This window comes from Enorma sp. (assembly GCF_982429025.1).
On sequence record NZ_CEWCAA010000002.1, the window covers coordinates 57672 to 108926 of the forward strand.

Annotated in this window: 38 protein-coding genes and 1 tRNA gene (1 of these 39 cut by a window edge); 7 read left to right on the plus strand and 32 right to left on the minus strand. The window is 61.3% G+C overall.

What is annotated here, in order from left to right:
• Nucleotides 1–345, minus strand: the beginning of a protein-coding gene (locus AC1VS5_RS00875; RefSeq protein ID WP_481217370.1) for a response regulator transcription factor. It extends 351 nt beyond the left edge of the window; only the first 345 of its 696 coding nucleotides appear in the window; its start codon is at nt 343–345; its stop codon lies off the left edge, out of view.
• 388 nt (nt 346–733) lie between these two features.
• Here AC1VS5_RS00875 and AC1VS5_RS00880 point away from each other — a divergent pair, with 388 nt between their 5' ends.
• On the plus strand, nt 734–2095 hold the full coding sequence (locus AC1VS5_RS00880) for a D-alanyl-D-alanine carboxypeptidase family protein (RefSeq protein ID WP_481217371.1): 1362 nt from the start codon (nt 734–736) through the stop codon (nt 2093–2095).
• A gap of 142 nt (nt 2096–2237) precedes the next feature.
• Here AC1VS5_RS00880 and AC1VS5_RS00885 read toward each other — a convergent pair whose 3' ends face one another.
• From AC1VS5_RS00885 to AC1VS5_RS00910, 6 genes are all read right to left on the minus strand, one after another.
• The gene (locus AC1VS5_RS00885; RefSeq protein ID WP_019127576.1) at nt 2238–3518 is read right to left on the minus strand and encodes a PHP domain-containing protein; all 1281 of its coding nucleotides are present in this window, start codon (nt 3516–3518) and stop codon (nt 2238–2240) included.
• Between the two features lie 198 nt (nt 3519–3716).
• Nucleotides 3717–4682: a TatD family hydrolase gene (locus tag AC1VS5_RS00890; protein WP_481217372.1), complete on the minus strand. Its 966-nt coding sequence runs from the start codon at nt 4680–4682 to the stop codon at nt 3717–3719.
• Nucleotides 4679–5632, minus strand: coding sequence for a 16S rRNA (adenine(1518)-N(6)/adenine(1519)-N(6))-dimethyltransferase RsmA (gene rsmA, locus AC1VS5_RS00895; RefSeq protein ID WP_481217373.1), 954 nt, complete (start codon nt 5630–5632; stop codon nt 4679–4681). The genes AC1VS5_RS00890 and rsmA overlap by 4 nt, the downstream gene beginning before the upstream one ends.
• A gap of 377 nt (nt 5633–6009) precedes the next feature.
• Nucleotides 6010–7632, minus strand: a complete 1623-nt coding sequence (gene metG, locus AC1VS5_RS00900; RefSeq protein WP_481217374.1) for a methionine--tRNA ligase — start codon at nt 7630–7632, stop codon at nt 6010–6012.
• 153 nt (nt 7633–7785) lie between these two features.
• Complete coding sequence (rsmI, locus tag AC1VS5_RS00905; RefSeq protein ID WP_481217375.1) at nt 7786–8703, minus strand: 16S rRNA (cytidine(1402)-2'-O)-methyltransferase; 918 nt, start codon at nt 8701–8703, stop codon at nt 7786–7788.
• Nucleotides 8704–8721: 18 nt separating this feature from the next.
• Nucleotides 8722–9783, minus strand: coding sequence for a glycoside hydrolase family 5 protein (locus tag AC1VS5_RS00910; RefSeq protein WP_144687303.1), 1062 nt, complete (start codon nt 9781–9783; stop codon nt 8722–8724).
• A gap of 201 nt (nt 9784–9984) precedes the next feature.
• Here AC1VS5_RS00910 and AC1VS5_RS00915 point away from each other — a divergent pair.
• A tRNA-Phe gene (locus AC1VS5_RS00915) sits at nt 9985–10057 on the plus strand.
• A 161-nt stretch (nt 10058–10218) separates the two neighbouring features.
• On the opposite strand, the gene AC1VS5_RS00920 is transcribed toward AC1VS5_RS00915, so the two are convergent.
• The 14 genes from AC1VS5_RS00920 to AC1VS5_RS00985 all read right to left on the minus strand — a co-directional run bounded on the left by AC1VS5_RS00920 (nt 10219) and on the right by AC1VS5_RS00985 (nt 24716).
• A complete protein-coding gene (locus AC1VS5_RS00920) occupies nt 10219–10488 on the minus strand; it encodes a DUF192 domain-containing protein (RefSeq protein ID WP_481217376.1) in 270 nt (89 codons plus the stop codon).
• A 104-nt stretch (nt 10489–10592) separates the two neighbouring features.
• The gene (locus AC1VS5_RS00925; RefSeq protein WP_144687305.1) at nt 10593–11018 is read right to left on the minus strand and encodes a hypothetical protein; all 426 of its coding nucleotides are present in this window, start codon (nt 11016–11018) and stop codon (nt 10593–10595) included.
• A gap of 161 nt (nt 11019–11179) precedes the next feature.
• Nucleotides 11180–13225, minus strand: a complete 2046-nt coding sequence (locus tag AC1VS5_RS00930; protein ID WP_481217377.1) for a translocation/assembly module TamB domain-containing protein — start codon at nt 13223–13225, stop codon at nt 11180–11182.
• Nucleotides 13197–13679 (minus strand): TadE/TadG family type IV pilus assembly protein, encoded by a 483-nt coding sequence (locus AC1VS5_RS00935; RefSeq protein ID WP_481217378.1) that lies wholly within the window; start codon nt 13677–13679, stop codon nt 13197–13199. Before AC1VS5_RS00935 ends, AC1VS5_RS00930 begins: the two co-directional genes overlap by 29 nt.
• A 34-nt stretch (nt 13680–13713) precedes the next feature.
• Complete coding sequence (locus AC1VS5_RS00940; RefSeq protein WP_019127566.1) at nt 13714–13941, minus strand: hypothetical protein; 228 nt, start codon at nt 13939–13941, stop codon at nt 13714–13716.
• Nucleotides 13942–14032: 91 nt separating this feature from the next.
• Entirely contained in the window at nt 14033–14407 is a 375-nt protein-coding gene (locus AC1VS5_RS00945) for a hypothetical protein (RefSeq protein ID WP_481217379.1), read from the minus strand.
• Between the two features lie 341 nt (nt 14408–14748).
• On the minus strand, nt 14749–14937 hold the full coding sequence (locus AC1VS5_RS00950; RefSeq protein ID WP_035100897.1) for a class III signal peptide-containing protein: 189 nt from the start codon (nt 14935–14937) through the stop codon (nt 14749–14751).
• A 110-nt stretch (nt 14938–15047) separates the two neighbouring features.
• The gene (locus AC1VS5_RS00955; RefSeq protein WP_481217399.1) at nt 15048–15695 is read right to left on the minus strand and encodes a type II secretion system F family protein; all 648 of its coding nucleotides are present in this window, start codon (nt 15693–15695) and stop codon (nt 15048–15050) included.
• Complete coding sequence (locus tag AC1VS5_RS00960; protein WP_481217380.1) at nt 15695–16642, minus strand: type II secretion system F family protein; 948 nt, start codon at nt 16640–16642, stop codon at nt 15695–15697. Before AC1VS5_RS00960 ends, AC1VS5_RS00955 begins: the two co-directional genes overlap by 1 nt.
• Complete coding sequence (locus tag AC1VS5_RS00965) at nt 16618–17973, minus strand: TadA family conjugal transfer-associated ATPase (RefSeq protein ID WP_481217381.1); 1356 nt, start codon at nt 17971–17973, stop codon at nt 16618–16620. Before AC1VS5_RS00965 ends, AC1VS5_RS00960 begins: the two co-directional genes overlap by 25 nt.
• Nucleotides 17970–19511 (minus strand): CpaE/TadZ family protein, encoded by a 1542-nt coding sequence (locus tag AC1VS5_RS00970; RefSeq protein WP_481217382.1) that lies wholly within the window; start codon nt 19509–19511, stop codon nt 17970–17972. Before AC1VS5_RS00970 ends, AC1VS5_RS00965 begins: the two co-directional genes overlap by 4 nt.
• Nucleotides 19508–20266 (minus strand): Flp pilus assembly protein CpaB, encoded by a 759-nt coding sequence (gene cpaB, locus AC1VS5_RS00975; protein ID WP_481217383.1) that lies wholly within the window; start codon nt 20264–20266, stop codon nt 19508–19510. Before cpaB ends, AC1VS5_RS00970 begins: the two co-directional genes overlap by 4 nt.
• A gap of 317 nt (nt 20267–20583) precedes the next feature.
• Nucleotides 20584–21690, minus strand: a complete 1107-nt coding sequence (rsgA, locus tag AC1VS5_RS00980) for a ribosome small subunit-dependent GTPase A (protein ID WP_481217400.1) — start codon at nt 21688–21690, stop codon at nt 20584–20586.
• Between the two features lie 350 nt (nt 21691–22040).
• Nucleotides 22041–24716: a cation-translocating P-type ATPase gene (locus AC1VS5_RS00985; protein ID WP_481217384.1), complete on the minus strand. Its 2676-nt coding sequence runs from the start codon at nt 24714–24716 to the stop codon at nt 22041–22043.
• Between the two features lie 506 nt (nt 24717–25222).
• Here AC1VS5_RS00985 and pyk point away from each other — a divergent pair.
• Both pyk and AC1VS5_RS00995 read left to right on the plus strand, forming a co-directional pair.
• Nucleotides 25223–26692, plus strand: coding sequence for a pyruvate kinase (gene pyk, locus AC1VS5_RS00990; protein WP_087186881.1), 1470 nt, complete (start codon nt 25223–25225; stop codon nt 26690–26692).
• A 904-nt stretch (nt 26693–27596) separates the two neighbouring features.
• The gene (locus tag AC1VS5_RS00995) at nt 27597–28070 is read left to right on the plus strand and encodes a hypothetical protein (RefSeq protein ID WP_481217385.1); all 474 of its coding nucleotides are present in this window, start codon (nt 27597–27599) and stop codon (nt 28068–28070) included.
• 226 nt (nt 28071–28296) lie between these two features.
• Here AC1VS5_RS00995 and AC1VS5_RS01000 read toward each other — a convergent pair whose 3' ends face one another.
• From AC1VS5_RS01000 to AC1VS5_RS01015, 4 genes are all read right to left on the minus strand, one after another.
• Entirely contained in the window at nt 28297–29157 is an 861-nt protein-coding gene (locus AC1VS5_RS01000; RefSeq protein ID WP_481217386.1) for a hypothetical protein, read from the minus strand.
• Between the two features lie 311 nt (nt 29158–29468).
• The gene (pheT, locus tag AC1VS5_RS01005; protein WP_481217387.1) at nt 29469–31952 is read right to left on the minus strand and encodes a phenylalanine--tRNA ligase subunit beta; all 2484 of its coding nucleotides are present in this window, start codon (nt 31950–31952) and stop codon (nt 29469–29471) included.
• A gap of 78 nt (nt 31953–32030) precedes the next feature.
• Nucleotides 32031–33107: a phenylalanine--tRNA ligase subunit alpha gene (gene pheS, locus AC1VS5_RS01010; protein ID WP_481217388.1), complete on the minus strand. Its 1077-nt coding sequence runs from the start codon at nt 33105–33107 to the stop codon at nt 32031–32033.
• 464 nt (nt 33108–33571) lie between these two features.
• Nucleotides 33572–34708, minus strand: coding sequence for a C45 family autoproteolytic acyltransferase/hydolase (locus AC1VS5_RS01015; RefSeq protein WP_481217389.1), 1137 nt, complete (start codon nt 34706–34708; stop codon nt 33572–33574).
• Nucleotides 34709–35538: 830 nt separating this feature from the next.
• Here AC1VS5_RS01015 and AC1VS5_RS01020 point away from each other — a divergent pair.
• Entirely contained in the window at nt 35539–37047 is a 1509-nt protein-coding gene (locus AC1VS5_RS01020) for a carboxypeptidase M32 (RefSeq protein ID WP_481217390.1), read from the plus strand.
• Between the two features lie 293 nt (nt 37048–37340).
• Here the strand turns inward: AC1VS5_RS01020 and AC1VS5_RS01025 are convergent, their stop codons facing one another.
• The 3 genes from AC1VS5_RS01025 to AC1VS5_RS01035 all read right to left on the minus strand — a co-directional run bounded on the left by AC1VS5_RS01025 (nt 37341) and on the right by AC1VS5_RS01035 (nt 41339).
• Entirely contained in the window at nt 37341–38174 is an 834-nt protein-coding gene (locus AC1VS5_RS01025; protein WP_303213494.1) for a class II fructose-bisphosphate aldolase, read from the minus strand.
• A gap of 87 nt (nt 38175–38261) precedes the next feature.
• Nucleotides 38262–39401: an alpha/beta hydrolase gene (locus AC1VS5_RS01030; RefSeq protein WP_481217391.1), complete on the minus strand. Its 1140-nt coding sequence runs from the start codon at nt 39399–39401 to the stop codon at nt 38262–38264.
• 24 nt (nt 39402–39425) lie between these two features.
• Entirely contained in the window at nt 39426–41339 is a 1914-nt protein-coding gene (locus AC1VS5_RS01035) for a glucose PTS transporter subunit IIA (protein ID WP_481217392.1), read from the minus strand.
• 193 nt (nt 41340–41532) lie between these two features.
• Between AC1VS5_RS01035 and AC1VS5_RS01040 the strand changes: the two genes are divergently transcribed.
• Nucleotides 41533–42393 (plus strand): MurR/RpiR family transcriptional regulator, encoded by an 861-nt coding sequence (locus tag AC1VS5_RS01040; RefSeq protein WP_019127545.1) that lies wholly within the window; start codon nt 41533–41535, stop codon nt 42391–42393.
• Nucleotides 42394–42749: 356 nt separating this feature from the next.
• On the opposite strand, the gene AC1VS5_RS01045 is transcribed toward AC1VS5_RS01040, so the two are convergent.
• Nucleotides 42750–43745 (minus strand): DMT family transporter, encoded by a 996-nt coding sequence (locus AC1VS5_RS01045; RefSeq protein WP_481217393.1) that lies wholly within the window; start codon nt 43743–43745, stop codon nt 42750–42752.
• Between the two features lie 351 nt (nt 43746–44096).
• Between AC1VS5_RS01045 and AC1VS5_RS01050 the strand changes: the two genes are divergently transcribed.
• Complete coding sequence (locus tag AC1VS5_RS01050) at nt 44097–47231, plus strand: insulinase family protein (RefSeq protein ID WP_481217394.1); 3135 nt, start codon at nt 44097–44099, stop codon at nt 47229–47231.
• A gap of 319 nt (nt 47232–47550) precedes the next feature.
• Here AC1VS5_RS01050 and metA read toward each other — a convergent pair whose 3' ends face one another.
• The 3 genes from metA to AC1VS5_RS01065 all read right to left on the minus strand — a co-directional run.
• Entirely contained in the window at nt 47551–48498 is a 948-nt protein-coding gene (gene metA, locus AC1VS5_RS01055) for a homoserine O-acetyltransferase MetA (RefSeq protein ID WP_481217395.1), read from the minus strand.
• Nucleotides 48499–48929: 431 nt separating this feature from the next.
• Nucleotides 48930–50048: a Gfo/Idh/MocA family protein gene (locus AC1VS5_RS01060; protein ID WP_481217396.1), complete on the minus strand. Its 1119-nt coding sequence runs from the start codon at nt 50046–50048 to the stop codon at nt 48930–48932.
• 368 nt (nt 50049–50416) lie between these two features.
• On the minus strand, nt 50417–51255 hold an 839-nt coding region (locus AC1VS5_RS01065; protein ID WP_481217397.1), incomplete at its 5' end, for an HRDC domain-containing protein.

The following is a 51255-nucleotide window of genomic DNA, read 5'->3' on the forward strand; positions in this document are numbered from 1 at the left end:
CGCCTTTACGCGCGCCACAAGCTCAAGCGGGCGGAACGGCTTAACCACGTAATCGTCTGCGCCGAGCGACAGGCCCTCGATTTTGTCGCTCTGCGAATCGCGCGCGGTAAGCATGATAACCGGATAGGTATAGTCTGTACGAATGGTTCGCAGCAGCTCAAACCCATCGATATCGGGCAGCATGATATCGAGAATCGCAAGGTCGAATTCCTGTGTGAGAATGGCCTGGGCGGCGTCGGCGCCGTTATAGGCAAGCTGTACCTCGTAGCCTTCGTTTCGCAGATAGATGCCCACGAGGTCGGTAATAGTTTTCTCGTCGTCCACGACGAGGATACGCGTTTTCACCGAATGGCTCCTTTCCCCCCTTCCATTATGCCCGTGGGGAGGTCGGGTCCATGATAGCCCTCGAAGCTTAAGTTAAGCTTAACGGCTTTCCGACCATTCTCCCATACCGTTGGCGGAATGATGCGGGACGTAAGGCGGAACGGAGGTGCGCGAGGCGGTGCAGGACAGCCCGCGTGCCGCGCATACGCGAAACTGCCCATAACAAGGAACGCGCGTGCCGTCCACCTGCAAAGCGCCTGTGGGACTGCCCCACCTCCGAGCGCGCGTACCGCCCGATACGGAGCCTTGCCTCAACGAGTCGTACCACGCGCGATGCGCTCGCCGCAGAACCGTATAATGGAGCGCAGCCACCACTCGATGCGCCCGCCTCGCGCCACAAGGAGGAACCGTGCTCGAATCATTCCAGCTCCCCGCGCGCCATGCCCATAGCGCCCGCGCCCTCATGCCGCGGCTTCTCGCGGTCCTGAGTCTCGCATGCTGCGTGCTGCTTGGCACGCCCGCCCTCGCCGGAGCGGAAACGCGCATGACGGACATCGTCTGCGGAGTCACGGCGGAAGAGCGCGGGCTCGCCGGCGCCGATCTTCCCGATATCGAAGCAGCACAGGCAATCGTCATGGACCCGAACGGAACCGTTTATTTTGAACGCGATGCCGACACGCAAACCAAGATCGCCTCGATCACCAAAGTCATGACCGCCATCGTTGCGCTCGAAAACGCCGACCTCTCCACCACGATAACCGTCGATCACGCAGCGGCCACGGTGGGCGAGTCGACCGCCCACTTGCAAGAAGGCGACACGCTCACCCTTGATACAGCGCTCAGGGCGCTCCTCATCCCTTCGGGCAACGACGCCGCCATGGCCATCGCCACGACCGTGGGAGCAATCATCGACCCTACGAGTACCGACCCGTACGCAACCTTCATCCAGGCGATGAACGACAAGGCTGCCGAGCTGGGCATGGACGCCACGTTCACCAATCCCCATGGGCTTGACTTCGGAGACTGGGTTGGCGATATGCACGCCTCCGCGCGCGACGTGGTAACGATGTTTAGCTACGCGATGAAAAACGACACGTTCCGCGAGATCGATGGCAGCGGCGACAACACCATCACGGTAACCGGCGCCGACGGCGCCGAGCGCGAGGTCACCTTCAAGGTGCGCAACGACATCCTTGGACAAGAGGGCAACGTGGGCGGGAAGACAGGCACCACCTACGATGCGGGAACCTGCTTTGTGGGAACGTTCCAGCGCGACGGGAAAGAGGTCTACGTCGTTGTCTTGGGTTGCAGCGACAACGATTCCCGCTTCAGCAACACCCTAACGCTCGCTAACTGGTACTACGAGCACCTCAAAACCGTTCCGCTCTTTGAGAGCAGCAAGCTCACGCCCGACGGCGACCCGCTCATTGCGCGCGTGACCGATACGGATTGGACCGACAAGACCGTCGACGCCACCGTTGCCGACGCCAACGCTACCGTTAGCTACTTCGACCTCGAGGGCGATATTTCGCTCAAGGTCGATACCGTCGATTTTTCTGGCGACGTGCAGCGCGGCGACCATGCAGGAACCCTCGCGCTTTGTCAGGGAGAAACGGAGCTCGCCTCCGTTGAGCTCGTAGCCGCAGAGGAAGTCCGGGGCCCCTCGCCGCTTGAATGGCTCCTTGTGCAGTTCGACCGCTTCACGCGCTTCTTCACGGGAGAGCCGGGCGTAGCAGAAACCGAGGTCATCGCCACGACGCCCAAGGCGTAGCGGAGATTGAGATTATCGCCCGGCCCCAGTGCCCGGCGCCCAAAGCGTAGCAGAAACCGGGGCCATCTCCCCGCGCTCAAGGCGCAGCAGAAACCGGGGCCATCACCCCGCGCCCAAGGCGCAGCATGCGCGTGAATGCGAGCTACGAAAGCGCGGCCTCGCTGGCAAACAGCCCCTCGACCTTGCTCCCCGCCTCTTCTGGGCACACGAAGCTCGTTCCCAGCGCGGGAGAGCTACCGTACTTGCCATGGTAGTCGCTGCCGCCCGTCACGAAGAGGCCAAGACGCTCGGCAAGCTCGAATGCCAGCCCCTCTTCAACGGGCCCGTGGTCCGGATGGAACGCCTCGATACCCATGAGCCCTGCGCCAACGAGCTCCGGAACGATGGCCCACGACTTCGTCTGCCCCGGATGCGCAAGAACCGGCACGCCCCCTTGCTCGCGGATGGCGCGCACCGCCTCGACCGCCGTCGGATATTCGACGGTGCGATTCGCCGGGCTATCTCCCTTGAACCAGCATTGATAGCAGAACTGGTAATCGGGGTCGGTATGCGGGCGCCGCGTGAGGGCCTCCATGATGTGCTGCTTGTAGATGCCCGTGCTTGCCCTCGCGACATCGTACACCTCGTCGAACGAGAGCCTGTGACCGGAGAACTCAACGTCTTCGCGCTTGAGTACCCATGCCTGCCATAGGCTGGTCGCCGTGCGCGCGAACAGCGTGGGCGCGACGAGCCGCTCAACCGGCCCTGAACCGTCTGCGGTCGCCTCCAGCCCAAAGCCCAGGACGTGCACCTTGCGCCCCGTCGCCGGATCGTGCGCCGACACCTCGACGCCCGCAAGCACCGGAAAACTTAGCTCGCGCGACCTCGCGCGAATAAAGGAGAGCTGGGAGAGGCAGTCGTGATCGGTAATGGCAATGCGCGTGAGGCCTGCCGCCCGCGCCCCAGCAATGAGCTCGTCGACCGTACAAGAGCCGTCCGAGAAGACCGAGTGATTGTGCAGGTCCCACGACCCCAGCGCCGTGCGCCCCGCGACAGGACGTGGGGCAGAGTAGCGCGGCGAGAGGTGGCGCGCCGCCTCTTGCGCCGCGCGCGCGGCGGTCTGGGCGGCAGTATTCGCCGCATCAACAGCCGCCTGAGCGGCAATGCTCTTGATGGCTCGATCGGTTTCCCTGCGAATGGCCTTGCTGGCCTCGGCATGCTCGCGCGCCTCTTCTCGTATGATGGCACGCGCGTCCTTCTTCGCCTTCCCGTGTTTCTTCAGCTCGCGCTTCAATGCCTTGCGCCGGGCTTCCTCGCTTACGCGGGCATCGGCATCGAGCGATGCATCCGCCCGTTCCCTCATCTTCCTGCTAGCTTTCGCGCGCTTGCGAGCACTCTTCTCTGCCTCTTTCGCCGCCGATTTTGCACCCTTTGTCTTCGCCATGGAAAGCCCCCGCTTCTCAGCATCGTTTCGTGCAGTTGTTATACCCGCTCTGGAGGCATCGATTTAGTAGAACAGACGGCGTGCGTTCTCCCATGCGGCACGCGCGACCAGTCCAGGGTCTTCGCCCGCACGCTCGGCGCGATCGAAGACGATCGCATTGAAACGCCAACACCCGGTGTCTGCGATTCACGATGCGTTTCAGGCGAAGAGCGCGCGGGCGTTATCGTATGCTGCCTGCGCGATGGCTGTGGGGGCCTCGCCCGTGCGCTCGGCACGGTCGTGGGCGAGCGCATCGGCGGTGAATCCGATCATCGCGGGCTCGCACTCCACCCCTCGAATGGGTTCGGGGGCCATATAAGGACAATCTGTTTCGAACAGGATGCGATCGAGCGGACAGGCGGCGAATGCCTCGCGAATGCCCTCGTTGCGCCTGAACGTCGCAGCCCCGCCGAACGCTATATAGCAGCCAAGACCAAAAAAGCGCTCCGCAGTGGGCAGGTCTTCAGTAAAGCAGTGGAGCACGCAGCCAGCCTGCGGCACGCCGTGCTCTTGCAGCACGCGGTAGGCATCTGCGTGCGCCTCGCGAGCTTCGTCGCCCGCATCGTTTCTCAGATGCAGCTCGACGGGAACCCCGTTCTCGCTGGCAAGCGCGAGCTGCGATTCCATGCAAGCAATCTGAACGTCATGCGGAGCCGCTTCGATGTTGTCATCCGCGTCGAAGTGGTAGTCGAGACCAATCTCGCCTATCCCCGCGCACAGCGGATCTAAAAGCGCCTCGCGGAGCTGGCAGAGCACCTGGGATTCCCGGCTCATGAAATCGAGTGCTCCATAGGGATGCACACCCGCAAGGAATCGGACGTTATCGAAAAGGTCGAGGGGCGAGCCATCTAGCTCCGCCTGCTCACGCGCCACGGCGAGCTGTTCGGCAAGCCATGCGCGAAATGCAGGAAAGGAATCAAAGTCGTCTGCGATGGGGTCCCAGAGCGTAACGAGCGAACGCACTTCCGCGCGAGCGGCGCGTGCAAGCACCTCGGCGGGCGTTTTGTTCCAGAAACAGGTGAGGTGCGCATGGGTATCGGCGAGCGGGGCCGTGGGTGCGGGAAGCTCAAAGGAACGCTGCTTTTTCTTGACCGTTTTGGCGAACGAAAGCGGCGCGGAAGTCATCGGTTTCCCCTGCCCCGCGTTCCCGGTTCGGGCAGCCCACCCAGGCGAGCAAGTTCCTGGGTAAGCGCAACGAATCGCTCGGTTGAGAGCGTCTCGGCACGAGAGGTCGGCGCGATACCCGTGGCCTCGAATGCGGCGTCGAGCGCATCTTTGGCAAACCCGTTTGATCCCATGGAATTCCTGATGGTCTTGCGTCGCTGCGCGAACGCCGCGTCGACCACTCGGCACACCTTGGAAACGAAGTCCGCTGTATCTGAGCCATGTTGTGCCTGCACGAAGCCAGCGTCGGCGCTCGCAACAAGGCCCTCCGCTTCGCACCCAAGGCGATCGAGCCGCACCACGGCGGAATCGACGTGCGGGGCTGGCATGAAGCAGCGCGGGGGCACCTCAAACCGGCCAGTTACCTGTGCAAAGAGCGAAAGCTTGACGGTGTAGGCCCCGTAGTCTTTGCTGCCGGGCTGTGCGGAGATGCGGTCGGCGACCTCCTTTTGCACCATCACGACGGCGCGCTCGAGGTCGGGCATCTTCTCAAAGAAGTCCAAGATGATGGTCGCTGCCACGTTGTAGGGTAGATTCGCCACGAAATGCGTCGGCGGGGCGCCCGCTGCCTCCACGATGCGCTCTGGCGACACGCGAAGAGCGTCGCCCATGAGGTAGCGGAAGTTGGGATAGTCTGCCGCGTGCGCATCGAGCACCGGCTCGAGCGCGCTGTCCATCTCGATGGATACGACACGCGCCGCTTCTTGCACGAGCGCCAGCGTAAGCGTTCCGATGCCCGGCCCCACTTCGAGCACGCGCTCCGTGCCGGTAAGCTCCGCCAACTCGCAGATGCGCTCGATCACATGGTTGTCGATGAGGAAATTCTGCCCGAAGCGATGCTTGGTGGCGAGGCCAAACTCATTAAGCAGCTCGCGCGTAGCGGAGAGGCTGGCAAGCGGAGATATGGTCATGGGAGCTCCTTTCATCGCGGCGCTTCGCGCAAAAGCATCGTCCTCAGCCGATTCTGGCTAAAAATGTCGATTTATGGCGCTGGGAATGGCAGCGTAGCCCACACTATGCAGTCCGATCGCCCCTTGAACCAGCCAAAAGCCGCAAAAGCATCAATAAAGCTCAGGAGATTGGCTCCAAACCGCGGCATCCATCGCTATCCCCGCGACACCGAGCGCCATAAATCGACATTTTTAGCCAAGATCGGCTTTTCCAATCTAAAAACACCGATACCATGTAAGCGCCCTCCTGCAATTCGGCGCAGAAGGGCGCAGCAAACCAGAACCAAAAAAAACGCAATGCTGCCGACCTGAGCAAAGCGGCAGGCGTTCCGTTGCGGCTAGTCGACCAAGCGCGGGAAGAGAGGCTCGCCCTTCTCGACGGGCTGGCCACCCACCAGGCCGCCCCACTCGCAGGCATCACGAAGGTCGCGCGACGGCTCCGGATCGAGCGCCAGGCGGCGACGAACCTCGGCCGAGATCTTCGGCATAAACGGATCATAGAGCTCGCTCGCGATGCGGATGACCTCGAGCAGATTCCAAATCACGCTCGCCAGTTCACCGGCCTTCTCGGGGTCTTTTGCAAGCGCCCACGGCGCCGTGTCCTCGATGTAGTGGTTAGCGGCCGAGACAATCGCAAGCACCTCGGATGCGGCGGTGCCGTAGTCCATAGCCTCCATCGCCTGCGCATAACGGTCGAACACGCCCTCGCAGGCATCGCGCACAGGCGATGCGCCGCCCAGGTCCACCGGGCGCGCCGGCGAGCACCCATCGAAGTACTTCATGCTCATGTTGAGCGTACGGCTTACGAGGTTTCCCCAGCTATTGGCCAAATCGGCGTTGTAAACCTGACGCATGCGGCCCCAGCTGATCGGTGCATCCGTGCCGTGCGCGACATCGCTCATGAAGTAATAACGGTACGCCTCCACACCCAGAAGATCGATGACCTCCTCCGGCGCGATAGCGTTGCCGCGGCTCTTCGACATCTTCTCGGCCTTGCCCGTCTCCTCGTTGCGCACGGTCAAGAAGCCGTGAACGAACACCCGCTCGGGCAGCGGCAGGCCCGCCGCCATGAGGAGCGCCGGCCAAATGACGCAATGGAAGCGGATGATGTCCTTGCCAACCACATGGACCTGCGCGGGCCAGCGGAACGCGAGGCTGTCGGCAGCCTCATCGCCCTCGGCACCATACCCAACGGCAGAAAGGTAGTTGATGAGCGCGTCGACCCACACATAGGCAACGTGCTTGTCGTCAAAGGGGAACGGCACGCCCCAATCGAATGTGGAGCGGCTGATGGAAAGGTCTTTGAGACCGCCCTTTACGAACGAGATGACCTCGTTCTTGCGCGTTTCCGGCTGAATGAAATCGGGATGGGCCTCGTAGAAGTCGAGGAGCGGCTGCTGGAACTCGGAAAGCTTGAAGAACCAGCTCTCCTCCTCGATGCGCTCGAGCGGGCGATCGCAATCCGGGCAGAGCGGATGCGCCGGATCGGCCGGAGACTCTCCAGCCGCCACGCGGTCTTCCTCATGGTGGCGCACCTGCGTCTCGGTGAAGTAGGTTTCCTCCGGACGGCAGTACCAGCCATCATACGAGCCCTTGTAGATATAACCCCGATCCAGCAATGCCTGCAGGAACTTCTGCACGCTCGCAATATGGCGAGGCTGCGTGGTGCGAATGAAGTCGTCGTTAGAAATCTCGAGCGTCTCCCACAGATCGCGGAAGGCGGGCTCCATGGAGTCGCACCATGCCTGCGGAGAATCGAACCCGTTCTTCTCGGCCGCCTCGGCAACCTTCTCGCCATGTTCATCCATGCCGGTAAGGAATTTGACGTCCTTACCGCATGCGCGCTGGAAACGAGCCTGCACGTCGGCAAGAACGGTGCAGTACGCCGTGCCCAGGTGCGGCTTGGCGTTGACATAGTAAATGGGTGTCGTGATGTAATACGAAGGCTTCGAATGCTCCATAACGGTGCGGTCCTCTCCCTCATGACGGGCTGACGTGCAGGGGATAATGATACCGCAGGCGAACGTTGGGCGCAGAATGATAAAACGAACCCGGTTTGTTTTATCATTCTGCCTCAATCTGAGAGAGTGATAAAACAAACCGGGTTCGATTTATCACATCGCGCCTTCTGATGCGAGGATGAGGGCGTAGACCTCCCGCTTGCGGCGAGAGTACTTCTGGGCGAGGCGCTTGGCCAGGGCATTGGCCGGCTCCCCCGAAGCGAGCCCCTCGGCGATATCCGCGCGCAAAGCCTCCTCGGGATCTGGCGCGGCTCCATCCACGGAAAGCACGCTCATGCCCGCCGCTGTGCGGGCGGCCATCTCGGCCTGCTCCTCCGCACTCGGCGGAGCCACCACGACCACGCACTCCCCGCGCACCGGCACGCCCGCCTCGATACGATCCGCTACCTGCGAAGCGAGCTCTGGCGCGGGAGCGCGGAGCACTTCCTCATGCAGCTTTGTCAGCTCGCGGCAAAGCGCCGCAACGCGCGTCGGGAACACGCCGGCCACGGATTCGAGCGTTGCCGCGACGCGATGGGGAGACTCATAGAACAAAAGCGCTCCCGGCACCGTCATGAGCTGCTGCAGGCGTCGCACGCGCTCGCCCGCCTTACGCGGCAGGAACCCTTCGAAAAAGAAGTGGTCACAAGGTATGCCCGATGCAACAAGCGCTGTCACACATGCCACCGGACCGGGAACGACCTCCACCGACACGCCCGCCTCTCGCGCCGCGTCCACGAGCACCTGCCCGGGGTCCGACACCCCCGGCATGCCCGCATCGGATGCAAAGGCGAGCGTCTCGCCCGCCAGCATGCGATCGACCAAGGAAGGGGCGCGCCCAGCAATCACGTTCTCGTCACAGCGAATGAGCGGCCGCGACACGCCCGCCGCCGAGAGCAGCTTCCCCGTCACACGCGTATCTTCGCAGCACACGGCGTCGGCCGCGCGGAACGCCTCGACCGCTCGGGGCGAGAGGTCGCCCAAATTGCCGATTGGCGTTCCTACAATGAAGAGTTTTCCCTGGTTAGCCATAACGTCTATGAGGTTTCGCTAGTCGAGCATCGCGCGCTCGAGCGTACCGAGCGCAGCGCGGGCGTCCCATGCCGCTATGCGCTTCTCGGTCTTCCAAGTCTGGAAGAACCAGCCATAGGCATCCGCAAACGAAGCCATCTGGTTCGAGATGAACACGCGCTCGTATGCTGCGCGGCCCTCGGGCGTGACCGACACGTTCGAGAACACAGCGGCTCCGGACCACTCGCCGACGATGACCGGGAAACCCGCCGCACGAGCCTCTTTAATCAGCCGCCTGTTGCGCGCGATCGCAGACGAGAGGCCTTTGGGCGTCGTGATGTCAATCGCCATCTCATCGCGGTAATGGTACAGGTGAACGTCCATGCACACGTTCTTATACTGGTCGCCCCGCATGAAATGCTTCCATGCAGACGGATAGCCAGAGGCCGAGAAAACTACCATCTTCTCTTCAGGCATGTGCATGCGCACGATTCCGTAGGCGTCGCGGTAAAAGTTCCGCAAGTAGTGACTCGGTATGCCATCGGTCGTGGTGAAGAGGTTCTTGCGCACGCTCATGATGGGCGAGTCGAGCAGCTCGATGCCCATGATCTCCGCGCGCATGCCATATCGCGTAGCCAGGCGGTCGAGCACACCGAGAGCGATGTGCCGCCCGTTGGCCGAGGAATGCCAATCGACCGTGGATTCCGGCGTGCTCCGAGAATTATTCGAATCTCCTTGGCCGCCCGGAACCGTTGCCAAATCGAGCAGCACCTGCATACCGAACTTCTTCGCCCATTCGAAGGCACGGTCGATATAATCGACGAGCGGGATGTAGACCTCGCCATCACCCTGAGAGCCAAAGGCGTACCACGGCACCGGCAGGCGCACTGCATTGAGGCCAATAGCCGACATGCGGCGGAAATCATCCTCGGTGATGAACGTCTCATAATGCTGGCGCATGCGCTCGTTGTAGGCAACCGAGCCGAGCGCGACCTGCAGCTCAACTTCGTTCGAAGCACCTGTGGCGGCGAACAGCGAGGGGGTGACCCACGGCTCGGGTATGAACCATCCCGAAAGGTTGACTCCACGGATTCGCTCCATCGCTTCCCTCTCCTCATCAACGGTGCGCTCGATCTATTCAATCCGAAAACCATCTTGCTTGCCGCGTTTTACTCGCCTAACGCACCTAGGTGAACTATGAGTATAGCGCCATGGAACGAACTTTGTTCGATATCGCATATTTTGACTTGACGCTTACCGTCGATTTGGTATAGTTATCGAGCTGTCCTGCTTACAGCACCCGGTCAGATAGCTCAGTTGGTAGAGCAGAGGACTGAAAATCCTCGTGTCGGGGGTTCGAATCCCTCTCTGACCACCTTCGAAGTTTGCGGCCCCGGAAACGGGGCCGTTCTTGTTTTCCGCCCAATCCGCGACCCGGCATGCTGCGGGGAGGCTTTCCGCTCAGCGACTTCTCACATCATCTTTCCGGGTACCGCCATCAATCTGCAAAACCGCTGTTGCCACCGGGCGCCGCTATCAACCCGCAGAGAACCGCTCAATTGCATACCAAGCCCCTTGGCGCGACCGAATGCGCCACGGCGGAACGCCATCGAACCGAGCCAACACTTCGCCTTCAGGGCCTGCGAAAACGATATCAATCGCCCGTCGCATAAACCATGTATGCACCGACGCGCAGCTCGGAAACACCATGACGATCGAAGCATCATCCAGCCCATCTATCTTTGATGGAACGCACGCCGCCAAACCAAGCAGCCGGCGTAGCGGGCTTGCCGCGATGATGACCATGCGATCGTCCCAGCCCAGGCGCCGCACAACGCGACGGATTTCTTGCTCATCGAGACGATTGGACCTCGCAAGCCTCTTTATGTGCGAGCGACTCCCTCTCTGCATCACATCACCACCCCCGGCCTCCAGGGATCGACCGTCACATCGCGATGATGCGCCAACGCGACCGGCGCACCGAGGTCGACACCCGCAATGGAAAGAGAACTCGGCCAAGGCCTCATGCGCATCGAACATCGATAGGTTCGCAAGCCCCCAATCAGGGTGAGGAGGTCATCCCCCGAACTAGCTCCCCCTTCGGTGCACGTCACCTCAATCTCCACGTCGTAGCCGGCCATGGCACCCTCTATCTGGGATTCGATCACACCCACGCTGTCATCCGTCGAGCCATCGCTTTCTCCCGAAGGAGAGACGGCATGCGCGGCCACGATATCGGGGGCGATTCGATCGAACCGAGCTGTCGCAGCCACAAACAACATGATGTTGTATACGATGAGCGCGAGAACGAGAAGTACGGGGACGACGACTGCCATCTCAACAGTCGCCTGCGCGCGCTCTTCCCCTACCAAGCTGCAACGATGATTGGCTCGGCCCGTGAACGCCAGCCATATGCCACCCTTATGTCGCAGCCATGAGGGCGCAGCGCACTTCCCGCGCACCATCGCAAGCAAACGCGAATGTGATCGCAGGCGCATCATGGTTTGCCCTCCGCCGGCCCGACCACATCCGAAAGGCGTATGGTGAGGGGAATTGACCCTCCGCCCGGCAGGGGAATCTCCGCGATCGTGAAAGACGCGGACAAAACCTCTTCGCCAACCTCGTACTGAAGCGCCTGCAACAGCGCCGAGGGGTCGGTCGTTCCCAAGGGAATGGAGCGCAAAAGCTCCTGAGCGTTAGCTAGGGCAGGAACATCTGCATGGGAGAGAACATTACCGCTATCGGTAAGAACCGGCTTAAGCGAACTCAGGTCTACCGGCTCGAAGCCAAGGCCGCGCACCGCGCTGTCAATCCGGTCACTCAGCCATGACGCTATGGGGCCCATCCCAACAGCGGATAGCCCGCCGATAAGATCATCCATGAGCGCCGATAGCCCGGCACTCACATCCCCGTACGAAACGAGCAGCGAGCCCCATAACCCCATGACGTCATCAATCAATCCAACCGCACCGCCTCCGCCTGTCCTATGCTCAAGAGAGCTGAAGAACGACGACAAGACGTTATTCGTATTGGTCGCGGCATCGGGCGCGAGCACGGCAGCGGACAGCGCACCCCGTCGCGACAGGCTCGGGCTTTCGGCGAACGTTGAGTCAAGGCCGTCCGGGGAAGACAGCTCGCCCGACACCACAAGGGAAACCACGCCATATCTTCCGGGAGGAGCGATGCGCGGCCGCTTTGTCGAAAGAACCGAAAGCGCCTCATCGAAGGCGTCGCCGGCCGTTTCCGCCGCACCTTGCGCCGCCCGCTCAAGCTCGAGCTCCCGATTTCGGCATGATACGTATGCATCGAGAGCCTCGGTAAAGGCGCGCAAATGGTATTCGTAGCCGTTGTCAATCGAAGTCGATGCAGCAGGGACCCTTCCAACATCGCCGATCCCGAAATGGCACACAGGGCACTCACGAACCGCTCCCGTCTCGACATCGGCAAGAGATCGCAACGGTCCGGCGGCACCCTCAGCTCCGGGGCACGTTTCCCCATAATGAAGAACAAACCCGCTTCCTTCGCGAGTCGTTGGCCACACGCTCTCGGTATAGAGCGTTGTCTTGCGGACCTCATCGGTATTGCGCGGCAAGAGCTCCGCCGTCGATGTCACCCTGCCGCCAGACTCAACGACATGGGCGCTTCGAAAATGATCGACCGCATATCGATAGAACGCCTTACGGGCAGCGGAATCGGCAGCCGCCTCGACGCTTGCGCTCTCCGGTTCGTCGTGCTCGAGACGCCAGGCGTAATATGACCGCGTTCGATTGAGCGCGACCTCGGGCTCCCAGGTGATGCTCGAGGCGTAGTCGGGGTTTTCCGTGCCGGAAAGCGCCGAGAGCTTCCCGGCACGTTCTTGCATGTTCCGCCCTTCGCTGCCGCAATCGGCAAGCCAAGCCTCCTCTTTTGCCTTCGCCGTCTCCTCTGCAGCTGCAGAGAGCTCTTGGGCGGCCTCGTCGAGCTCTCCTGCAGCGTTCTCGATGCCTTCCGTGGAAACCTGCTCCCCTTCAAGCGCGGGGAAATCGGAACCAGACGAAAGCGGCACGGCAAGCGCGGTCCCCGTAAACACCACCTCATCGCTTCCCTGAACCGCGCACGCGCGTGTGCCGCTTGCAGCAACGACAAGCGGCAACGACGACTCGAGTGCCTTTAGCCCCTTCGAGGCCGAGGTTGCCAACTTGTTGCGGGCCTCAAGCATGCGCAATCCCGCATTGATCGTCTGAGGAGCAACTGCGTTCACGCCTGGAATCAAGAGCCCAACCAGCCCGGCACCTGTTACGCAGAGCCCCGCAAGCCCCATGCTCAGCACCGAGGCGTCCAGCACCGTTGCCGCCGTGTGATACGACGACACGACGTTCGCCCCGGCAAGCGCGGTCACATCGGCCGCCACCTGGGTATCTCCGGCGCGTGACATGCTCCAAATCCCGCTCGCGATGGCAAACAGCAAAGAGAGAATCACGAGAATCGACACCGCAGAGGTGAGCGTCGTATACGCGCCGTCTTCAAGAAACAGATCAATCCCAGCGCTGCGTCCACGTTCCATAATCGCCCTCCAGCCAACTCGGCCTGCCGTCATAGCTCGCCCGGACCGACATCTCCACATCTCCCTGGCCGTTCACCGCACCGAATGCGTGCGCGAAGGCTCCGATTACCGGCAGCGGCGTTATCGCACCCGTAATGCAGACCATCACCTCGCCGTCCCCGCTCGATGCCGTCTGCATCTCGATATCCCATGCGAGCGGACCACCTGCATGGAATATCGAGATATCGGGCACAGCTGCCAGACGCCTCAGAGTGAATGCCCGAATGCTCTCATCCGTTTCTCCTTCAGCTGTAACCATCAGTCGCGCTGTTTCCGCCGCCGCAGACTCCATCACGGCGCGCGTGTACAGCACGCAAACGGGCTGCGCGGCGAGAAGCAGCAGGGTGAGGAAGACCGGCAGGAGCACCGCGGCTTCCACTGTTGCCTGAGCGCGCTCTTCACGCGCCGCGCCCAAGGCGGCTGACGCCCCGGGCCGCCGCAACCCCTGCCTAATACAGCGAGATATCCAGCAACCCCAACCCATCCAGCGCATGCGATGCTGCCTCTTCGACTGCGCGTGCGAGCGCTCCGTCCGCACCCGCATGCCAAAGCAACGCCAAGCCCGAGACCATCGCCATGAAAGCGATAACGGTGAGAGCATACTCAAGCGTTGCTTGGGCACATGATTCCTCGGCAATCTCGCGCAGGACGATTGCGCGGCGCTTTCTATCGTCCATATCTCCCTCCCCAAGATGCCCCCTCACCAGACCGAACCCAGCAAGCGCCCGCACCGGCGACACGCTTGGAATGGCCCCCTCTCGCCCGAACCTAATCCTCTGCATCGTCTGTAGCGAACATCCGAACCGCACGCACCGTCGAAGCCGAATCTTCTTCCAAGACGGCCACCGTAACCACATCAATGCAGCCAGAACGAGCCTGAACGATAGCGCCCCAAGCATTTCCCTTTAGGTCGAGGTAGCCACTGGAATACAGGTGAGCGCCTTCGACACCCTGATACACCTGGAGCACAGAGCGGGCTGCAGGAACAAGTCCCTCGTCCATGCGAAGCTCAACCGCCACCTGGCCTTCTCCCGCCTCACGATCCGCCGAAAGCCGATCCAACTCGGCGAGAAGCGAAGTGGCTGTCGAAGCATGGGAATCGCCGGCGCCCGCTTCCTCTTCCCCCGCACCCGAACGCCCCAACAAAGAATCCTGACCATATGCGGCGTCATCTCCTCCTGCGTCATCGGCTCGAGCGGATGTGTCGGCAGAGCCTTCGCCGCTAGAAGCACGTTCCCCCTGGGCACCCTCTTCAACAGCAGACGACACCTCCCCATGCGCCGCCGCACCCTCTGACCGTCCATGCGCAATCGCCCCAAACCCCAACAGAGAGGCAGCAATCACCGCAAGGCAGAGCAAGGGGGCGGCGCACCAAGCAAGCCGCGTTCTGAGAGAACCGCCGGTGCGCAGCCCGTCCCCAGCTGTTGCCCGCAATCTTCCCTGCGAGCGCACGAAGTCTTTGCCACGCCCACGCATTCGACGCGCTACAAACTGTTAATGCCGTCTGATATGGCATTCCAGAGCTCGCTAACCCTATCCCGGAATGCGATGATCGCAATTATTGCGATTACAACTAATACGCCAACCAATATGGCGTACTCCGTCGTTCCCTGCGCCTTTTCTTCTGCAACCAGCCTGCTTGCTTCGCCCAGCCGCCTGTTTATGGCATGCATCACGCGCACGCGAATGATGTCCCTTTTCATGGAAAACCACAACCCTCCGCTTTCAATGGCCCTTCGGTAGCCCCGTTGAATCCTCAGCCAACCCTTCATGAGCACCCTCCTTACAACATGCCGCTCGCAGCGAGCAGCGGACCCACGATTGACAGCAAGAGCGCTGGTAGAATCAACGTTCCGGTGGGTATGAGCAACTTGACCGGAATACGCTCGATCTCTCGCTCTACATCGGCCCGATGCGCCAACCTGATTTCCCTACTTTGCCCGGCAAGCGTTTCGCTCAGCGGGGCACCCAGCCCGAGCGCCTGTGAGACCGTTGCGGCAAACGACTCCAAGGCCCTTTCACCCAGCATGCGGGCGACCCTCGAAAGCTCCTCCTCGCGTGTTCCAAGACCCATCTGCCACGACATGCGTGCTTCACTCAAAAGGTCCGCGAGTCGCCCGGCCCGATTGGCGCAATACAACTCGAGCGCAGCATCAAATGAAAGCCCTGCAGACAGCCCGAGCCGTACAACATCGATCATTTCGGAGATCTCTCCAAGGGACGCTCGGCCGCGAGCAGCGTCGGGTGCAAGCGGAACTAGCTCTACGAGCCGGCTTCTCACAGAGCACGCCCTTCCCGCAATCGCCTTGCCAACTGCAACCATCCTGGCCAGAGCCTTCTGTCGCTCACCCGGCTCGACCCCCTGAAAAAGCCACAGGAACGTTGCCCATGCACCGCCGACCGCGCAAGGCCCCAACCACGATGCGGACATCACACATCAACCTCCATCATGCGCCGGATGATCCACCACGCAAGCAGGTTTAAGGCAAGGGCAACGGCCACGCTGCCAGCCCCAACGGGCGTTGCAAGGCCCGCCCTGAAGTCGCCTGAGAGCAGTGTGAGCAGACCGACCATCGCCACCGGCATGAGGGCCACCAAGCGCGCCGACATACGTGCTTGAGACGTTTTCACATCGAGCCGGCGCGCGAGCTCCATGCGTTCGCCCACCATCTCCGCGGCATCTGCGAGTAGGTCGCGCAGCGGAGCGCCCGTGCGCTGGGATATCTTCAAAGCGAGCGATACGAATCCCAACCCGGGGGCAGGCAGACGTTCGAGCAAATCGTCAAGTGCCGACGCTGCGGCAACCCCGCAATCTATCGCGTGCGATACCCTCGTGAACTCCGATTTCACCGGCTCTTGAGCATGACTTCCCACGAAGCGCATGCCTTGGGCAAGCGAGTGCCCCGAACCGAGCGCGATGGCAAGCGCGGCGAACGCCTCCGGCATCTCTGCCTCTATGCGCCGCTCTTCCGAGCGCGTCCTTCGAGATGACCGTAAGCCCAGAACGCCCCAAAACGCCACAAGGCATGCGGCGAACCCCCACAAAGAGAACGAGACGATAGCCCCCGCAAGGCCGCAGGCAGCATCGGCGCACAACAGCATGCCAAGCTTGGTAACGTAGTCTCCACCATCGAAAGGAATCTCCATCACGCAACGCCGTACCACGGAATTTCCCGAGATCTGTTGCGGAACCATCTCGCCCAGCCTTCTGGAGAAAGCGAGCAGCCCCTCTTTCATCCCTGCTACCGAGACTTGTCGTGCGCCCGCAGAGGTAGGCACGGAGCGCCCTGGCACGCCCCCTACCGAAAAGCAGCCAAACAGGCAGGCCGTGCACACAGCCACAAGCGCCCCGATCACGAAGGGCATATATCGCGCCATGCCGATACCTCCTCTTCTGTAAGAACATGAGCCTCGAGCGCTTGGGCGATAAACGGCGGTTCCCGCACAAGCTCCCACGCTCCGGCCGCCCGGTCGAAGGTCACATACTGCTCAAGCTCAACGCCTCCCCCCGCTCCTCTCGCCACCCCTGAATACGACGACACGAATCTCTTGCCATCGGCCCGGCGTTCAGACATGACGATTCCATCGAGCGCCATCGCGATCTGCTCTTCGATAAGCTCGGAGGGAAGATTGATGCCGTAACGCGCGAGCAGCGTGAGGCGCACGACGGCTTCCTCCTCGGTTCCCGCGTGCAAGGTCGTGAGCGATCCGTCATGCCCGGTGTTCATGGCCTGCAGCATATCGATGCATTCCGCTCCTCGCACCTCTCCTACCACGATGCGGTCGGGCCTCATGCGCAGGGCGTTTGTTACCAAGTCTCGTATCGTCACCTCACCCTCCCCCTCTATCGATGCCGCACGGGCCTCGAGTCTCACCACATGCGGGTGCCGCGAGAACTTGAGCTCTGCGGAATCCTCAATCGTCACGATGCGCTCGCCTACGGGAATCTCGCATGACAGAGCATTGAGCAGCGTGGTCTTGCCCGACCCCGTGCCGCCGGCAACCGCAAGGTCCTGGCGGAGCGATACCGCACACGAGAGAAGCTGCGCATACCATTCGGGCAGAGAGCCCAGGTCAACGAGCTCTTTGAGCGAACTGATGCGATCGGAAAACTTACGGATGGTGAGGATGGGCCCATCGATCGCGATGGGTGGAATCACCGCGTTAACGCGGTAGCCCTGGCTCAGGCGCGCATTGACGATGGGACTCCGCTCGTCGATACGCCTACCCAAAGGAGAGATAATGCGATCGATGAGAATACGAATCTGCTCGTCATCATCAAAGAGCCTCCCCATGGCATGCAGCGTTCCCGCCTGCTCAAAGTATGTCGACATGCATCCGTTGACCATTATTTCTGTGACCGAATCGTCTTCGATGAGGGGCTGGAGCGGCCCAAGCCCTACTACATCGTCCAAGACCTCGACCACGACCTCTTCACGGTCCTCTTGGCTGAGCTCTCCCGTATCTCGTGCGTTAATCACCGCTTCCACCGCGGGACGCAGCTCTTCGCGAGAATGCCTCGTGTCGGAATCTCGAGCTAAACGCGCCACCTCGGCAAACCCCACGCGGTCGAGCATGTCGCGCTTCGCATCTCGCACAATGGCGCGAAGAGAGCGCGACGCCCTTCCCCGCAGCGCGTGACCTCGCCCGCCCGAATCGAGCTGGCCCTCGCTCCTTCTTACGCGCTCAAATCGTTCAAAGACGCTCACGAGGCCTCACCGGGCCTCTTCCAAGGCAACCGCAGGCGAGGCCGCGCAGAAACCTCCTGGACACTGTCTGGCACATCGGCACCTATCGAGCAACCAAGCTCACGCAGCAAGCTGCGGGTAAACGCATGGATGCTTCTGCCGAACGCATCCTGAGCGCGCACGGCATCCTCTATGCGTCCAAACGAGAGAAGCGATGCGAGCGTACTTCCCCCGTCGGGGATGCGCGTCTTCGCGCTCAGCGACGCCGCCATCTCCAGGCGCATCGCCTCCTCTTCGGTGCAGGCGCGCTGCCCGAAGCGATTTACGACGCAGACCATACGCGTCCGCGGAACGCCTAGCCGGCTGACCATGCTCACCGCTCGCTCGAGCGCCGTCACCGCGCCCACCGCATGGCCGCATACCATAAGGCAACGATCGCAGCCTGCAACCGCCCCCGCCACGGCATCAGTCCACGTGCGGGACGTGTCAACGAATACGACATCCGATTCCCGTCGAAGAACGCCGATGAGCATCTCGACCGCGCGCCCAAGCAGTTCCGCACGCTCGGGTGTGGCGATGGGACCCCACAGCGTTAGCCCGGGCCCCACGCGCATCGAAGACCTCACGATCGCAGCCTCATCCAACGGGGCGCTTCCCGCTTGGTTCGCAAGCAAACCAAGGTCATGCAGCGTTTCTACGCCAAAGAGCTCGTAAAGGTTGCCGAACATGAGGTCCAAGTCGAGCACGGCGGTCCGAAGACCGGCATGCGCAGAGCAAGCCGCCATCGCAGCGATGAGCGTCGTGACTCCACTCCCTCCTGCACCGGAAACCGCACAGATTACCGGCGCTCGACGTTCGTTAGCGCCCTCCACATGAGATGCGTCCACGCGCGGCGAAATCTCCTCGCCACTCGGTTCAGGCGCCGCATGATCCGGGCCCGCAGCTCGAAATCCTCCCATGCACCGCAGGTCTTCTGCGCGGCATGGCGCAAAAGGCACCTCATCCGGCTCATCGAGATCGGCTAGGTCATCTTGCGTATAGGACGGCGAACACCCATCCTGGACCCGAGGCGCCGGTTCGTGAACGGCTTCCGTTGCGTTACAGGCAAGCCTCGTGGGTGCACAAGGCACCTCGAGCCCAGGCGTGGTATCGAGAGGCGGCGTCTGAGCCTCGCGGTTGCAATCCCTTTCCATGCATGCCCCATCAGCGCATCCGCGCCGCATCTCTTCCCTCGAAGCAGGCACAACCTCCGCTGCGCCCGCGTGAAATAGCTGGGCGATCCACGCTGGATCGAGCTCGGAAACCATAACGACGACACGGCACGACACCTGAGATGACGCAACCTTGGCCAGCAAGGCAAGCAGCTCATCGTGCATGCCTTCGTCGTCCAGCACTACCACGCCATCAACCGGCTCGGATAATGCCGCAAGCACCTCCCCGAGAGCCTGCACCCCATCAAGCCAGAGCAGGCGCGCGCCCACTTCTCGCGACTCTATCTCACGCTGAACGATCCTGCGTTCGTTACGCGGACAGCACGCAAGCCATACCGCATCCTTCATCGCGCGTCGCCCCCTTCGTCCAGCTCATCCGTCGGGGCACCGGCGCTCGCCGCGCTGGACCCTTCACCGACGGCATCGCTCGAAGCCTCGGTATCTACTGAATCATCTGAAGCGCCTGCATTGGCTCCCTCGCCAGGAGCCGCAAGAGCGATCGTCCCCTTTGCCGTTGCAGCCAGCACTTCCGTTACGCGGTCGGGCTCAACGGCCAGCGTTACCCAGCTCAAATCTCCGCTCGCCGCTCCCTGCCCCTGTGCGCTGGTATCGATTACATGCGCCCCGCATAACCGATCGGCCACGCCGTTTGCGGAAACATAGACGTCGACATTCGTGCCCGGCTCGATAGAGCCTCCCACGGCATGGGCGGCGTCGACGCCCACCGAGACCGCAACCCGGCCTTCGGGTATATCCAAAGACCCGCTTCTCGTCTCGAAGTACAAGGGGCAGAGCACCGCCTGCTCCGGAATCGCCGAGGTCGCCTGCTTCCCGATCGCATCATCGACCGAGGTGAGCGCACCGGAAGGGAGCATGCCTGCAACCCATTCCTCAACGCGCACGCATCCTTCATCGATCGTTTCACCCGCATCGATGTCGCGCGACGCCACGCAGACGCTCACAAGATCCCCTCCATATGCCGCGAGCATCTCCTGTCGTTCCTGCTCTGCCCCCGCCTGCAGGGACGCTCCGTACCACAGGCTCAGCGCAGCGGCAAGAAGACCCGACGCAACGCTTGCGATCAACCGCTTTCCATGCCTCATCTGCCGCCCCCCTCGCTTGAACCATCGTGAGGAACTTCGTCCTTGATGCCATTGTCGCGAGGGACCAATCCAGAGCAGGCATCAACCCGATAAAGTGAGAGACCCGCTGACAAAACGCAGGTGGAAAACTAAACGCCCAGCTTCTATTCAGTTGTTTCTTTATGCATTACTCGAGTGCAAAAGAAGCGAGGCGGCCACTCAGCCAGCCCCGCACGCACAGGAAACGAAAAAGGTATTCATCTTTTGGAAGAACCGATGCATCACCGATCAAGCGCGTCGGCGCCTCCCGGCATCCCAGACACCGCGACAAGACCAATCTACAGGTGGATATCAGGGTCCAGACTCTGCGCACTTACGCGCATCTCAGACGCCAGTCCCTTGAACACCTCGAGGCGCAACTCGTCAATCTCTCCCGCCTCGACCGCAGCCCGTACCGAGCATCCAGGTTCATGCGTATGCGTGCAGTCGTTGAACCGGCACCCTCTTGACGCCTCGACGATCTCGGGGAACGCCCTGGCAAGCCCGCGCTCATGACCCACCAGGGGCAGGCTGCGCAGCCCGGGAGCATCCGTCACCACACCGCAAGAACCTGGCAGTTTGACCATCACGCGCGCGACCGTCGTATGCCTGCCCGCATCGTCACGGGCACGTACTGCACCGGTTTCGAGCGCATCGTGCCCCAGCAGCGTATTGAGCAGCGTCGATTTGCCCGCACCCGATTCTCCCAGAATCATGGAGCAGGTACCCGCGGGCACACAGGCGCGCACGCCGTCGAGGCCCTCTCCCGTCGCGGACGACGTCACCACGACGCGAACCCCGCCGCCCACAAGGCGCCGCACGCGAGCCACCTCGCCCTCGCGCTCCTCCTCAGAGCAGCGATCCGCCTTGGTGAGCACCACGATCGGCTCGGCGCCACAGTCTGCCGCGAGCACGAGCGACCGCGCGATACGCCCAAGCAGCACCTCGCCGGCGCCAAGTGGCTGAACGACAAGAATCACGTCCACGTTCGCGCACAGAACCTGCCGCTCGCCGCGATTTTTCCCACGCCACCGCTCGAACACCGTGCGGCGCGGCAAAACGCGCTCGATAACGCCCATATCGTGCCCGGGGGCAAGTCTCAGCGCAACCCAATCTCCCACGGCAGGGAGCAGGCCATCGCCCTTCTCCTTATCCTGTTTGGCGAACCCAACGGCATGTTCCGCGCGCAGCATGCGCTCCTCGGTCACCACCAACGGAAATCCGCGGTCAAGGCGAACTACACATCCTAAATGCATTTCACCAGGCGTTTCCGCCGCCGAGCAAAAAACCTCGAACGCCGCGCGCTGCTCGTCGCTCGGCCGAACATCCGTAAACGCCGGCACGTCCTCCAGCGCATCGATCTTGGGCAGCGCGGCGCCTACACGCACAGCATCGGCCGGCCCCATCGCGGCCTTTCCACGCTTGCCGCGGCCAGCACCTTTGCTCCGCGCCCGTTTTGCCATGCAACCGCCCTTCAACACATCGATATACGCTGCCCATCTTACCGCACAGGCCCTCACTCAAAAACGCTCAAGCCTCGAACTCATTCCAGAGCCCACCGGTAAGTAAACAGGAACAGAACGCCCTGCGGAATCGCACACTATCCCGCACAAGTCCAGAGAATGGTGGCGCGTCAACGAAGAAGGCCCCGGCGAGTTCCGAAGGGCGTTTCCCGCAGCTGCTTGGCATCGCCAAGCAGCGAGGACCACGCCCGAAGGAATCGCCGGGGCCTTCGGTCAGGTTGACGTTCGGGAGCCTACTCCTTTTCGACCGCCCTCATGATGGCCTTGTAAATCTCGACCAACGGGATGATCAGGAAGCCGAGCGCAAGCGCGGTAATCATGCCCTTGGGCTCAAGATGCTCCACGCCGAAGAAGATCATCGAGAGCGCGTCGACCTCGACCACGATGAGCGTGAGAACGAGCGCGAGGAACGCGGCGCCCCACAGCCACTTGTTCTGCTTCTTCATATGGAAGATGCTGGCACGACGGCTGCGCATGTTGAAGCAGTGGAAGATCTCGACCATGTTCAAGGTGATGAACGCCATCATGACGCCCTCTTCGTCGGCCATGGAGGTGGCCAGCTTGGAAAGATCGATAACGCCCAGGTCGTAGTACACACCGCAGAAGAAGCTGGCGAGCACGAGCACGGTGATGATGAGGCCCTGGACCACGGTATCGAGACCCATGTTGCCCGCGAACACGCCGTCGGTGGCATTGCGCGGTTTGCGCTTCATCACGTCGCCCTCGGCCTCTTCCATGCCGAGCGCGAGCGCAGGGAAGCAGTCGGTCACGAGGTTCACCCACAAAAGCTGGATGGGCTGGAACAGCGTGAAGCCCATGAGCGTCGCCGCGAACACGCTGAACACCTCGGCCAGATTCGCAGACAGCAGGAACTGGATGACCTTACGGATGTTGTCGTAGATGCGACGACCCTCTTCGCACGCATTGATGATCGTGGCGAAGTTGTCGTCGGCAAGCACCATGTCGGCAACGTTCTTGGTGACGTCGGTGCCGGTGATGCCCATGCCAATACCGATGTTCGCGTGCTTGATGGAGGGGGCATCGTTCACGCCGTCGCCCGTCATGGCAACGATCTTGTTCTTGGACTTCCACGCCTCGACGATGCGGGTCTTGTGCTCGGGCTGAACGCGAGCGTACACGCCGTACTTCTCGATGTTCTGGTCGAGCTCTTCCTCAGACATCTTATCGATCTCGGCACCGGTGATGGCCTGGCTGCGATCCTCGACGATACCGAGGTTCTTGGCGATGGCCACGGCGGTATCGATGTGGTCGCCCGTGATCATGACGGTGCGGATGCCGGCGCCGTGGGCCTCCTCGATAGCGGGAGCAACCTCGGGACGCTCGGGGTCAATCATGCCGGAAAGACCGCAGAACACAAGGTTGTTCTCGAGCGCTTCGGCAGCGAAGTCCGCAGGCTTCTCGGTGTAGGTGCGGCTGGCGAGCGCAAGCACGCGCAGCGCCTGGTCGGCCATGGCCTTGTTAGCAGCCAGAATCTGCTCGCGACGTTCGTCGGTCATGGGAACGATCTTGTCGCCGTCATACACCTGCGTGCAGAGCCCCACGACCACATCGGGCGCGCCCTTGGTGTACTGCTCGAAGTTGCCATCGGCTTCCTCGACCACGACGGACATCATCTTGCGGCCGGAGTCGAACGGAGCCTCGCCCACGCGCGGGTGCTCCTCGTCCAGCCCCTTCATGCCCATCTTGGCGGCGTCGTTCACGAGCGCGCACTCGGTGGGCTCGCCCACGGCCTCGCCGGCCTCTTCGTCCCACTTGGCATCGGAGCACAGCGCCATGCCCGCGAGTAGCTTCTCCTCGGGAGCGGCAAGCTCGTGGTTCACGACCGTCATCTTGTTCTGGGTGAGGGTACCCGTCTTATCCGAGCAAATGACCTGCGTGCAGCCAAGAGTCTCGACCGCGCTGAGGTTGCGGATAATCGCCTGGCGCTTGGCCATCTTGGTCACGCCGATGGAAAGCACGATGGTCACCACGGCAACGAGGCCCTCGGGGATGGCCGCAACGGCGAGCGACACGGCAACCATGAAGGTGTCGAGCAGCATGTGCGGCTCGGCGGTGACGGTGCCGATGCCGGCACGCAGCACGTCGACGGCGAAAACGACCACGCAGATGACAATCACCAGGACGGTGAGGATCTTGGAAAGCTCGGCGAGCTTCACCTGAAGCGGCGTGAGCTCTTCCTTGGCGTCGTTGAGCGCACCAGCGATCTTACCCATCTCGGTATTCATGCCGGTCCCGCACACCACGGCGCGGCCGCGGCCGTACACCACGGTGGAACCCATGTAGCACATGTTCTTACGGTCGCCGAGCGGAACGTCGTCGGCACCGTCGAGCGCGATCGGGTCGGTGTGTTTCTCTACCGGGACGGACTCGCCGGTAAGGGCGGCCTCCTCGATCTTCATGGAAGCGCTCTCGAGCACGCGGCAGTCGGCGGGAACCGCGTCGCCCGCCTCGAGCAGCACAATGTCGCCGGGCACGAGCTCGCTGGAGTGCAGCGAGATCTGCTTGCCGTCGCGGATGACCTTGGACTGGGCGGCGCTCATCTCCTGAAGAGCAGCGAGCGCCTCTTCGCTCTTGGCCTCCTGGATCACGCCGAGGGCGGAGTTGATGATCACGACCGCCATGATGATGACGACGTCGGCCCACTCGGACTCGCCCTGGATCATGCCGGTCACGGCGGAGATGACGGCCGCGACGATGAGCATGATGACCATGGGGTCGGCCATCTGCTGGAAGAAGCGAATCCACAGCGGGGTCTTCTCTTCCTCCTTGAGCTTGTTCGGGCCGAACTTCGCCTGGCGCGTTTGCGCCTCGGCAGTGCTCAGGCCCGCATCCGCGCTCGTGGATTGCTCTTTGAGCACGTCCTCAGCCGAAGCTAGGTACTCTTTCAAACTGTATCCCTCCTGGTACGTCTGAACTCTGGGTGCCCGGGGCACCCCCTATACCTACACAACGCCCAATCGTAATTCCCGGAGGCAAGGGCTCGTCATGCAAGCTTCTATTTTACCCAAGCCCGCGGTCCGCGAGGCCCAGAAGCTCGGGGTTTCTACCGCTTACCTCAGTGGCGGCGTTTTTCGGGCAGCGCTCTACTGGATGCGGCGTTGCCGGGCGACATTCTTCCGCGCGCGCCGTTGCTGGGCGCTCCGCACGGCAACGCCGGAGTGCCCGGCCCACCGTCGCCCGACAGTCCGTCCGACATTTCGCGCAGCTCACCTTCGCCCGCATCCCACCTCTTCAGCAAAAATTGCGAAATATAATCCCCGTATTTGTGTTATGTAATGCAGATTCGGTAATCGGCTGTTTTTCTTCGATAAGCGGCTATCTTTCCGGCCAGTTCACCTATAATGCACCGCTGAACGAGAAGACCCATAAACGCAGTGTGTAATTGGAGGACTGCATGTATAAACGCACGAAAATTGTCTGCACGATGGGCCCTGCCTGCGACAACGACGAGACGTTGCGCGAGATGATGAAGGCGGGCATGAACGTCGCCCGCTTCAACTTCTCCCATGGCTCGTACGAGGAGCATCATGGCCGCATCGAGCGCGTCCGCCGCATCGCTGCCGAGCTCGACATGACGATCGGCATCCTGCTTGACACCAAGGGCCCCGAGGTCCGCACCGGTCTGCTCAAGGACCACCAGAAGATCTCAGTGAAGGCCGGCGACAAGATCGTCGTCACCGCTGCCCCCACTTCCGAGGACTTCCTCGGCGACGCCAGCCACATCTCGCTCGACTACCTCGATCTGCCCAGCGAGGCCGAGGCCGGCACGCGCATCCTCATCGACGACGGCATCGTTGAGCTTGTGGTCGAAAGCGTTGAAGGCCAGGATATGCACTGCGTCGTCAAGAACGACGGCGAGATCGGCGAGCGCAAGGGCGTGAACCTGCCCAACGTCGAGATCGGCCTTCCCGCCATCACCGAGCGCGACCGCCAGGACATCCTCTTCGGCCTGAAGGAGGGCATCGATTACATCGCCGCCTCCTTCATCCGCAACGGCGCCGCCGTGCGCGAGATCCGCGAGCTCTGCCGTGAGAACGGCGGCGAGCACGTGGGCATCTTCCCCAAGATCGAGTGCGCTCTCGGCGTCCAGAACTTCGACGAGATCCTCAAGGCCTCCGACGGCATCATGGTTGCCCGCGGCGACCTGGGTATCGAGATCTCGCCCGAGCTCGTGCCGCACCTGCAGAAGAAGATGATCAAGAAGTGCAACGCTGCGTACAAGCCGGTCATCACCGCCACGCAGATGCTCGACTCCATGATCCGCAACCCGCGCCCGACCCGCGCTGAGGTCGCTGACGTCGCGAACGCCATCTACGACGGCACCGACGCCGTGATGCTCTCCGGCGAGTCCGCTGCCGGCAAGTACCCGGTCGAGGCCGTTCGCATGCAGGCGAGCATCGCACATGAGACCGAGCAGTACCTGGGGGCGCACGCCGAGCTCAAGGTGCCCGAGGGCAGCCAGAGCACGCGCGTGATCAACAACGTCGTGGGCCTCTCCGCCGTGAACATGGCCACGACCGTGGGCGCCAAGTGCATCGTTGTCCCCACCACCACCGGCCGCACCGCGCGCCTCATCTCGCACTTCCGCCCGAGCACGCCCGTTGTCGCCTTCTCGCGCCACCAGTGGGCCGTGCAGAAGATGCTCATGTACTGGGGTATCGAGCCGCACCTTGCTGCCATTACGCAGGGCAGCGTGGACGACACCGTGGCGAAGGCCATCGACTGCGCTAAGGAGCGCGGCTACGTGGACGCCGGCGATGTTGCCGTCGTGACCGTTGGCGACCCCAAGACCGCCGTCGACTCCACCATCGGCGATGGGAAGCGCAGCTCCACGAACGTGGTCTACGTCGCTCAGGTGCGCTAAGGCGTCACGTTATTCATCGAATAGAAGCGCTTTTGCATCGAACCGCCCTCCCCTGCGAGGGCGGTTTTCTTTTCTCCAGGCACTCCTGCAACAAAACTTTCGGATATCAACGGTTATTCTCGGAAGCTCCGAGTAGACGGGGGCTTCTATTCATAAGACAAGCAGGTAAATACCTTGGCTGTTTCTTAACTACCTATCCTTTTCCAAAACAACCGTTGATATCCGAAAGTTTTCCAAGAACGCTACCCCCCCCCGCATAATTGCCCTGACAAACGTCATAGGCTGATATCATTACGGCACATCACGTGCGGAGGGAGGCACCATGCATGAGTTCATCTGTGGGGTTTCGGCTTTTCGGCTGCTCAGAACCCCGCCGCAGATTCTCGCGCTCTATCCACCGCTCCCCGACATCTCAACACGGGTTGGAAAACTCGCGATAGCTCGCAACCCCGAAGCGCTCGGCGGCCTGGGTATACCCATCCACGTCCTTGTTACGCAGCGCAAATATCTACGCTACGCCAGTTCCGTCAAAATGCACCTTTGGTCGCAAGAGCCTCCCCTCGGCTCCTTCTTCGAAAACGACCTGGAAATCACGCTCAGCTCGCCACTCTTTACCCTGCTCACCATGGCACCACATGTTTCGGTTACGCATCTTGCAATGGCAATGTACGAACTTTGCGGATCGTTTTCCGTTTATCGCCCAGCACCCGAGACACAAGCCCACCTCGACGCGATGAGAAACACCAGGCTCTCGCGCGAAACGTGGCAACAGGTTCGAGATGCGCATGGCAATGGTACCTCCCTCTGGAAGCGCCCTCCGCTCATCACTGTGCATGAGCTTCAGCACTATGCCGAGCATATCAACGGTCTACGCGGCAGCAAGCAATTCCGACAGGCAGCGCAAATGGTAACCGGACAGACCGCCTCGCCACTCGAAGCGCAAGCTTCCATGCTGCTGGGAGCATCCCGGCGGCTCGGCGGCGCAGGGCTTACGTCTTTCGAGAACAACCACCTGGTTCGGCTCGGCCGTAAAGCGCGCCGGCTCGCGGGGAGGCAGCATTGCTACTGCGACCTCTTCTTTCCCGGCTGCAAGGGTGGACAAGCACTTGACGTCGAATGCCACGGACACCTCGTCCATGATTCAGCTGAGCAAGGCGGCCTTGATGCCAACCGTACCCTTGCCCTTCAAAGCATGGGCATCGACGTCATCTTTCTCACCTATGAGCAGCTTGTCGACGAGGAGCGCCGACATGCCGCCATCGATCACATCGCTCGCCGTGCGGGGTTTCGACCTCGGCCTAAAACCGAGGCGCTTATGCAGAAGGAGCGGGCGCTCTGTGAGGAGCTCTTCATCGATTGGGAGGCGCTTGGCTCGTAAGCGGCAACGCACAAGATGCGTAAACTCCAAAGACAAGCAAAGATTGCAACGTTTTTCAGACGCAAAAGGCAACTCGCGACGGTTATCAACGGCTGTTTTCCCAAGTGCCGAGCAGATGAGCGTTTCTGTTTATAGAACCAGCAGGTAGATGCGTTTTCTGGTTCTTAGCTACTCAACTCTCTCCGAAACAACCGTTGATATCCGAAACGAATGTGTTGCGAACCGCTCACAGCGCCTCAACAAGACGTGCGCCCTGCAGCCGTCCCGCCAAAAGTCGGTCCGTGGTCTCGACAACCTCAGCGGACACGGTCGAGAAAAACTCGCTGGTGAGCAGGCGATAGGGCGGGTGATCGAGCGCGCCTTGGTTCTCCCGGACAATCTCATGTGCGACGCCGATGGTCATAAGCACCGTGCGCTCGTCGAGCTCGTACTGCGGAAACGCCGCGGCGGCCGCAATGAGCCGCGGCGTATCGCGAGGAAACGAGGTAATGGGCAGTGTCTTGCCGAACCAGTCGAAATCTCCCTGCTTTTTAATGCGAAACTGCTCGCTGGGCTTATCGCCAAGCGCATCGAGAAACTCGTTGACGTGCGTGTTCCAAATGTTATCGGCCAGAAGGTGCGTCCATACGCCAAGCAAGAGATCAAAGCCCGAGCGCTCAAGTGCGGCAGTCGAGCAATCATCGTCGGCAGGGCTTCCCTGCTTGGGGGGATTGATGGTCACGCCCTTGTAGCGCTGGGGATAGTGGATGCGATTGACCGTTTCGCGCTCAATAGCAATCGATGCGGGAGCGATGGCATCGTCAATGGGAACGCGGCCCTCTACGATACCAAGGCGCTCTGCAGCGGGGGCGACGTAATCGGCCCAGAACTCATGCTCGCGCGGCTTGGGGATAGGCTCGGGCGTTGCGAAGTGCGTGATGCGATACGCGATGGGCTCGCGCACGTCGGGAACCATGTAGCCCACCGGGATGTCCGGCACGAGCGCACCAAACAGAAAGGCATTGCGGTCCCGCACGGTGCAAGCGACCGCGCCATTGCGGGAAAAGAGCTGCTCGCTCTGGGCAATATGGATGTTCCAACTTGGCACAAGAGCTCCAATCGCTGTTTGCTCCCGAAGAGGGCCGGGGGCGGGTGACGTCCCTGGGCTTGGTCCTCGCTTCGCTGCGGAAATTGCCCAGGGACGTCACCCGCCCTCCGGTCCCCAGCGCGCACATCGTTCTCGCTAGAAGTATAGGGCCGACGGGCTCATACAGCTGTACTTGCATCGAAACCGCAGGGTTGGAACAAGGCCTGCGGCGGGTTTCCCAGGGGCCGCAGATTCGCCTGAAAGAGGAGGAGGGACGCCTAAGGGCGCCGACCGACGATTGAAGGCGAAGGTGCGGCACCTGACAAGCCGCACTAAGCGCGGACTTCGCCGCCGGTAGCCTTACACACCTTGGTCACGAGCTTCTGGTGCACCTTCTCGACCTCTTCGGAGGTAAGCGTGTGGTCGTCGGCGCGATACGTAAGCGCAAACGCCATCGACTTCTTCCCCTCGCCCACGCGCTTGTCGTCGCGGTACACATCGAAGAGGCGCACACCGCGCAGGAGCTTGCCTCCGGCAGACTGAAGACGACGCTCCAAATCTTCGCAGGTAACGCCCTCGTCCACCACGATGGCAAGGTCCATCTCGACCGCCGGGTACGACGAGAAGTCGCGATACGCCTGCTGGTCGCGCGAGCACGTGATGAGCGCGTCGAGGTTCAGCTCAAACGCCACGACCGGAAGATCGATGCCGTACGCATCGCGTACCTCGGGGTGAATCTCGCCCACCCATCCGAGCACGGTACCACCCGCCAGCACTTCGGCGCCGCGGCCCGGCTGCAGGAAGGCGTAACCGTCGCCCTCGGCCGGGCGGAACCGAACCTTCTCGACTCGGAGCTGAGCGAGCAGCTCTTCCACCACACCCTTGCCGTCAAAGAAGCGCAGCGGCGCGAATTTCTGGTTCCATGTCACATCGCCCCACGCGCCGGACAGCACGCCGGCGAGCGAACGGCGCTCCTTGGGAAGGCTCGCGTTCTCGCGACCGCAGAAGAGCGTACCCATCTCGTACAGGTGCACGTTGGACGTGCCGTGCGCGTTGTTGTAGGCAACGGACTGCAACAGCCCCGGAAGCAGCGAACGACGCATCTCGGTCTGCTCGGCCACGAGCGGGTTCATGATGACGACCGGCAAGCCGCGTCCCTCGGTGCTCATGCGAGTCTTCTCCAGGTCGCCGGGCGCGGCGAACGAGTACGTCGTGGTCTCGTTGAGCCCGCAGGAGCGCAAGATGGCACCCACGCGGCGAAGCAGGCGCTGCTCGTGCGTGAGGCCGCCGATGTGATTCTTCGCTGCAGGGATGGTCGCCTCCACGCGGTCCATGCCCCAAAGACGCAGAACCTCCTCGATGAGGTCGATCTCGCGCTCAAGGTCCGGACGGAAGCTCGGCGGCACCACGCGGAACGCGCCCGCGGCTTCGGCACCGGTGCCACCGGCCGCCGCGCCCGCGCGCACCGTGCAGCCGAGCCGCGTGAGCGCGCGCTCGATGAACTCCGGCGAAATCTGGGCACCGCAGATGAGGTCGACGCGCTCCTCGCGTAGCACGAGCTCCGGCTGCACCTTGGGCGCAGGATAGAGGTCCACGTAACCCGGCGCGACCTCGCCGCCCGCGAGCTCCTCGATGAGCGCTGCCGTGATGTTCGCCACATCCATACAGCCCGCCTCGTCTACCTGGCGCTCAAAACGAATCGATGCCTCGGAGATAAGCTGCAGGTCGCGGCTCGTGTGCGACGTGCGCCCCGCATCAAAGCATGCGCTCTCGATGAGCACGTCACGCGTATCGTCTTCAATCTCGGAATCCATGCCGCCCATCACGCCGGCCAGCGCCACGGGGCGCTCGCCATCGGTGATGAGGCCCATGCCTTCGTCGAGCGTGCGCTCAACGCCGTCGAGCGTCTGGAAGACCTCGCCCTCGTGCGCCCCGCGCACCACCACGCGGCGATGCCCGTCGCGCTCGGCAAAGGTGTCGAGGTCGAAGGCGTGCAGGGGCTGGCCGGTAAGCATCATCACGTAGTTGGTGATGTCCACGATGTTGTTGATGGAGCGCACGCCGGCTGCCGCCAAGCGCTCGACCATCCACTCCGGCGAGGGCCCCACCTTCACGTTGCGCACGATGCGCGCCACGTAGCGGCTGCACAGCCCCTCGTCGGCGATGGCGAGCGAGACCTCGTCGGCCGTCGGGCGCCCAACCTCCTGCTTGATGGTTGGCAGCTCGATATGCGTGTCGCGGTCGAAGATGGCTCCTACCTCGCGGGCCATGCCCGCCATGGAGAGGCAGTCCGGGCGATTCGGGGTAATCTCGCAGTCCAGAACGGTGTCCGACGTGCCGCGATACTCGGCGAACGGCACGCCCACCGGCGCGTCCGCGGACAGAATCATGATGCCGGAATGATCGCCGGAAAGGCCGAGCTCGCGCGCCGAGCAGTTCATGCCGTAACTCACCACACCGCGCAGCTTGCTCTTCTTGATCTTGATGCCACCGGGGAGCTCCGCCCCCACCAGCGCGGTCACGATGTGATCGCCCTGCTCGAAGTTCTGGGCGCCGCACACAATCTGCAACGGCTCGGGCGAGCCGTCCTCTCCCAGGTTATAACCTCCCACATCGACCATCGTGACCCACATGTGGTCGGAATCCGGATGGGGCTCTTTAGACACGACCTTCGCCGTCACGACATGGTCGAACGATTCGCCCACGGTGTCGATGGCCTCAACCTCGGTGCCCGTACGGATGAATTCGCGGCTGAGCTCTTCCGGCGACTCCGGAACATCGATGAGCTCCTGCAGCCAGTTATATGAAACGCGCATTGCATTCTCCTTCTGCGTAACAATGGTGACAACGGGGCGACAGGACTTGCCAGCCCCTCACCTGCGGTACTGCTCGGTTTAGAACTGCTCCAAGAAGCGCATGTCTCCGGTCATGAGCGTGCGCAGGTCGGGCAGGTCGTACCGGAGCGCCGCAACGCGCTCCACACCGATGCCAAACGCGAAGCCGGTATAACGGTCGGGATCGACGCCGCAGTTGATCAGCACGTTCGGGTCGATCATGCCGCAACCGAGAATCTCGATCCAACCGCTGTGCTTGCAGAAGCTGCAGCCCTTGCCCCCGCAGACGTGGCAAGAAACGTCGAGTTCGCAGCTCGGCTCGGTGAAGGGGAAGAAATGCGGGCGATAACGCGTCTGGCGGTCCTCACCGAACATCGCGCGCGCGAAGTAGTCCAGCGTGCCCTTGAGGTCGCCGAACGTAATGCCCTCGTCTACCACGATGCCCTCCACCTGGTTGAACTGGGGAAGGTGGCAGGCGTCGGCCGTATCCGGACGATACACGGTGCCAGGAACGATGGCATAGATGGGCGGCTTCTGATGCTCCATGATATGAATCTGCGCGCCGGACGTCTGGGTGCGCAGGAGCACGTCGGACTCACCGTGCGCGTGCTGCTCGGGGTGCGCCACGGAGCCGGGCGCGTTGTCCACTACGTAGAACGTATCGCGCGCGGAACGGCTCGGATGGTCCATCGGGGCGTTCAGCGCAGTGAAGTTATAGTACGAGGTCTCCACCTGAGGACCCGATTCGACGGTATAGCCGATACCGCAGAACACGTCCTCGATCTCCTCTTTGATTTGGTTGATGAGGTGGGCATGGCCGATGGTCGGGCGCGCCCCCGGAAGCGTCACGTCCACGGATTCGGTGGCCATGAGCTCGCGCATGGCCTGGCGCTTGAGGTCGCCGGCAGCGTGCTCGATGAGGCTCTCGGCCATGCGACGCAGCTCGTTCGCGCGCTTGCCGAGCACCGGGCGCTCTTCAGGCGCAACCTTGCCCATCATGTGCATAATCTGCGTTATCTCGCCCTTTCGGCCGAGGAGCGCCACGCGTGCCTCTTCAAGCTTGTTCGCATCTGTCGCGGCGGCAATCATCTCCTGCGCGCGCGCCTGCAACGCATCGAGATCGTCAATCAGACCCATGTACTTCCCCTTTCAAAATCTCCCGGTGCTCGAGGTCTCTAGAACATCGCCCGAGACGAAAAGAAAAATCCGCCCTCGAGCTCAGCTTGCTCAAGGACGGATGCAATTCCGCGGTACCACCTTGGTTGGCTGCGGGATGTCGTGCCCCGCATACCCTCTTTGGCCTGATGTCGCCCAGGCGGCGGCTTCCCTACTCAGCGCAATGAGACAGTTGTGCCGGGTACATCTGTCTCGCACATCTGCCGCGCGGCCGTTCAGGTCGCTACTCGGGAGTGAACGCTGCATCCTTGCCTCCGCAGGCGGGCTTTCAGCCGGTGACCCACCCTCTCTGAACGGCGACGCGGCGGGTGCAACCCTCTCCGTCAACGCGTTGGTCGAAATGATAGCACAACGGGTGCGCCTCCCACGTGCAATCATGCGGAATACGGCACGCGAAGCTCGCAGCGCCGGCGGGGCGAATGCCCCTAATCGCGCAGGCTCACCTCGTAGACATTCTCGTAATCTCGTCCAATGGCAATGGTCGCACTCTGCTTGTCGAGGTTATACACCACCGACCATTGCGTCTGGCTCTCCTCCCCACGGCTATTGATATGCGGCTCCTGCGAGCACGCGGCGAGGAGACTCATGGCCTCATCCTCGGAAAGAACGCCGCCCGTCGCCCCAAGCCCCTCAGTCACGATCTGGTAACGGTCCTGACCCGTTCCGAAATCATACTCACCTGGCGTGAGCAGGAAGTTCGTAGCCGCCATGTACGTGGTACCCGCAGCGGGCTGGCCCGCAGTCGTCACGTCGTCGGGGTCGAGAACCGACATCTCGTTATCAACATACTCGACCACCACGGTATCGCCCGAGGCATCGGCGATCTGGAAGTGGTAGCAGCTGTTGGCACTCGAATGCATGTCGTACTGCTCAAGCAGGTCAAGCGCTTCGTCCACCGTCGCGCACTTATCGAGCATAAGGCGGATGGCCGTCGTAGTTGTGATGTCCACCCTGTCGGTCTGCTGATTGGTGGGGTCGGTGTCGATGAGCAGCACCCCCACGGCCAGGCCAGCTTCGTTCACGCCGTCAAGCGGCGCGTAAGGGGCCGCAAGCGCCGTTATGCTCGAAGTGGGAGAATCCGGCAACTTGTCTTCACCGTAGCCAAGGAATCCCAGGTTAACCATGGAAATCGATGCGTAGCCATCCGACGGATCGGTGCGCACCAGCATGCTCGGCGAATAGCTCAAATCGAAGTTACGGCCAAAGATTGCGTCGCCTTCTGACGTGGTGGCGTTGAACGTCGAGCACGCAAGGTCGGGCAGCTCAATCGTTATGGGAAGCCCTTTCATGAGATGCTGCACGACGAACCCGATGAGCTCGGCATCGCTGGAAGCGCCTCCCTGGGCTATGAACTCGTCAATGCCGTAATCGCCCTCATAGGTCATGGTATAGAAGGGGTAATCGTTCACCTTCTTGATGGATGCCACCGTCGCGATTTCGTGGCGGAACATAAATGCAATCCCTGCCACCGCAAGAACGATAAGCGCTACGAATACGACGGCCACACGGATAACGACCTTCTTCACGCTGAGCGCTTTGCTCGTTTTGGCTTGTCCTTCCATGCATTCTCCCCTGATAGACAACATAGCGGCGCATCATGCTAGCACAGGATGCTGGCATTAGTGACGATTATCATGTTTTCGTCAATTTACGCGAGGGAAATGCAGGCCTTCGGTTTAGCGGCCCGCAATGACGTTCGCTTACCCCATCCCTACGACAGCAAATTCGCAGCGCACATTGCCGTTTTGCAATTTTCCCATCGAAATCTGGCTGGATTTGGACCAGAGTAAAGATCCCGCACGAGTCAGACAGGAATGATGTGCCGATATCGCCCGTGCGTTTTCACACAACGAAAAGCGCCATACGTTCTATGAGCCATTTTCAGCAATATGACTCTCTAAGATTGAATCTCTTGCCGAGCATCTGAATTATCGCAGGCCACGACGCGCAGAATACTTACCTCGCCCAGCGCAGATAATCTGCTGCAAAAAAACTCCAGCACGACCAGCAACCTATCAGCTGGCCAATCAAGGGCTCAAAACGCTCGAACTTGAATAACCGCCCCGGCATGCGCACTCAGCGCGGCGCTCCTACATGTACAGCCCCATATACAAAATGGATGTCGACGGGATGCCCATCCCGCCGACATCCAGAAGGCGCTTTGAGAACGTAGGCCCCATCGGGTGCCTCCGCGCAGAGCCCTAATTCAGCACAACCTGCTCACCATAAATGCCTGGCAGGGAAATAGTTGCCCCGAGCGTGCTTCCTCGGCAAGCGGCTCAACAATGCATTGCGGCCCCGACCCGCTGACATCAAATGGGAGCTCATTCCCTGCCCAACAGAGTGGGGTACACTGAGTTCACATGAAACGCCTCTGTTTGAAAGGATCGCCATGGCCGACAACCCAACTATTCAGCAGCTCAAACGCCTCGAGCGCGATCTGTGGCTGCGTACGTACCTTATGGGCATCCTGGAATTCGACGGGGAAACCAAGGCGCCACCGAAGGGCGCACCCGCACGCGCGGAAGCCATGGGCGCACTTGCCGGCGAATACCATGAAGCGCTTACCAGCGCTTCGGCGCAAGAACTAATTGCCCAACTCGAAGAGGCGGCAGCTGCCGGAGAGCTCGACGAGCAAACGGCAACCGAGCTTCGCGTCCTCGCCCGCGAGCAGCGCGAGGCGGTTGCCATTCCCACCGAAGAGGCTGCAGCGTGGTCGAAGCTCACCAGCGAAGCGAACGCTGTATGGCACAAAGCGAAGCTCGCCAACGACTGGGAGTCGTTCGCCCCGTACATCGATCGCATCCTCGCCGCACTTAAACGCCAGGCTGCCTGCATCGATTCGACGCGCGACCCTTACGATGTGTGGCTCGATCAATACGAGCGCGGCATGAACTCGGCCGCCTACGACCAGTTCTTCGACCAGGTCAAGGCTACCGTCGTGCCACTTGTGCACGAGATAGGAAAGCACCCCCAGCCCGAGGCGCCGTTCCTCACCGCCCGCGTGCCGGAATCCGTGCAGCTTGCCATCGCTCGCGAGCTCATGGACATCGTGGGCCTTGACCCCGAGGCCTCTGTTCTCGATTGCGTCGAGCACCCTTTCACCAACGGCATGGCGCCCGGCGACGTGCGCATCACGACGCACATCTACGAAAACAACCTGCTCAGCAACGTGTTCTCGGTCATCCACGAGGCTGGCCACGCCATTTACGAGCAGAACATCGATCCCGCGTACGCCTACACCTGCCTGGGCACCGGCTCCACCATGGGCATCCACGAAAGCCAGTCGAGATTCTTTGAGAACATCGTCGGACGCTCGCGCGCATTTATGGGCCCGCTTCTCGCCGTGCTGCGCAAGCACGTTCCCGAGGCATATGGAAACGTCTCGGAGAACCAGCTCTACCGCGCGGCAAACATCGCGCTGCCGCAGCTCATTCGCACCGAGGCCGATGAGCTCACCTACCCGCTGCATATCATGGTGCGCTATGACATCGAACGGATGCTTTTCGCGGGCGAGGCAACCGCGCGCGACATCCCTGAGCTCTGGGCGCAGCTTACCCGTACGTACCTGGGGCTTGACGTGCCGAATGACACGGATGGCTGCCTGCAGGACACGCACTGGTCGGGCGGAAGCTTCGGGTACTTCCCGAGCTACGCGCTCGGAAGCGCCTATGGAGCGCAGATGGTACCCGCCATGGCGGCAGACGGCGTGGGCGTTGATGCCGCCTGCGCCGCAGGCGACCTTGCGCCCGTGCGCACCTGGCTGCGTGAAAAAATCTGGCGCTGGGGCGCGGGCAAGGACGCACCCGAGCTCATCCTGAACGCATGCGGCGCTCCGTTTGACGCCACGTTCTATTGCGATTATCTGCAAAAGAAATTCAGCGAGCTATACGGGCTGTAGAGAATCCGGCCGCGCCAGCAGCAACTCGCTGGCGCGGCCTTTTGCTTCGCGCTCTGCTTAGTCCCTGCCGGCCTTCGTCGTATGTTTATCGCTCGGCGGACCCAGATTGGCGGGCACAGCTCGGTAGGCCCAGATCGGCGGGCACAGCTCGACAAATCCAGCTCGGCGGGCCCAGCCTTGTGCTCTGAAAACTTGCATGCCGAATTACGCAATAAGAAGGCGAAAAATGGCTCTTATTGCGTAAATCGGCATGGAAGAGCCATCCTCCGATTCAAGGACATGCAAGCGATGCCCTATGCCTTGCCAGCAGAGCCGCAGATGTCAATTGCGTGAGCTGCAGCCGCCTCAATGCCACGGAAAACCACGTTATAGAGGTCATAGGCTCCGTTGCCCGTAAAATCTGCATCCTCAAGGGCACGGAGGGCCCCGCAATATAAGTCATGGGCGATGTTGAGTTTCGCCACACCCATACGACAAGCGTTCCGTAGGTTTTCCTCGCCCGACCCCGAGCCTCCATGCAACACGAGCGGCACCGGCACCTTCTCTCGCAGCTCGGCGAGCAAACCAAATTGCAACTCGGGAGTTCCCTCGTAGGCTCCATGGGCCGTACCGATAGATACCGCGAGCGCATCAACTCCCGTCTCCGAAACGAAGCGCACCGCTTCATCGGGATCGGTATACACGCTATGGTCCGCTGTCTCGCCCGTGCCGAGCCCCATGCCCACATGGCCGAACTCAGCCTCAACGCCCACGCCAACCGCATGGGCAACCCGCACCACTTCGCGCATGCGGCTCGCGTTCCCCTCATAAGGTAGCGCTGAGCAATCGAGCATCACATCGGGAAATCCAAGCCTAATGGCATGCATGACCTGCTCGAACGTTTTTCCATGGTCGAGAATAACCGATACCGGAACGCTCGCCTCTTCTGCCACGCGGAGTACGCCCCCGCCAATCGTCTCGAACGAGGGGACCACCTCGTAAATAACCAACAGGATAAGCGGCGAAGAGGCCTGCTCGGCCGCCGCGATACAAGCACGCGCCTGATGCTCGTTCCCGCACCCCAGAGCAGGTACGCAGTATCCCTGCTCACGAGCATCGCGCAGCATCTGAACCATCGAAACAAGCATGGTAGCCAACCTTTCTTGCAATGCACCAACCACGCCGAATAAACCCAAGCAAAAAGCGGGTGTCACCCATAGGTGACACCCGCGCGATTACAAGGCCTTCAATTCGTCCGCCAGCGTTTGGCAGAGCTCCTCAGCTTGGACATACGTTCCAAGCATATCGAAGAATCCATGATCACAGCCGCAGTAGCGCATGTTGCGGACCTTCACTCCCAGGTCTTGCATGCGCTTCACCAGGTGGTCGGTCCCCACGCGAAGGTAGTCGTATTCCGACGAGATGGCGAGCACCTCAGGAAACTGCTCGAGCACCTCATCAGACGCTGCCGCAACATTCACAAGCGGATTATCCGGCGTAGTCTTACCCTGCAGATACAGATTAGAAGAAGAGGTCTCGCTCCCCTCCACGCCGCTGCGGATGCGTTCGATGCGGCTCTTCACAAGCTCGAACTGATCCTCGCGAACCGGATACTCATCGTACGACCAGGTATATTCGTCCAGCGTACGCCAATCGCGAAGATCCCACCCAGGATAGATGCCAACGATCTTTTTGATAATGCGCTCCGCCCCTGATGCCATGCGCTCGAGATCCCTCTGCACGCACGCCGCGGTGAGCGAACCGCCTGCCGAATCTCCAGCGACCATGATGCCCTCTGGATCGACGCCCAGCTCGGCAGCATGCTCGTACACCCAGCGCACGGTCCCCCACGCATCATCAATCGGTCCAGGGAACGGGCACTCCGGCGCGAGACGGTACTCAGGGAAAATTGCGACCGCCCCCGAAAGCTCCGCAACGAGCTTCATTTGGTTGGCGTACAAACGCATGTCACCCGCCGTAAAACCGCCGCCATGCAGATAAATCATCACGGGACAATTCTGCGGCGCTCCCTCGGCACGATATATGTAGATATCAATGAGGTGATCGTCGTCGATGGGGATGAGCCGCTCGTCTACGCCAACGTCCGTCGTCGTGAGGTCGTATGTCACCTTGTCGGGACGGTAGCGCTCGTTGGAAAGCCGCCATCCTGCCTGAGCGCGCTCGGAGAACATCTTGCGCTTCTTCTCCATAACAGTTTCCAGGCGCGGGTCGACAACATGCTCCTCGTCCACATCGGGCACCGGCTTAAAGAGCGTTTCGACTCCATAAACCTCCCCCGCATACTCCCGCTCACGAACCCGACCGACAAGCGACGCATCGTAGAGCCGACCATCTGCATGCTCAACTTGCTGCATATGGATCTCCTTAGTTGCTGTGCCCTACACCGTAGCAATCATGACCGCATCACCTTGTTGGAAGGCAACGCTCGCATAATCTTTGCCGTTGATGAGCGAGCACACGATAGTAGTATCAACGCCCGCCTTCTCGAACACATCTTTATCGAAAGACGCGATGCGCTGGCCCGCGGTCACACGGTCGCCCTTCTGAACAAACGTTTCGAGGCCAGCGCTATCAAGCTTGACCGAGTCGATACCAATGTGAACAAGCACCTCGGCTCCGCCATCGGTCACGATAGTCACCGCATGCTTGGTGCCAGCGACCGCATAAACCGAACCAGCAACCGGAGAAACGACATCACCGTCTGTCGGCTTCACTCCAAAGCAAGGACCAAGAATACCCTGCGCAAACACGTTGTCCGAAATATCCGCCTGAGCGATGTACTCGCCCTGCGCGGGAAGCACAAAGGACTCGTTTGCCGTTGGAACCTTCTTCGCCGGCTCTCCCTCAGACTCAGGCAGGGGGTTACCGTCCTCATCCTCCTCGTCGTAGATGGAGTCATCGAATCCGATAACCCATGTGAGCACGAAGGAAGCGACCGCCATGAACGCCACAAGAATAAGCGCATTGGTAAAGTTGGCCATATCGCGATCGGGCCCCATGTAAAGCAGGATGTTCGTGAGAGAATATCCGCCGAACGCATAGCACTTGAGCTGCATGATGCCCGCGAGCAACGCCGTTGCGATGGCAACGATTGTATGCACGTAATACGGACGAACCATCTTGTAGGAAATGCCGTAAGTCGTGGGCTCAGAAATGCCGCCGAACAGCGCCGAAAGCGCCGCCGGGAACGCGATCTGACGCAGGTTATTGCTCTTGGTCTTGAGCGCAACCGCGAGCGCAATGAAGCCAGGCGTGATGGTGCAGCAGAAGAACGCGATGTTCAGCAGGTTGTCATAGCCGATCGTAGCGATATTCGCCGTAGCGATGGGCACGAGCGCCATGTGGAAACCAGGAAGCACGACGCCAACGGTCGTGAAGAAGATGACCATAGCGGCAACAGTAAACCAGGGCGCAACTTCGCTGATCCAATTGATGAGTGCCGTGAAGTAGTCGGTGATAAGCGCACCGAGCGGACCAGTCACGGTCAGGGTAATCACGCTCATAACCAAAAGCAACAGGAACGGCTTGAGGAAGTGGCGAACTACCTCGGGGATCGCGCGCTTGAGGAACATGTCGATCTTAGACATCACCCAGACAGAAAGGATGATCTGCACCACAGCGCCATTGTAGGTAGTAAGCGTAACCGGCAGACCGAAGTAGCTGACGAACTCCTGGCCCTCCGCCGTCAGGGTGTTCACCATAGTCACCCAGTCGGGGTACAGAAGCGCGCAAGCGAGTAGCATCGCGAGCACAGGCTCGGTATTAAAGCGCTGGGCCGAAGTGTACGCCACAAAAACTGGCATGAAGTAGAACACAGCCTGCGAAAAGTTGTACAGGATGGCGTACGTGGAGTTGCTCGAATCGATCCCGAAGAACACCGACATGATGGTCAGGATCGTGGCAAGGAAGCCCGCGGCAACGAGACCGGGGATAACCGGGCTCATGATGCTCGCGAGCATGGACATGAAGCCCGCAACGTAATCGAGAGGCTTCTTAGGTTTGTCTGGTGAGGCTACCCTCCCCCCTGCCTTTCCTGCAAGGCTTCCAACCTGCTTCTCAACCGCCAGATACAGGTCTTCAATTACCTGTCCAACAATTACCTGAACCTGGTTGCCAGCCACCTCGAGCCCAAGCACGCCATTAACTTTCTTTACAGCCGCTTGGTTGATTTTTGCCGGGTCTTTCACCACAACACGCAGGCGGGTGGCGCAATGCGTGACGTTGGTCAGGTTTCCTGTGCCACCAAGGCCCTGGATAATGCTCGTGGCCATGGCTTTGTAATCAGATGCCATGTTTCCTCCTTTTCCCTGCCATCGGCTCTCCTAATACGAACATGGCCCGATTGTAAATGACGTGTATCTTTTATGTATTCGAAATCTGTGAAAGGTATTTTCTTAGCGGTAAACGCGCTAGGAGTCGCTGGTCAACGGCTTGTATTACAATCAAAGCCGTTGCCAAACGGTCGAACGAGAGGATGGGAGGCCCATGGAGGAACCGGCTACCAGCGCGCTAGACATGCTTTGCTCGGATATCGAGTTGTTCGACGCAGAGAAGCGCATCGTGCAGTACATCCTCGATCACCCGAGACAGGCCTCGAACATGACTTCGGCGGCGCTCGCACAGGCAAGCGGAGCATCGGAGGCAACAGTCTCACGCCTAAGCAAGCGCCTCGGCTTTAATGGCTATCGCTCTTTTCAGCTCTCGCTCAATCGCGACATCGCCAAAGAGCGTCCCGGCATTGCGCCGAGCGAGATATCCCTTGATAACGTTGGCGGCTCTCTTCAAACGATACTCAGCACGAAGTCTTCTGAGCTCGAGATGACCGCTCAGCGTCTCGACCATAGCGAGCTGCGCGCCACGCTTAGGCTGCTCAGTGAAGCATCAATCATCCAGATTGTGGCAGTAGGCAACACCATTCCCGTCGCGATGGACGCTGCCTTCAAGTTCAACCAACTTGGACTTCGAAGCATAACGAGCGAAATTAACGAGAAAGCCTCCGCCTTCTCGCTCACCCTCACCAAGCAAGACCTGCTTGTACTCATCTCCAACTCAGGAAAATCGAGAAGGCTCATGCAAATTGCTCAGGTAGCCCGCTCGAACGGAGTTCCCATCGTGCTGCTCACGAGCGAAACCGAATCCCCGCTCGTTCACATGTCAGATCATGTGCTCACAGCAGTGAATCGCGAGCGGCTCCTCACCACGCGCGAATTCCAGCTCTCGCGCATCCCTCTTACCTTTGTTGTTGAGGTGCTGTATTACTTCCTGTACTCCATGCTGCCGGACCCGAAGCATCACATCAGCCTCCACGAATCAATGATGGCATCAGATAAGAAGCTCGATGCTTAGGTGAACGCTGCCAGCCCCTCCGCAACACCGCCACGGTGTCGCATGTTGAACAACGCTGGATAAACTTGCATGCCGAATTACGCAATAAGAAGGCGAAAAATGGCTCTTATTGCGCAAATCGGCATGGAAGAGCTTACGCGGAGCCCGGCAGGGGACGCATCGAACGCATTCTTGCATGCCGAGCCTTTAAAAACCGAGCGGGAGCACGCAGCCGCGAGCCGGCACGCCATAGGGGCACGACGCGCACCGGCGTGCGCAAGTCGCCGCGCACGCAGCCTTACGCAAGAACGCCGCACCCACGGGGCCCCGGCCGCGATGGCTCACGCCGCACCCACGGAGCCATGGCGCCCGACGAATCACGCCGTGAGGAACACCATCACGATGATGCAGGCAAAGCCGGCAATGTCCGGCATGGTGAACACCGTTCCCAGCACGACAGCGCTTGTCACCGCAGCGGAAACAGGCTCCACCGTGCCAATCAGGCTCGCACGCATGGAACCGATATCTTTCACGCCCTGCATATACAGCGAATACGCAAGACACGAGCCCACGGCGGCGAGCACGAAAAACGCGCCCCAGCCCATGCCGTCAAGCTGCGGCATGTTCGCCCACGGATGAAAGAGGCACGTTGTCACGATTCCCGAAAGCAGCATGCCCGATCCCGTGACCACCGAGGCCCCGTATTTAGGAAGGATGCGCGCCGGAATGATCGACATGCATGCAGCGCCCACCGCCGCAACAAGGCCAATCGTCAGGCCCTCGAGGGGAATCGCCAGGTTGGAGGGGTTGCCTCCGGTCGCGAGAAGATAGGTGCCCGCCAGCGCCAAAACAACCCCCGCAAATTCCCTCCGGCGCGGCGCGCGGCGCGACCTCAAGCACGAATACACCATGATCATCACAAGCTGGAGGCATTGCAGCACCGTCGCGGTGCCCGCATTGGTCAGGCGAACCGCCATGAGATAGCCGTACTGGTTGAGGAGCACGCCGAGCGCCGAGAACACCACGAGCACTGCCACATCGCGCTTCGTGGTGAGCAGGCGCACCAAGTTTCCTCGATCCGTACGGCGCGAGAGGATAACAATCAAAAAGATCAGGCCCGACACAATCTGGCGGGCGCACATGAGCCAGGTCGTATCAACGGTATAGTTCTCGAACAGAAAGCTTGCGCATGTGCCGGAAAAGCCCCAGAAGATACCTCCGAAGAGCGTCGCGAGCACGCCGGTAACTGCGCGGCGGTCGCGCTCGGCATTTGATCGGCTGCGTCGGATGCGGCGCCATGCGCGCGACGCTGCATCCACGCCGAATCTGTTCACCGATTTTTCTTCAACCGTCTCCGTCGCCTCTGCCGCCACGCTTTGCGCCCCTTTCCAATACCTTTTCCATCCTTCACCTTAACGTAAGATTCAGCAGGTTAAAAGGCATGTTTATGCAAAGTTGAGCAGGTTCGATCACATGCTTTAGCCCACCGGAGCATGCCCTTGGAAAACGCCGGCGTGCCGCGGGAGCACCGTTGCCCAAGCCCCGACGGCATCACATTCTCACCACGATTGGACAGTCCGAGGGTCGTCAGCGCTATGGTCGCAGGCGGGCGGGGCACTCATCTCGCGCTGTAGGCGCGACCGAAGCCGATCCACGCGCAAGTGGGTCGCTCCACGCGCAATCGGGGTATAAGCGTTACCAGGCTATACACCGTAAGGAGAACCATGGAACCCAAAACCGCCCCTTCTGAAAACAATCCGCAGGCCGCGGAAACCGCCAACCCCCGCGCTTCCGCTGCTGCGCTGCTCGCACCTGGAACAACAACCTGTGGCTTCACCGTCACGCATGTTGAAACCATAGAAGAGCTCGATGCCGACGCCTACGTGCTCTTCCACCATGCATCCGGCGCGCGCCTGCTCTACCTCGCCTGCGACGATGAGAACAAAGCCTTCTCCATCGGCTTCAAGACGCCGCCCGCCAACAGCACGGGCGTGTTCCACATCCTTGAGCACTCCGTCCTCGACGGTTCGGAAAAGTTCCCGCTCAAGGAGCCATTCGTTGAGCTCATCAAAGGCTCCATGCAGACGTTCCTGAACGCCATGACCTACCCGGACAAGACCGTCTACCCCGTTGCCTCCACCAACGAGCAGGACCTGCTCAACCTCATGGACGTCTATATGGACGCGGTGCTCAACCCGGCCATCTACACGAAGCGCGCCATCTTCGAGCAAGAGGGGTGGCACTACGAGCTCGACGTACCGGAAGGCAAGCCGCTCACCGAGGGCACGCTCCGCTACAACGGCGTGGTGTTCAACGAGATGAAAGGCGCGCTCTCCGACCCCATGAGCGTGTTGGACGACGCCGTGGGCGCGGCCCTCTTCCCCGACACGGCGTATGCGTTCGAATCTGGCGGCGACCCGCGGGCGATACCCGACCTCACCTATGAGGAGTTCCTCGACACGCATGCCCGACACTACAACTTGGCCAATAGCTATCTCACCCTGTATGGAGACTTCGCCGACGTGCGGCGCGAGCTCGCGTTTCTTGACGAGCGCTACCTCTCGCAGGAAAACGCCGCTGGCCGCCGTATCGCTGCCGAGCGTGCCGTAGGAGCCAGCCCCGCAGCGCTCGCGCCCAACCCGCTCGTCATGCAGGAACCGACCGTGTGCGACTACAAGCGCGTCGAGATGCAGACCACTCCCGAAAACGCACTCGTGGGCATGGGCTATGTCATTAGCCAAGCGCTCGATACCTTCCGCACCGTTGCAGCCGATGTGCTCTTCGATGCGATCCTCGGCTCCAACGAGGCCCCGGTCAAGAAAGCGATTATCGCCGCGGGCTTGGGCGGAAATGTGACGAGCTACACCTCGTCCGCTTGCCAGCAGCCCTATGAGCTCATCATCTTGCAAAACGCGCGGCCGCAGGCGGCGCAGGAATTCCGGAACGTGATTGAGGATACCTGCCGTGACCTTGTGGAGCATGGCGTACCGCGCGACCGGCTCGAAGCGGTGATCAGCAGTAACGAGTACGCGCTGCGGCAGCGCGACTACGGCATGTCGGACGGTGTCGTGCTCGCCTGCGAAGCGCTCTCCACCTGGCTCTATGATGACGATGCCGCAACCGATGCACTCAAATACGCCGACACCTACGCAGCGCTCCGCGAAGCCCTCGACGGCCCGTTCTTCGAGGACCTGCTGAGGGAGCTCGTGCTGGAAAGCAATCACTGTGCTTTGGTTGAGCTCGTGCCGGTTGGCGCCGGTTCGGGCGAGGGCGCAGCAGACGCGCCCAAAGCGGAAGAGGCAGCGGCCCCGATCGACTCCGCCGACAGCGCCGAGGCAGCAGATGGCGGCACCGGCTCCACCGCCGACACCGAGGCGGCAAAGCTCGCCAAAATAAAAGCGAGCATGAGCACCGCCGAGCTCCAGGCAATCCTCGACGACGTGGCAGAACTTCGCCGCCAGCAGGAAGCCGAGGACGCGCCCGAGGATCGCGCGAAGCTCCCGCGCCTCCACGTGGAGGACATCGGCGACGCTCGCCCGGATCCCGCCTGCACGCTCGACGACGCTGCGCCCATCCCCTGTCTCCGCCACAGCATCCCCACGCGCCGACTGGCCTACGCGCTCACCTACTTCGACCTTACCCACGTGAGCTATGCCGAACTCCCCTACGTGAAGGTGCTCTGCCGCCTCATGCAGCAGCTTCCCACAGCGCAGCACACCGCCGCCGAACTCGACAGCTTCATAGGCTCCAACCTCGGCTTTCTCACCTTTACCACGGAGGTTTTCCAGCAACCTAATTGGAAGCTCGCCCGCCCGGTACTGCTCGTCTCGGCGGGAGCGCTCTCCGAGAAGATCGATGCGCTCGCGAGCATTCCCCGCGAGGTTTGGGCAGAGACCATCTTCGAGGATACCGATCGCATGCGCGACGTTCTCACGCAGCTCAAGATAGGTATGGAGCAGACGTTCATCACCGCGGGGCACCAAGCGGCGCTCGGGCGCGCGCTCTCGTACGTGTCGCCCGCAGCGGTCATCTCCGAGCAGCTTGGCGGCGTGGACTTCTACCGCTTCTTGCGCGACCTCCTCGACCACTTCGATGAGCGCACGGGTGAGCTCTGCGACAAGCTGCGCGAGCTGCAGCAGCGTATCTTCACCTCGACCGGCACCGTCGCGAGCTTCACTGGCTCCGATGAGGACTATGCCCGTTACTGGGCGGCGGCCGGAACGCTGGGGCTCGCCCCACGCACCGCTCCTGCCAAGGAGCTCTATGTGCCCATGCCCGAGGACAAGCACGAGGCGTTCGTGATTCCCAGCGACGTATGCTACCTGGGACAGTCCACCGACCCGCGCGCGCTCGGCATTGCGACGGACGGCAGCTGGGGCGTTGCAGCGAACGCGCTCTCTTACGGCTATCTCTGGAACGAGATTCGCGTGAAGGGCGGCGCGTATGGCTGCGGGTTCCGCGCCGCCGCAGACCGCCAGCTCGCGTTCTACACGTATCGCGATCCGGCAATCGACCCCTCGATTGACCGGATCGCGGGCGCCGGCGCATGGCTCGGCGAGCTCGATACAGACCGCGATACCTTTGAGGGCTACATCGTCTCGACCGTCTCGAGCAACGACGCTCCCGTGAAGCCATATGCGCTTACCAAGCGCATCAACGGGGCATATTTCTCGAAACGCACCCCGGGGTACCGCGAGCGCCTGCGATCCGAGATGCTCGCCACCACGCCCGAGCGCCTGCGCGAGCTGGGCTCGGACGTTGCGCAGGTTGCCGAAAAGGCCCCGCGTTGTGTCTTCGGCGGACGCGAGATCATCGAGGCAAGCAAGGCTGGGTGGAACGTGGTGGACCTGCTGGGGTAACGGAGGCAGACGACGGGCGCTCCGTCTCCCCAGCGCCCGGATAAGGCGCCGAGTACTTTACTCCCCAGCGCCCAGGCAAAGAAACTGACCATCTGCCTCAGAAAAGCGTCGCGTAACTCGCAGGTGAAGGGCAAATTCAAGCTTCACCGTCGAGTTATGCGACGCTTTCGCATCGACGAGGCGGGGCGCGCCCTCTCGAGCGGCTCGCCCCCGGTCCTGTTGTGGAACATGGGCAGGAAACGGAAGGAACGTGTTTTTAATGCCCCCTCTTTTTATCCGTTTCTTGCCCCTTTTAAAATGAAGGAGAGCTCCCCCGCCCTTATACCAGTCCTGCCTTGGCGCGGGCGATGCGGCCGGCCAGGCGGATGTCGTACGGCGTGGTCTGGTACACGTAGTAGTTGAGCCAGTTGGTATAAAGCAGCTGCGCTTGGCTGCACCAAGTGTTGAGCGGCTCGCGCGAGGAGTCATCATCCGGGAAGTAGTTGGCCGGTACATCCGGGTTAATGCCGCGCTTCACATCGCGCTCGTATTCGAGCCGCAAGGTATCGGTATCGTACTCCGGATGACCAAACACGAAGAACTGGCGGCTGTCGACGCTCTTCACGATATAGAGCCCCGCCACCTCGGACGCCGCGACCACCTCAAGCTCACCACACGCCTCCACATCCGATGCGCGCACCTCGGTATAGCGCGAATGCACCGCATAGAAGCGGTCGTCGAAACCACGCACCAGAGGCGACGAGCGCTTGACGAGGTAATGCTCGTACACGCCCGAAAGCTTGGCCGGCAGCTCGTGCTTGTTGATGCCGTAATGATGGTAGAGCCCCGCCTGGGCACCCCAGCAAATGTGCAGCGTCGAATGCACGTTCTCCACCGACCAGTCCATGATGCGCTGAAGCTCGGGCCAGTAGTCCACATCCTCGAAATCGAGCTGCTCAACGGGCGCACCCGTGATAATCAGGCCATCGAAGTGCTCATGCTCGACCTCTTCGAACGTGCGATAGAACGTCTCCAGGTGATCTTCGGACACGTGCGTCGCCTCGTGGCTCACCGTGCGCAACAGCTCAACCTCGATCTGCAGCGGGGTGTTGGACAGCTTTCGCATAATCTGCGTCTCGGTGGCGATCTTCGTGGGCATGAGGTTCAAGATGAGCACGCGCAGAGGACGAATGTCCTGGTGCAGCGCGCGATACTCGGTCATGACGAAGATGTTCTCGCGCTCGAGCGCCTGGGTGGCGGGCAGCGCATCGGGGATGCGGATGGGCATGGGTGCTCCTTACATGCAAATGGGCTCGCACTGCAGCGCGAGCCCAGACGCGCCGCGCGGCAACGTGAAATTCAATCTTTTCACGCGTTCATCGGGCCGTCAAGCAGTCGGTTGAGCAACTTTTTTCGTCAGAAGCCGATTTTGTGGCAGTTATTTCAGATATGAACGATTCACGCAGCAAAGAGGGAGGCGCTGCACTGCCTTGGACAGACAGCTGGCAACAAAAGCGCAGGATTCGAAAGCCTGCATCCCATTGAAGGGCTGCTTTTGTAGCCTCGTGCACCGGACAATCGTTCATATCTGAAATAACTGCCACAAAAAGACGCAAACGAAGAAAAAACAACGGGCCGAGGACGGCAACGCGCCCCCGGCCCTGTCCAGAGCGCGCGTGGAGCTGTCCCAACCATGCGCGCCTATAGCCTGCTCAGAAATTACGCCCCCGCGGCCTCCACGCCGGCGGCAGCCGCCAGCTCTGCCTCCTCGGGGTAGTACACGCCCCACTCGTAGCGGAGGCGCGTCATGATCTCCATCACATCGGCAGCGTAGTCCAGCAGCTTAAGCTTATCGGCATCACCCGCCACCGCCGCCTCGAGGTCGGCGATCTCGTACGCCAGCGCGTAGCCCTCCTCGCCAGCGCGAACCTCCTCACGGCGCCCGTCGTTCGTCCACACGATGGTCGCATGGTCGGCACGCGGATAATCGGTGGCCTCGATATAGCAGTTATCGAAGCTGATCATCGCGCGCTTGGGCTGCTTGGAGTGGAGCGAGAGCGAGAACACGCCCAGCTGCCCCTCGGCGTTGCGCGTCACGAAGCCGCTCGTTTGATCCACGCCGGTCGTGCTGCGATTTGCAAGCGAGACAAGCTCCTTCGGCTGGCTTGCCATGAACAGCCGCGCGATGGAAAGGGCGTATACGCCGATGTCGAGCATCGCGCCGCCGGCAAGCTTGGGGTTGTAAAAGCGATTGGTCAGGTCGCCGTACTCTTTGAAGCTGCCGAAATTCACCTGCGCCAGGTTCATCTGACCGAACTCGCCCGTGTTCATGCGGCGCACCAGCTCCTGGTACAGCGGCATGTGCAGAATGGTGGTCGCGTCCATAAGCACCACGCCGTGCTCGTGCGCGAGGGCGCGCGCTTCGTCGAGCTCGGCGCTGTTGAGCGTGATGGACTTCTCGCACAACACATGCTTGCCCGCGGCGAGCGCCTGGCGCAGGTACGTGATATGCGTGTTATGGGGCGTAGTGATGTAAACCGCATCGATGCTCGGGTCTGCATAGAGCTCATCGTAGGATTCGTACACGCGCTCAACGCCATAGCGCTCGGCAAATGCCCGCGCCTTCTCGATCGTGCGGTTGGCAACGCCTGCAAGCGGACGCCCGGCGAGCGCCATGACCTGCGCCATCTGGTTTGCAATTACACCGCAGCCGATAACCGCCCAGCGCAGCTGGGGCGCCGCGAAGATATCTTGGGGGAACGGCTGCGAGCTAATACGCGCGAACGCAGCGTCGGATGCAGCGGCGGCGTCGAGCGGGGCGGCAACTTGATCGGACATGTGCTCCTCCTTCTGCACGGAGATGAACGCGACGACCGCAGAAGCAGGTGCGGCTACCGCGAAAAACGGCCCCATTGTATCAGCTGAAACCCGCATGAAGCCGGTGTTTGCCGCAAGGCGAGCTCTTGTAACGCACCTACCGCACGGCCCCCTGCCCCATGTATCCAAATTTGCGCTAAGTCGGTCTTTGATCCTGCGAAAACATGGGTGGCGATTCCTCACATGCCTGGTAGACGGGCCATGACACATGCTTCTACCAGCGCGGTGGACAATTCGCACGGAAGAAATGCAGGATCAAAGACCGACTTAGCGCACATTTGGATACTTTTCTCGAACCTGGGGAGTTATTAAATTAAAAAGCGCATCTTTTAGCCGCGGTGCTCGTCCTCGAACTCCGAAATAGCTTTGAGGAACGCCTCGCCAAACTCATCCGCCTTGCGCTCGCCGATGCCCGAAACCTCCAGCAACTCCTCGCGCGTCGCCGGACGCTGGCGACACAGCCCGCGCAACGTTTTATCACTGCAAACGATGTACGGAGGCACGTCGCGCCATTCTGCAAGCTCACGACGAAGCGCGCGAAGCCGCTCGAAAAGTTCGGCATCATCGCCGATCCGCGGCTTGCTGTCGAGAGCCGCCTCGTCGCGCAGCAAATCCACCGCGCGGCGCGCCCGCTCGGAACCAGCACGCCCACGTTTGCGGCGCTTGATGCTGAAGGCGAACTCCTCCGGGCTGTTCAGCGCCGCTAACCCTAAGTCACCCATGCCGATTACCGGATACTGTCCCATCGAAACGGTCAGGTATCCGCTGCCAATAAGCTGCTCCGCCGTGTCCCTGACGCGTGCGATCGGCAGTTCGGCGAGCTTTCCATATTCCGAATCGCTATTAAGGCGAAGCGAACGAATGCGCTCGGTATTCGCCCCGTGCAACACGTCGGCAATAAGCGCTTTTCCAAAGCGACCCGGATGCCGAGAAACGAAGCGCATGATCGCGCGCGCGGCCTCTGTGACATCATCTGCCTCGAACGGCGTCAGGCAGTTCGAGCAATTGCCGCAGCCGCGCGCAGTCGCGGGCGGCAGGCTGGCTCCTTCCGCCTTTCGCGCGGCAGCGGAGGCCGGACCGGCCTCCTCCTTACGCGCCGCCGCGGAGGCTTGGACAGCGCTCTCCCCTTTACGTGCCCCCGCCGGAGCCGGGCCGCCCCCTTCCCTAT

What these genes read in the sequence shown, in the direction of transcription:
- AC1VS5_RS00930 (WP_481217377.1), bottom strand. Translation starts at nt 13,225, where the DNA reads ATGGAACGTGGACGCAGCGCTGGGATTGATCTGTTTCTTGAAGACGGC.
- AC1VS5_RS00925 (WP_144687305.1), bottom strand. Translation starts at nt 11,018, where the DNA reads ATGGCAGTCGTCGTCCCCGTACTTCTCGTTCTCGCGCTCATCGTATAC.
- AC1VS5_RS01020 (WP_481217390.1), top strand. Translation starts at nt 35,539, where the DNA reads ATGGCCGACAACCCAACTATTCAGCAGCTCAAACGCCTCGAGCGCGAT.
- AC1VS5_RS00955 (WP_481217399.1), bottom strand. Translation starts at nt 15,695, where the DNA reads ATGTCCGCATCGTGGTTGGGGCCTTGCGCGGTCGGCGGTGCATGGGCA.
- AC1VS5_RS01035 (WP_481217392.1), bottom strand. Translation starts at nt 41,339, where the DNA reads ATGGCATCTGATTACAAAGCCATGGCCACGAGCATTATCCAGGGCCTT.
- AC1VS5_RS00920 (WP_481217376.1), bottom strand. Translation starts at nt 10,488, where the DNA reads ATGGTCATCATCGCGGCAAGCCCGCTACGCCGGCTGCTTGGTTTGGCG.
- AC1VS5_RS01015 (WP_481217389.1), bottom strand. Translation starts at nt 34,708, where the DNA reads ATGGAAGGACAAGCCAAAACGAGCAAAGCGCTCAGCGTGAAGAAGGTC.
- AC1VS5_RS01060 (WP_481217396.1), bottom strand. Translation starts at nt 50,048, where the DNA reads ATGTCCGATCAAGTTGCCGCCCCGCTCGACGCCGCCGCTGCATCCGAC.
- cpaB (WP_481217383.1), bottom strand. Translation starts at nt 20,266, where the DNA reads ATGAGGCATGGAAAGCGGTTGATCGCAAGCGTTGCGTCGGGTCTTCTT.
- pheT (WP_481217387.1), bottom strand. Translation starts at nt 31,952, where the DNA reads ATGCGCGTTTCATATAACTGGCTGCAGGAGCTCATCGATGTTCCGGAG.
- AC1VS5_RS00910 (WP_144687303.1), bottom strand. Translation starts at nt 9,783, where the DNA reads ATGGAGCGAATCCGTGGAGTCAACCTTTCGGGATGGTTCATACCCGAG.
- AC1VS5_RS00995 (WP_481217385.1), top strand. Translation starts at nt 27,597, where the DNA reads ATGGTAACCGGACAGACCGCCTCGCCACTCGAAGCGCAAGCTTCCATG.
- metG (WP_481217374.1), bottom strand. Translation starts at nt 7,632, where the DNA reads ATGGAGCATTCGAAGCCTTCGTATTACATCACGACACCCATTTACTAT.
- AC1VS5_RS01025 (WP_303213494.1), bottom strand. Translation starts at nt 38,174, where the DNA reads ATGCTTGTTTCGATGGTTCAGATGCTGCGCGATGCTCGTGAGCAGGGA.
- metA (WP_481217395.1), bottom strand. Translation starts at nt 48,498, where the DNA reads ATGCCCATCCGCATCCCCGATGCGCTGCCCGCCACCCAGGCGCTCGAG.
- AC1VS5_RS00950 (WP_035100897.1), bottom strand. Translation starts at nt 14,937, where the DNA reads ATGCATGCCATAAACAGGCGGCTGGGCGAAGCAAGCAGGCTGGTTGCA.
- pheS (WP_481217388.1), bottom strand. Translation starts at nt 33,107, where the DNA reads ATGGGTCTGATTGACGATCTCGATGCGTTGCAGGCGCGCGCGCAGGAG.
- AC1VS5_RS00890 (WP_481217372.1), bottom strand. Translation starts at nt 4,682, where the DNA reads ATGACTTCCGCGCCGCTTTCGTTCGCCAAAACGGTCAAGAAAAAGCAG.
- AC1VS5_RS00970 (WP_481217382.1), bottom strand. Translation starts at nt 19,511, where the DNA reads ATGAAGGATGCGGTATGGCTTGCGTGCTGTCCGCGTAACGAACGCAGG.
- AC1VS5_RS00940 (WP_019127566.1), bottom strand. Translation starts at nt 13,941, where the DNA reads ATGGACGATAGAAAGCGCCGCGCAATCGTCCTGCGCGAGATTGCCGAG.
- AC1VS5_RS01050 (WP_481217394.1), top strand. Translation starts at nt 44,097, where the DNA reads ATGGAACCCAAAACCGCCCCTTCTGAAAACAATCCGCAGGCCGCGGAA.
- AC1VS5_RS01030 (WP_481217391.1), bottom strand. Translation starts at nt 39,401, where the DNA reads ATGCAGCAAGTTGAGCATGCAGATGGTCGGCTCTACGATGCGTCGCTT.
- rsmI (WP_481217375.1), bottom strand. Translation starts at nt 8,703, where the DNA reads ATGGCTAACCAGGGAAAACTCTTCATTGTAGGAACGCCAATCGGCAAT.
- rsmA (WP_481217373.1), bottom strand. Translation starts at nt 5,632, where the DNA reads ATGACCATATCTCCGCTTGCCAGCCTCTCCGCTACGCGCGAGCTGCTT.
- AC1VS5_RS00960 (WP_481217380.1), bottom strand. Translation starts at nt 16,642, where the DNA reads ATGGCGCGATATATGCCCTTCGTGATCGGGGCGCTTGTGGCTGTGTGC.
- AC1VS5_RS01040 (WP_019127545.1), top strand. Translation starts at nt 41,533, where the DNA reads ATGGAGGAACCGGCTACCAGCGCGCTAGACATGCTTTGCTCGGATATC.
- rsgA (WP_481217400.1), bottom strand. Translation starts at nt 21,690, where the DNA reads ATGGGGCCGGCCGATGCTGTGCGTGTAGGCGCCGCGCTGCCCAAGATC.
- AC1VS5_RS00885 (WP_019127576.1), bottom strand. Translation starts at nt 3,518, where the DNA reads ATGGCGAAGACAAAGGGTGCAAAATCGGCGGCGAAAGAGGCAGAGAAG.
- pyk (WP_087186881.1), top strand. Translation starts at nt 25,223, where the DNA reads ATGTATAAACGCACGAAAATTGTCTGCACGATGGGCCCTGCCTGCGAC.